This window comes from Meridianimarinicoccus zhengii (genome assembly GCF_003254465.1).
Lineage (GTDB): Bacteria > Pseudomonadota > Alphaproteobacteria > Rhodobacterales > Rhodobacteraceae > Meridianimarinicoccus > Meridianimarinicoccus zhengii.
In genome coordinates, this window is record NZ_QDFI01000019.1 from 1 (window position 1) to 55,281 (window position 55,281).

General features: G+C 67.5%; 56 protein-coding genes (1 of these 56 only partly in view). 30 read left to right on the top strand and 26 right to left on the bottom strand.

What is annotated here, in order from left to right:
• Positions 1-94: 94 nt before the first annotated feature.
• From DDE13_RS08195 to DDE13_RS08275, 17 genes are all read right to left on the bottom strand, one after another.
• Complete coding sequence (locus DDE13_RS08195) at positions 95-319, bottom strand: hypothetical protein (RefSeq protein ID WP_111403299.1); 225 nt, start codon at positions 317-319, stop codon at positions 95-97.
• Positions 316-1,473, bottom strand: coding sequence for an EscU/YscU/HrcU family type III secretion system export apparatus switch protein (locus tag DDE13_RS08200; protein WP_111403301.1), 1,158 nt, complete (start codon positions 1,471-1,473; stop codon positions 316-318). Before DDE13_RS08200 ends, DDE13_RS08195 begins: the two co-directional genes overlap by 4 nt.
• Positions 1,466-2,293, bottom strand: coding sequence for a flagellar biosynthetic protein FliR (gene fliR, locus DDE13_RS08205; RefSeq protein WP_111403303.1), 828 nt, complete (start codon positions 2,291-2,293; stop codon positions 1,466-1,468). The genes DDE13_RS08200 and fliR overlap by 8 nt, the downstream gene beginning before the upstream one ends.
• Before the next feature lie 4 nt (positions 2,294-2,297).
• On the bottom strand, positions 2,298-2,564 hold the full coding sequence (gene fliQ, locus DDE13_RS08210; protein WP_111403305.1) for a flagellar biosynthesis protein FliQ: 267 nt from the start codon (positions 2,562-2,564) through the stop codon (positions 2,298-2,300).
• Between the two features lie 3 nt (positions 2,565-2,567).
• The gene (gene fliP / locus DDE13_RS08215; RefSeq protein WP_111403307.1) at positions 2,568-3,302 is read right to left on the bottom strand and encodes a flagellar type III secretion system pore protein FliP; all 735 of its coding nucleotides are present in this window, start codon (positions 3,300-3,302) and stop codon (positions 2,568-2,570) included.
• Positions 3,299-3,583, bottom strand: coding sequence for a flagellar biosynthetic protein FliO (locus DDE13_RS08220; RefSeq protein ID WP_162630913.1), 285 nt, complete (start codon positions 3,581-3,583; stop codon positions 3,299-3,301). Before DDE13_RS08220 ends, fliP begins: the two co-directional genes overlap by 4 nt.
• A 54-nt stretch (positions 3,584-3,637) precedes the next feature.
• A complete protein-coding gene (gene fliN / locus DDE13_RS08225) occupies positions 3,638-3,949 on the bottom strand; it encodes a flagellar motor switch protein FliN (protein ID WP_111403311.1) in 312 nt (103 codons plus the stop codon).
• Positions 3,950-3,975: 26 nt separating this feature from the next.
• Positions 3,976-4,938: a flagellar motor switch protein FliM gene (gene fliM, locus DDE13_RS08230; RefSeq protein ID WP_111403313.1), complete on the bottom strand. Its 963-nt coding sequence runs from the start codon at positions 4,936-4,938 to the stop codon at positions 3,976-3,978.
• Positions 4,939-4,946: 8 nt separating this feature from the next.
• Positions 4,947-5,507 carry a flagellar basal body-associated FliL family protein gene (locus DDE13_RS08235; RefSeq protein WP_111403315.1) on the bottom strand — a complete coding sequence of 187 codons (561 nt, stop codon included), beginning with the start codon at positions 5,505-5,507 and terminating at the stop codon, positions 4,947-4,949.
• A gap of 12 nt (positions 5,508-5,519) precedes the next feature.
• Entirely contained in the window at positions 5,520-6,917 is a 1,398-nt protein-coding gene (locus DDE13_RS08240; protein ID WP_111403317.1) for a flagellar hook-length control protein FliK, read from the bottom strand.
• A 125-nt stretch (positions 6,918-7,042) separates the two neighbouring features.
• Positions 7,043-7,465, bottom strand: coding sequence for a hypothetical protein (locus DDE13_RS08245; protein ID WP_111403319.1), 423 nt, complete (start codon positions 7,463-7,465; stop codon positions 7,043-7,045).
• Positions 7,462-8,793 carry a FliI/YscN family ATPase gene (locus tag DDE13_RS08250; protein ID WP_111403321.1) on the bottom strand — a complete coding sequence of 444 codons (1,332 nt, stop codon included), beginning with the start codon at positions 8,791-8,793 and terminating at the stop codon, positions 7,462-7,464. Before DDE13_RS08250 ends, DDE13_RS08245 begins: the two co-directional genes overlap by 4 nt.
• On the bottom strand, positions 8,790-9,632 hold the full coding sequence (locus tag DDE13_RS08255; protein ID WP_111403323.1) for a FliH/SctL family protein: 843 nt from the start codon (positions 9,630-9,632) through the stop codon (positions 8,790-8,792). Before DDE13_RS08255 ends, DDE13_RS08250 begins: the two co-directional genes overlap by 4 nt.
• A 3-nt stretch (positions 9,633-9,635) precedes the next feature.
• Complete coding sequence (fliG, locus tag DDE13_RS08260) at positions 9,636-10,682, bottom strand: flagellar motor switch protein FliG (RefSeq protein WP_111403325.1); 1,047 nt, start codon at positions 10,680-10,682, stop codon at positions 9,636-9,638.
• Positions 10,679-12,370 (bottom strand): flagellar basal-body MS-ring/collar protein FliF, encoded by a 1,692-nt coding sequence (gene fliF, locus DDE13_RS08265; RefSeq protein WP_111403327.1) that lies wholly within the window; start codon positions 12,368-12,370, stop codon positions 10,679-10,681. The genes fliG and fliF overlap by 4 nt, the downstream gene beginning before the upstream one ends.
• Before the next feature lie 25 nt (positions 12,371-12,395).
• Entirely contained in the window at positions 12,396-12,716 is a 321-nt protein-coding gene (fliE, locus tag DDE13_RS08270; protein ID WP_111403329.1) for a flagellar hook-basal body complex protein FliE, read from the bottom strand.
• A gap of 13 nt (positions 12,717-12,729) precedes the next feature.
• Positions 12,730-13,893, bottom strand: coding sequence for a sigma 54-interacting transcriptional regulator (locus tag DDE13_RS08275; RefSeq protein ID WP_111403331.1), 1,164 nt, complete (start codon positions 13,891-13,893; stop codon positions 12,730-12,732).
• Between the two features lie 378 nt (positions 13,894-14,271).
• Here DDE13_RS08275 and DDE13_RS08280 point away from each other — a divergent pair, with 378 nt between their 5' ends.
• From DDE13_RS08280 to DDE13_RS08330, 11 genes are all read left to right on the top strand, one after another.
• Complete coding sequence (locus DDE13_RS08280) at positions 14,272-14,580, top strand: hypothetical protein (RefSeq protein WP_111403332.1); 309 nt, start codon at positions 14,272-14,274, stop codon at positions 14,578-14,580.
• A 143-nt stretch (positions 14,581-14,723) separates the two neighbouring features.
• Positions 14,724-15,935, top strand: coding sequence for a chemotaxis protein CheA (locus tag DDE13_RS08285; protein WP_111403334.1), 1,212 nt, complete (start codon positions 14,724-14,726; stop codon positions 15,933-15,935).
• Positions 15,932-16,738 (top strand): CheR family methyltransferase, encoded by an 807-nt coding sequence (locus DDE13_RS08290; RefSeq protein ID WP_111403336.1) that lies wholly within the window; start codon positions 15,932-15,934, stop codon positions 16,736-16,738. The genes DDE13_RS08285 and DDE13_RS08290 overlap by 4 nt, the downstream gene beginning before the upstream one ends.
• Entirely contained in the window at positions 16,735-17,889 is a 1,155-nt protein-coding gene (locus DDE13_RS08295) for a protein-glutamate methylesterase/protein-glutamine glutaminase (protein WP_111403338.1), read from the top strand. The genes DDE13_RS08290 and DDE13_RS08295 overlap by 4 nt, the downstream gene beginning before the upstream one ends.
• Positions 17,886-18,410 carry a chemotaxis protein CheW gene (locus tag DDE13_RS08300; protein WP_111403340.1) on the top strand — a complete coding sequence of 175 codons (525 nt, stop codon included), beginning with the start codon at positions 17,886-17,888 and terminating at the stop codon, positions 18,408-18,410. The genes DDE13_RS08295 and DDE13_RS08300 overlap by 4 nt, the downstream gene beginning before the upstream one ends.
• A 200-nt stretch (positions 18,411-18,610) precedes the next feature.
• Positions 18,611-20,380, top strand: coding sequence for a methyl-accepting chemotaxis protein (locus DDE13_RS08305; protein ID WP_162630914.1), 1,770 nt, complete (start codon positions 18,611-18,613; stop codon positions 20,378-20,380).
• 52 nt (positions 20,381-20,432) lie between these two features.
• Positions 20,433-20,843, top strand: coding sequence for a response regulator (locus DDE13_RS08310; RefSeq protein ID WP_111403344.1), 411 nt, complete (start codon positions 20,433-20,435; stop codon positions 20,841-20,843).
• Between the two features lie 59 nt (positions 20,844-20,902).
• Entirely contained in the window at positions 20,903-24,625 is a 3,723-nt protein-coding gene (locus tag DDE13_RS08315) for an Hpt domain-containing protein (RefSeq protein WP_111403346.1), read from the top strand.
• Between the two features lie 84 nt (positions 24,626-24,709).
• Positions 24,710-25,096, top strand: coding sequence for a flagellar export chaperone FliS (locus DDE13_RS08320; RefSeq protein WP_111403348.1), 387 nt, complete (start codon positions 24,710-24,712; stop codon positions 25,094-25,096).
• Between the two features lie 5 nt (positions 25,097-25,101).
• Positions 25,102-25,419: a hypothetical protein gene (locus tag DDE13_RS08325; RefSeq protein ID WP_111403350.1), complete on the top strand. Its 318-nt coding sequence runs from the start codon at positions 25,102-25,104 to the stop codon at positions 25,417-25,419.
• Entirely contained in the window at positions 25,416-25,676 is a 261-nt protein-coding gene (locus DDE13_RS08330; RefSeq protein ID WP_111403352.1) for a hypothetical protein, read from the top strand. Before DDE13_RS08325 ends, DDE13_RS08330 begins: the two co-directional genes overlap by 4 nt.
• Here DDE13_RS08330 and DDE13_RS08335 read toward each other — a convergent pair.
• Complete coding sequence (locus tag DDE13_RS08335; protein WP_111403354.1) at positions 25,663-25,848, bottom strand: hypothetical protein; 186 nt, start codon at positions 25,846-25,848, stop codon at positions 25,663-25,665. The two genes, DDE13_RS08330 and DDE13_RS08335, sit on opposite strands and share 14 nt — an antisense overlap.
• Before the next feature lie 117 nt (positions 25,849-25,965).
• On the opposite strand from DDE13_RS08335, the gene DDE13_RS08340 reads away from it, so the two are divergent.
• From DDE13_RS08340 to DDE13_RS08350, 3 genes are all read left to right on the top strand, one after another.
• Positions 25,966-26,472 (top strand): hypothetical protein, encoded by a 507-nt coding sequence (locus tag DDE13_RS08340; protein WP_111403356.1) that lies wholly within the window; start codon positions 25,966-25,968, stop codon positions 26,470-26,472.
• Positions 26,473-26,586: 114 nt separating this feature from the next.
• The gene (locus tag DDE13_RS08345) at positions 26,587-26,991 is read left to right on the top strand and encodes a hypothetical protein (protein ID WP_162630915.1); all 405 of its coding nucleotides are present in this window, start codon (positions 26,587-26,589) and stop codon (positions 26,989-26,991) included.
• Positions 26,992-27,082: 91 nt separating this feature from the next.
• Complete coding sequence (locus tag DDE13_RS08350) at positions 27,083-28,903, top strand: ATP-binding response regulator (RefSeq protein ID WP_111403360.1); 1,821 nt, start codon at positions 27,083-27,085, stop codon at positions 28,901-28,903.
• A 44-nt stretch (positions 28,904-28,947) separates the two neighbouring features.
• Here the strand turns inward: DDE13_RS08350 and flgM are convergent, their stop codons facing one another.
• Genes flgM through DDE13_RS08370 form a run of 4 tightly spaced genes read right to left on the bottom strand, consistent with a single transcriptional unit; the run spans position 28,948 to position 31,652 of the window.
• Positions 28,948-29,241: a flagellar biosynthesis anti-sigma factor FlgM gene (gene flgM / locus DDE13_RS08355; RefSeq protein ID WP_111403362.1), complete on the bottom strand. Its 294-nt coding sequence runs from the start codon at positions 29,239-29,241 to the stop codon at positions 28,948-28,950.
• Between the two features lie 36 nt (positions 29,242-29,277).
• The gene (flgA, locus tag DDE13_RS08360) at positions 29,278-30,006 is read right to left on the bottom strand and encodes a flagellar basal body P-ring formation chaperone FlgA (protein WP_111403364.1); all 729 of its coding nucleotides are present in this window, start codon (positions 30,004-30,006) and stop codon (positions 29,278-29,280) included.
• Between the two features lie 2 nt (positions 30,007-30,008).
• Complete coding sequence (locus tag DDE13_RS08365) at positions 30,009-31,109, bottom strand: flagellar assembly protein T N-terminal domain-containing protein (RefSeq protein ID WP_111403366.1); 1,101 nt, start codon at positions 31,107-31,109, stop codon at positions 30,009-30,011.
• A 6-nt stretch (positions 31,110-31,115) separates the two neighbouring features.
• Positions 31,116-31,652 carry an LPP20 family lipoprotein gene (locus tag DDE13_RS08370; RefSeq protein ID WP_162630916.1) on the bottom strand — a complete coding sequence of 179 codons (537 nt, stop codon included), beginning with the start codon at positions 31,650-31,652 and terminating at the stop codon, positions 31,116-31,118.
• A 217-nt stretch (positions 31,653-31,869) separates the two neighbouring features.
• On the opposite strand from DDE13_RS08370, the gene flhA reads away from it, so the two are divergent.
• Entirely contained in the window at positions 31,870-33,996 is a 2,127-nt protein-coding gene (gene flhA, locus DDE13_RS08375) for a flagellar biosynthesis protein FlhA (RefSeq protein ID WP_111403370.1), read from the top strand.
• A 58-nt stretch (positions 33,997-34,054) separates the two neighbouring features.
• A complete protein-coding gene (locus tag DDE13_RS08380) occupies positions 34,055-34,765 on the top strand; it encodes a sigma-70 family RNA polymerase sigma factor (RefSeq protein WP_111403372.1) in 711 nt (236 codons plus the stop codon).
• Between the two features lie 215 nt (positions 34,766-34,980).
• On the opposite strand, the gene DDE13_RS08385 is transcribed toward DDE13_RS08380, so the two are convergent.
• A complete protein-coding gene (locus DDE13_RS08385) occupies positions 34,981-36,468 on the bottom strand; it encodes a hypothetical protein (protein WP_111403373.1) in 1,488 nt (495 codons plus the stop codon).
• Between the two features lie 89 nt (positions 36,469-36,557).
• On the opposite strand from DDE13_RS08385, the gene flgB reads away from it, so the two are divergent.
• From flgB to DDE13_RS08450, 13 genes are all read left to right on the top strand, one after another.
• Positions 36,558-36,965 carry a flagellar basal body rod protein FlgB gene (gene flgB, locus DDE13_RS08390; RefSeq protein WP_235868641.1) on the top strand — a complete coding sequence of 136 codons (408 nt, stop codon included), beginning with the start codon at positions 36,558-36,560 and terminating at the stop codon, positions 36,963-36,965.
• Between the two features lie 2 nt (positions 36,966-36,967).
• Positions 36,968-37,384, top strand: coding sequence for a flagellar basal body rod protein FlgC (gene flgC, locus DDE13_RS08395; RefSeq protein WP_111403375.1), 417 nt, complete (start codon positions 36,968-36,970; stop codon positions 37,382-37,384).
• Between the two features lie 25 nt (positions 37,385-37,409).
• On the top strand, positions 37,410-38,090 hold the full coding sequence (locus tag DDE13_RS08400) for a flagellar hook assembly protein FlgD (RefSeq protein ID WP_111403377.1): 681 nt from the start codon (positions 37,410-37,412) through the stop codon (positions 38,088-38,090).
• 27 nt (positions 38,091-38,117) lie between these two features.
• Complete coding sequence (locus tag DDE13_RS08405) at positions 38,118-39,371, top strand: flagellar hook protein FlgE (RefSeq protein WP_111403379.1); 1,254 nt, start codon at positions 38,118-38,120, stop codon at positions 39,369-39,371.
• A gap of 12 nt (positions 39,372-39,383) precedes the next feature.
• On the top strand, positions 39,384-40,139 hold the full coding sequence (locus DDE13_RS08410) for a flagellar basal body rod protein FlgF (RefSeq protein ID WP_111403381.1): 756 nt from the start codon (positions 39,384-39,386) through the stop codon (positions 40,137-40,139).
• 152 nt (positions 40,140-40,291) lie between these two features.
• The gene (flgG, locus tag DDE13_RS08415; RefSeq protein ID WP_111403383.1) at positions 40,292-41,080 is read left to right on the top strand and encodes a flagellar basal-body rod protein FlgG; all 789 of its coding nucleotides are present in this window, start codon (positions 40,292-40,294) and stop codon (positions 41,078-41,080) included.
• A 10-nt stretch (positions 41,081-41,090) separates the two neighbouring features.
• A complete protein-coding gene (locus DDE13_RS08420; protein ID WP_111403421.1) occupies positions 41,091-41,747 on the top strand; it encodes a flagellar basal body L-ring protein FlgH in 657 nt (218 codons plus the stop codon).
• 8 nt (positions 41,748-41,755) lie between these two features.
• A complete protein-coding gene (locus DDE13_RS08425; RefSeq protein WP_111403385.1) occupies positions 41,756-42,871 on the top strand; it encodes a flagellar basal body P-ring protein FlgI in 1,116 nt (371 codons plus the stop codon).
• 9 nt (positions 42,872-42,880) lie between these two features.
• Entirely contained in the window at positions 42,881-43,189 is a 309-nt protein-coding gene (locus tag DDE13_RS08430; protein WP_111403387.1) for a rod-binding protein, read from the top strand.
• Positions 43,186-47,337, top strand: a complete 4,152-nt coding sequence (gene flgK, locus DDE13_RS08435) for a flagellar hook-associated protein FlgK (RefSeq protein ID WP_111403389.1) — start codon at positions 43,186-43,188, stop codon at positions 47,335-47,337. Before DDE13_RS08430 ends, flgK begins: the two co-directional genes overlap by 4 nt.
• A 17-nt stretch (positions 47,338-47,354) precedes the next feature.
• Positions 47,355-48,632 (top strand): flagellar hook-associated protein FlgL, encoded by a 1,278-nt coding sequence (gene flgL, locus DDE13_RS08440; RefSeq protein ID WP_111403391.1) that lies wholly within the window; start codon positions 47,355-47,357, stop codon positions 48,630-48,632.
• Positions 48,633-48,680: 48 nt separating this feature from the next.
• Positions 48,681-49,589, top strand: coding sequence for a lytic transglycosylase domain-containing protein (locus DDE13_RS08445; RefSeq protein WP_235868642.1), 909 nt, complete (start codon positions 48,681-48,683; stop codon positions 49,587-49,589).
• Between the two features lie 178 nt (positions 49,590-49,767).
• On the top strand, positions 49,768-50,883 hold the full coding sequence (locus tag DDE13_RS08450; RefSeq protein WP_111403393.1) for a sigma-54 interaction domain-containing protein: 1,116 nt from the start codon (positions 49,768-49,770) through the stop codon (positions 50,881-50,883).
• Positions 50,884-50,894: 11 nt separating this feature from the next.
• Here the strand turns inward: DDE13_RS08450 and fliD are convergent, their stop codons facing one another.
• From fliD to DDE13_RS08465, 3 genes are read right to left on the bottom strand one after another with little or no spacing between them, the layout of a single operon-like run.
• Positions 50,895-52,550: a flagellar filament capping protein FliD gene (gene fliD / locus DDE13_RS08455; protein WP_111403395.1), complete on the bottom strand. Its 1,656-nt coding sequence runs from the start codon at positions 52,548-52,550 to the stop codon at positions 50,895-50,897.
• A 58-nt stretch (positions 52,551-52,608) separates the two neighbouring features.
• Complete coding sequence (locus DDE13_RS08460; protein WP_111403397.1) at positions 52,609-53,787, bottom strand: flagellar motor protein MotB; 1,179 nt, start codon at positions 53,785-53,787, stop codon at positions 52,609-52,611.
• 12 nt (positions 53,788-53,799) lie between these two features.
• Entirely contained in the window at positions 53,800-54,561 is a 762-nt protein-coding gene (locus tag DDE13_RS08465; RefSeq protein ID WP_111403399.1) for a motility protein A, read from the bottom strand.
• Between the two features lie 244 nt (positions 54,562-54,805).
• On the opposite strand from DDE13_RS08465, the gene DDE13_RS08470 reads away from it, so the two are divergent.
• Positions 54,806-55,281, top strand: the 5' end (the start) of a protein-coding gene (locus DDE13_RS08470) for a flagellin N-terminal helical domain-containing protein (RefSeq protein ID WP_111403401.1). Its footprint extends 991 nt past the window's final position; the window shows 476 of its 1,467 coding nt (coding positions 1-476); its start codon is at positions 54,806-54,808; the stop codon falls past the right edge of the window.

The following is a 55,281-nucleotide window of genomic DNA, read 5'->3' on the forward strand; positions in this document are numbered from 1 at the left end:
ACCAGCGCTCCAGCGTGATCTGCGCTGAGAATCAGTAGGTTAGGAATTGTTCAGGGCGAACGCGGTAAAGCCGTAAGCCCCGGATTGCCCGGATTCAGCGGTCGTTGCTTCGGATCAAATGCGCCAGCCGTGCGATCTGGAATCGTAGCGCACCAGCCAGGCTTGCGATGGACGCGCACCATACGATCCCGTCGCGCCACAGGGCCCCGGTGCCGGTCATTGCCGTTCCGGCCAGCCACAGCCCCATGACCGCGAAGACGCATGTCGAGATCACGTCGCCCGGACTGCGATGGCGGCGTTGCCCGCGTTGGCGGGTCATCGGACGGCTCCGGGCAACGGCTGGCCGTGCTCGTCGAGCCTGAGATCCGCGGGAAGGTCGATGTCGGGCATGTCCTCATCCTCTCCGTTATCGATTCGGTAGACATGGGCCAGAACCGCCGCCACGGCCGTGTAGAGCCGTTCGGAGATTTCCATGCCGATGTCGCCCGTGAAATACAGGGCGCGCGCCAGCGGCGGTGCCTGCAGCACCGTGACCCCTGCGCGGCGTGCCCGGTCGACGATGTCATGGGCCATGGCGCCCCGCCCCATGGCAAGGATCCGTGGCGCCCCGGGCTGGCCATGAACATATTTCAGGGCCACCGCGAAATGCACGGGGTTGGTGATGACCGCCGTGGCATCTGGCACGTCCGCCAGCGCCTTGCGGCGCGCGGCACCCTTCTGCGCGGCCTGCATCTGGAGCCGCCTGATCTGCCCCTTCAGTTCTGGCGACCCCTCGGACTGCTTGGACTCGTCCTTGATCTCCTGGCGGGACATGCGCAGTTGCTTGCCCGTGCTGTGCAGTTGCCACGCCAGATCGACGCCGCCCACGATCGCGAGCGCGATGGTCAAGGCCGACAGCACACGGATGATCCCCGTTCCAAGAAGTGCCGCCGACGCGCCCGGCGCCATGGTCGCCATACGGTCGAACGCGGGCAGCATCGGACCCAGCACCACGGCCGCGGCGGTGACCAGCAGCGACACCTTCAGCAATGCCTTGGCCAGTTCCACCAGCGCCTGCAGCGACACCATGCGCTTGAGCCCCTTCAGGGGGCTGATCTTCTCGGGCTTGAAGCCGAGCGCCTTGGGCGCGAAGATGATCCCGCCGACCGCCGCCTGTGTCAGCAGCGTCACGCCCAGCAGCGGCAGCGCGATCACCAGTGGAATGACCAGCACGTGGAATAGCCCGTTCCGCAGACGGTCAAGGATCAGCGTGTCCATCTGCGTGGCACTGTCGAACACGAAGAACGACGCCCAGTCGCCCGCGAGCTGCGGCAGCAGGCCGCGCGACAGCGCAAGGATCGCCGTGGCACCCGCGATGCCGCCGAAGACGAACATCTCCTTGGAGGTGGCGATCTGTCCGCGTTCGCGGGCTTCCTCGCGCTTCTTCGGCGTCGCTTCTTCGGTCTTTTCCTGGCCGTCCTCGCCCTCAGCCATCGGTCAGCGCCCCAAGCATGGCGGCGACGGCCTCGTTCGCGGACAGGCCGAGATCGGACAGCGCCACCCCCAGCGTGGGCGCCCCGATAAGAAGCAGGACGATGGCGGCCATCAGCGTGACGGGAAAGCCGAACGAGAAGATGTTGAGCTGCGGCGCGGACCGCGTCAGGACACCGACGACGACGTTCACCAGCAACAGCACCGACACCGCGGGCAGCATCAGCTGCATGCCCAGCAGGAACATGCGCCCCGCCGCCGACAGCCCGGCCGCGGCCAGCACCCCCAGCGCAAGCGGCGTGCCGGCGGGGGCGGCCGTGTAGCTGTCGAGCAGGATGTGCAGCGCCACGAGATGCCCGTCTTCGGCCAGGAACACCGCGAGAAGGAACAGCGCGAAGATCTGCGACACGACCGGAGTCTGCCCGCCCGACGTCGGGTCGATCTGCGACGCGAACCCGAGCCCCGCGGTCGTCGCGATCCGGTCGCCCGCGATGGACGCCGCGCCGAACAGCACCGTCAGCACCAGCCCGGCCGAAAGCCCGATCACGAGTTCGGTAACGACCATGGGGACTGCGCCAAGCGTGGCCAGGGTTTCCGGGGAGGGCAGTTCGACACGGGCCATCACCGGCAGCGTCAGCACCACGGCTGCGACGATGCGCACCGGCAGCGGCACGAAGGCGCCGCCGAACAGGGGGGCCGCGATCAGGAAGGCGCCGATGCGCAGCATGCCGAACAGGAATTGCAGCAGGAGCCCGATCAGCGCCGACAGCTCCATCCCCGGAAGCGCGGACGCCGTGCCGCCGATATCGCCGAACGGGTCCATCCCGCTAGCGCAGCGTCGCGATGGTTTCGAAGACGTAGCCGAAGTAATCGGTCATCGTCGTCAGCATGAAGCCGGAAAAGAATGCCATCGTCATCAGCACGATGGCCAGCTTCGGCACGAAGCTCAGCGTCGCCTCGTTGATCGAGGTCGCCGCCTGAAGCACCCCGACGATCAGCCCGACCACCAGCGCCACGCCCAGCACCGGCCCCGCCGTCAGCAGGATGTTCCAGTAGGCGAGTTGCAGATGCTCGATATTGGCGTCGAAATCCACGGCCTAGCCCCCGATGAAGCTGCTGGCGAGCGACCCCATGGTCAGCGCCCAGCCATCGACCAGCACGAACAGGAGCAGCTTGAAGGGCAGGGAGACGAGCATCGGCGACAGCATCATCATCCCGAGCGCCATGAGGATCGACGCGATGACCATGTCGATCACGAGAAATGGCAGGAACAGCAGGAAACCAATCTGGAACGCGGTCTTGAGCTCCGACGTCATGAAGGCGGGCAAAAGCACGGACAGCGGCACGGTTTCGTCCTCGGCATAGGGCGCGTGCCCGGCGAGATCGGCGAACATCAGCAGGTCGTTCTGACGGGTGTTTTCCAGCATGAAGGCCGACATGATGCTGCGCCCGCGCGACAGCGCCTCGCCCGCCGGCAGCGTGCCGTCCAGATACGGCGATGCGGCCGTGTCGTAGATCTCGCTCAGGACGGGCTGCATGACGAAGAAGGACAGGAACAGCGCGATGGCGATCAGCACCTGGTTGGGCGGTGTCTGCTGCGTGCCAAGCGCCTGGCGCAGGATCGACAGCACGATGATGATCCGCGTGAACGCGGATGCCCCGAGCACGAGCGATGGCAGCACCGTCAGCGCGGTCATCAGCGCGAGGATCTGCAACGACAGGCTGTAAGTGGTCCCGTCCGCGCCTTGTGTCAGTTCAAGCGCAGGCATCCCCTGCGCGCTGGCCGTGCCGGTACCGACGAGCGTGACAAGGATCGCAAGGGCGCGGATCATTGGGGCGCCTCCGCCGACGGGACGGGCCCTTTGGGCAGCGGGGTGGCCTGTGCCACGCCCCGCCGGGCGCTGAGAACAAGATAGTCGCGGTCGTCGATCCGCAGCATGATCGCGCGTTCACCGGGGCCGATGGCCGTGACCTCGATCACCTGCATCCGGCGCCCGGCATGAATGCGGCTGCGCAAGGCACCGCCGCGCGCCCGCACGACGACGGCCACCGCCACGAGCAGGCCGAGAAAGACCGCGACGGTCAGGATCTGGTCGGTGGTCAGAAGGTCCAAGACGATGTTTCCCGTGTCAGGCAGACACGGCGACGTTGCATGTATCGTGCCAGATCAGACCGACTGGGCGCGTTCCTTCGGGTCCACGATGTCGCCGAATCGGATGCCGAAGCGTTCTCCGACGATCACCACCTCGCCCTTGGCGATCGGCGTGCCGTTGACGAGGATATCGAGCGGGTCGCCGGCCAGCCGGTCGAGCTCCACGACCGACCCTTCGCTCAGGCGCAGAAGCTCGCGGATCGTAATTTCGGTGCGGCCCACTTCGACCGTCATGCGGACCTTGATGTTTTCCAGCGCCTTCAATCCTGCGCCGTCGACGGCGTCGCTGTCGTCGGGCAAGGCGGGATGGTGACCTGCGTCGTCCATGGCTTTCGGGCTCCTCATTCCGGTTGTCAGGTTTCGTGCCGTCGGCCGAGGCTGACGGCGGCGCGCCCGGCCTGCTCGCCGATCTCGACGTCGAAAACGGGCTGGCCATCGACCAGCGCCATGGGCATCGGTGCGAGATCGACCGCCACGAAGCCGCCCGGCCGTGCGCGCATCAGCTGCCCCAGCGCGATCTCGGGTTGTGCCAGCTGTGCGCTCAGCGTCAGCGGGACGGACAGGATCGCTTCGCGCAGGCGGGCCCGCCACGTCGTGTCCTCGTCCACCAGTTCCGACTGCATCCGCGACCGAAGCTGCGCCGCGATCGGGCGGAAGGATTGCAGCGGATAGATCACGTCGAAATGCGCGGGATCCGTGTCGGGCAACTGCACCATGAACGAACAGTTCACGATCATCTCGTTGGCTTCGACGAAACTGGCGAATTGCAGGTTCTCTTCGCGGCTCTGCACGGTGAACTGCACCGGAAGCAGGTCGCGCCAGGCCACTTCGAGCGCCCGGTTGAGCCCCGCCGTGACGAGTTCGATCACCCGCTGTTCGGTGGCCGTGAACTCGTTGCGGCGGTTGGGCAGATACCGGACCGCGCCCCCGTAATACGCCTCCGTCAGAAGCGACACGAAGGCGGGCGGAACCATCACGAGCTGGCTGCCGCGAAGCCCGTGCATGCGGCTGATCGTCAGGCTGACGAAGTTTTCCAGCTCATCGCTGTAGTCGGCGAACTTCTTGATTTCCGGCGGAAAGGCCGAGATCCGCGGGGCCAGCCGGATCATCGGCAGGAACACCGCCCGCGCGATCCGGCAGAAGCGTTCGTTGACCATCTTGAGCGCGTGCAGATCGCCCATCACGGTCATGTCGTTCTGGCCAAAACTGTAGGGCCGGGTGCCGTCCGCGTCGACGGTGTCCTGGTCCTTGTCCATCAGCCCGCCGAAAAGGGCTGCCACCTCGTTTGACGAGAGCTTGTGCGGCTTGGGCGCCATGTCCGGTCCTATTGCATCACGAAGGTGGAAAAGAACACGTCCTCGACGCCGCCGAACCCTTCGAGCCGTTCGAGCCGCGCGTTGATCGCGTCACGGATCGCGGCCGCGAGGCGGTCGCGGCCCTCCTTGCCCTCGATGTCGGTCTCCGAGAAGCCGCTGATGATCGCCAGCATGTCCGACCGCAGGGCGACCGTATGGGTCTGCACGTTGTCGAGAACCAGCTTGTCGTATTGCGTTGATACGCCGATGCCGATCTGCAGGAACCGCCGCGATCCGCGCAGATTGGTGGTCAGAGGTTCCGGGAATTCGTAGTACTGCGTGAGAAACGCATCCTGCGTGGGCAGATCGCGCGGGACCCGTTCCGGTTCCGGGTCGCCCGCGTCCTGTGTCGGCGCGGTCTGGCCGAGCAGGCGTTCGACCTCTTTTCCCGGGGATACCTGCTGTTTCGAGAAGACATAGCCGCCCGCGAAACCGCCCCCCACGAGCACAAGCCCGCCCACCACCATCCCGAGAAGGCGCAGATTCCCGCGCCGAGATCTTGCCGACCGGTCGGCCACCGCTTCAACCATTATCGTCACCTCTCATGCCAGAAGATCGACCAGACCGGCGCGGCGTGGCGCGACCGCGCGCATGTCCGCCCCATCCGCCGGTGCCTCCGCCGCCGCGGCGGCGCCACGTGTCGTTTCCCGACCAGGTCCTTGCCCCCCCAGCCCGGGACCGCTGCCGGTGCCTGCCCTGTGGTCGCCAAGGCTCAGCCCCGACTGGCCCAGAAGTTCTGCCAGCTTGCCCTGCTGGTCGTTGAACAACCGCGCGGCCTCGGGCGTTTCGGTCACGATCGCGACCGACGCCGCGGTATCGCGCAGATCTATCCGCACCGTCAGCGATCCGAGATTGCGCGGCGTGAGGGTCAATTCGATTTCGTCGATCCCCGCCGGGACGCCGCTGCCGATCCGCTCCACCAGCCGGTTCATCCAGTCGGCAGCCTCGGTCTGCAACAGGAACGGTGCGGGCATAGGTCTGCCGGTCGGGTCCGCCAGGGGCTGGGCCATGGCGGGCGATGGCGCGGGGCTTACCGGGCCGGGGGCCTGTGCCGTGTTCGGTACCGTGGCGGCCTGGCCTGGGGCGGGGCCTGGGGCGCCCGTGTCGGATCCGCCGTCCCGGACCGGATCGGATGTCGCGGCGATGGCTGCCGTTTCCGCGGGCCGCGGCCCGGTGGCGGCACCGGTGCCGGTATCGCGCGGCGTGGTCCCGTGGGCGGCGGGTGCCGACACTGCTTCGCCGTCGACCTCAGTGGGCGGCATGTCGGTGGGCGTGGCGGAATCCAATGGGCGCGTGGAAACCCGACCGTCCGCTGGGGCAGTCTGCCCACCCGATGCCGGTATCGCGGGCATATCGGGTCCGTCGCCGGGTGATCGTGCCGCTGCCGTGCCGGCTGCCGTGCCGGTGCCGCGCGGCATCCCCGCGGTGGCGAGCGTACTTGCCATGGCTTGGTCGGGCGCGGGCCCTGCGCTGTCGCCCGCGGCCGTCGTTGTGCGCGGCGGCGTCCTTCCGGCCGGCAGGCCTTGCGTCACAAGTTGGCTTGGGATCGTCTCATCCGGTTGTGCTGCCGCTGCCGCGTCGCCGGGAGGCGCCAGTTGGTGCGGCGCATCGGCGGACACGGGCGCGGCGACCGGGTCGTCCGGCGCGGCGTCGGCCTGCGGCGTGGTGTGGGTCTCGCCGTCCTCCATCCGTTCCGTGTCCGATGCCGGTGCGTCGGCTTGGGCGGCAGTCGCTGTGCTCGCATCCTGCGCGTGCGGGGCGCCGGCGCGGTCCGGCCACCGCGTGTCCGAAGCCGGGCGCGCATCGTCGCGCAGGGCCGCGAAGATGTCGGCAAAGCCATCCCGCTGTGCCGTGTGTCGCCGGGCGGGTGCACCGTCGGTCGCGATCGGTGGGGTCGCCTCGGGCGGCCGCCGGGGCGCAATGTTGGACAGCTCAATCATGGGCCATGCCCCGGTCGGGTCCCGGCTGGAGGGAGGTTGCGGATATCCCGAAGCGTCGGCTTCGCACCCACGTCCCTGCAAGTCCGGTGCCAAGATCGTAGCCGTGCCATGTGACCCGAATGCGATCAGATGGCGGCGGCGTTGCGGCGCGGGGCATGGTCGGCCTGCCGTCTCGCATCCGCCATGTCGCGGGCTTCACGCCGTGCGGCGTCGGCCCGGTCTTCGTACAGGCCGCAGCGATGTTCCGCCTGTGCCAGCTTCGCGCGCGCAGCGACCAGTTCGCTTTCGAGCCGCAAGACATGGTCGCGTGTCCGGTCGAGATGGCATGCGAGTTCGGACCCCATCCAGTGCGCCGCGATCATGTCGGCCTTGGTCCGCACCCGGTCGAGCCCATCCTTCGTTTCGGCCAGAAGATCGCCGAGGCGGTCCATCGTGGCCGTCATGTCGGCGCTCTGGCGGGCGGTCGTGCGGGTGGTTGCCGCCATGGCCGCGAGGCTGATCTTCTGCTTGCGGGCCATCAGATCATAGAGGCGTTGCTTGCGGGTCATCCGGCGTCTCCCATGAGTTCGAGAAGTTGTTCCCGGCTTTCGGCGAAACCGGCCTGTTCGTGTTCGTCCTGCCGCAGCAGGCGCGTGATGCCCGGCCAGAGCGCGATGGCGGCATCGAGCCCGGCATCCTGTCCCGCGCTGTAGCCGCCCATGAGCATCAGGTCCCGGTTGTCCATGTAGTCGGCCACGCAGGCCCGCAGCTTGCGGGCTGCCTCGCGGTGATCCCGGTCGACCACGTCGTTCATCACGCGGCTGACCGATTGCGGGATGTCGATGGCGGGATAGAGCCCCATCTGGGCCTGCTTGCGCGACAGCACGAGATGCCCGTCGAGGATCGCGCGCGCCCCGTCCACCACCGGATCGTTCGTGTCGTCCCCGTCGGCGAGGATCGTGTAGAACGCGGTGATCGCCCCTTCGCCCGGCAGACCGGGCCCGGCGCGTTCCAGAAGCTGCGGGATCATGGATACCACGGAAGGCGGATAGCCCTTGGCGGTGGGTTGTTCGCCCAGGGCCAGGCCGACCTCGCGTTTCGCGTGGGCCACGCGCGTCAGACTGTCCATGATCAGCAGCACCTGCTTGCCCTGCGCGCGGAAATACTCGGCGACGGCGGTGGCGCGCTGCGCGCCGCGCAGTCGCAGCAGCGGCGAGCGGTCGGCGGGCACGGCCACGATGCAAAGCCGCGCCGCCGCCTCGCCGGTCATCACGTGGCTGACGAAGGCGCCGACCTCGCGGGCGCGTTCGCCGATCAGGCCGACGACGATCACGTCGGCCGTGGTGTTGCGGGTCATCATCTCGATCAGGACGGACTTGCCGACGCCGGACCCGGCGATGATGCCCACGCGCTGCCCGCGCCCGACGGTCAGGGCGGCGTTGATGGCGCGCACCCCGACATCGAGCGCGGTATCCACGGGCGTGCGCTTGAGCGGGTTCATGGTCCGCCCCGCAAGCGGCCAGCGATCCGGCGTGAAGGGCGGCGGCAGGTCGTCGAGCGGGCTTCCGTCGGCGTCCAGCACGCGCCCGAGCAGGCCGGGCCCGACCGGCACGTCTCCGCCATCCGACACGAGCCGCACCTCGGCGCCCGCGACGATGCGTGCGCCGGGCTGGTCGAGAAACAGAAGGTTGCGCCCTTGCGAGAAGCCCACCACCTCGCCCGCGACGGTGTCGCCGTCGCTTGTGTCGATGCGGCACTGGCTGCCGGGCGGTGCGGGAAACCCCGCACATTCCAGGATCAGCCCGTCGTAACGCTGCACCCGCCCGGACCATTCCGGGGTGGGCATCACGGCGGCGGCACGCAGCTCGGCGGTCAGCCTGTCGGTAAGGCGGGTCATGTGTCGGCCTCTGTGCGGGGAACGGGGGCGATCACGTCGTTCAGGCGGATGCTGCCCACGCGCAGGGCCACGTCGCCGCGGCCCAGATCCGGGTCCGCCGTGAGCCGCGATTTCGCCACGAGCGGCGCGGACGGGAGATGCGGTGCGATGGCCGCGTGGTCTTCGGGGTTGAGCCGGATGCTCACCGTCTCGAGCCCCTGCCGGGCCTGGTGTGCCAGCGTCTCGATCCGATCGAGAAACGGGCCGGGCATGTCGTCGATGGCCTGTCCCGCGCGCTGGGACGCGAGCTGCCGGATCGCGTCCGTCAGGGCAGGCACCAAGGCCCCCAGGTCGATGGCGTCATCGCGGGTCAGGGCCGCCGCGGCTTGCAGGAATGCGTCCCGCGCGGCCTGCAACTCCGCCTCGGCCTCGCGCCGGCCCGTGTCATGGCCCGCGTTCCAGCTGGAAATGCGGCCTTCTTCGGACCCGGCCGAATAGCCCTGTTCGAAGCCTTCGGCGTGGCCCTCGTCATAGCGCGCCTGCAATGCGGCAGGGTCCGGCGCGGCGGGTGCGTCGGGCCGGGCCGGCATCCCATCGCCGGTGTTTGGTGTCCCGGCCGTAGGCGTGCCGGTCGGAGGCTTGTCCGTACCGGCGCGCGGCCCGACAGGGTCGGAGGGCGACACAAGGCGCTGCGCCCCTGCCAGCGGATCGCGCTTGCGAAAGGCCCGATCCGGTGCGGTATCGAAACCGGCGCGCCGGGCAAATCCCGCGGCGTCGGCTTCGCGCACCAGTTTCATCACCTCGGCCGCACCGATCACGCGGGCGGCGCCGTCTTCCTTGGGGCTTTGCGCCATGTCCATACCTCAGACCATTTCCTCGCCGCCGCGACCGGCCAGCACGATGGTACCGGCGTCCGACATCCGCCGCGCGATGGCGACGATTTCCTTCTGGGCCTCGCGCACCTCGGACAGGCGCACCGGGCCCATCCCGTCCATCTCGTCGAGGATGTTGGCCGCGGCCCGCGACGAGATGCAGCCCAGTAGCCGCGTGCGCAGCTTTTCATCCGCGCCCTTGAGCGCGAGCACCAGCAGGTCCTGATCCACCTCGCGCAGCAGCGTCTGCAGCGCACGGTCACTGGATTTCCCGAGATTCTCGAAGACGAACATGTTGTCCTGAAGCGACTGCATGAGGTCCTTGTCGTCCTTGCGGATCTCGCGCATGATCCGCTGCTCGACCCCTTGCCGCGTGAAGTTCATGATGCGCGCCGCGGCCTTGATCCCCCCGATCTGCGAGGCGCGCAGGGTCGTGTTCGCCTTGAACTTCTGTTGCATCACCTGTTCGAGTTCGCGCAGCGCGTCGGGCTGGACGGTGGTCAGGTTGGCGATGCGGTTGATGATGTCGGGCTGGATGTTCTCGGGCAGCAGTGACAGCACTTCGGCGGCCTGGTGGTATTGCAGCGACGCGACGATCAGCGCGACGATCTGGGGGTGTTCGTCATAGATCAGTTCCGCCACGGCGCTCGCGTCCATCCAGTCGAGGATCTCGATCGGGCGCTCGCCGCTGCTGGGCGTGATGCGGCTGAGAACGGACTGCGCCTTGTCGCTGCCGAGTGCCGCGTTGAGCACGTCGCGGACATAGGCGTTCGCGCCGACCCCGACGGTCGTCTGCGCCCCGAGACTGTCAAGGAATTCGTCCAGCACGGCATCCACCGTCGCGTGGTCGAGCCCGCGGACCGTATACATCGCCGTGCCGATGATCTGCACCTCCTGCGGGGTCATGCGCCGCAGGATGTTGGCGGCGCCCTCCTCGCCGAAGAGCAGCATGATGATTGCCGTCTTCTGGGTACCGGTGAGCTGCGCGAGCGTCAGGCTGCCCGGACGGGAACTGAGCGGGACATCTTCGGCGATCATGGGACCATGTCCTTTTCGGTGTCGATCATCGACTGGAAGACGGTGGCGATGCGGCTGCTTTCGGTCTCTGCGATGCCGCGCAGGAATGTCACCTTCTCGTCGTAGCTGAGCCGCCCCTGCAGGCCCGGCTGGTTGAGCCGCCGCCGCAGATCGGTCAGGCTTTCGCCCTCCTTGACCTCGACGGCATCCGCGTTGCCGGGCGCGCCCGTCGCATCGTCCGTGGCGGTCATGTCCGGCGCGGCGAGAAGCACGCGGTTCAGCAGCGGGCGCACCACGCCCAGAACGATCACGGCCAGCGCGGCGAACTGGAGAAGCTGGCGTCCCGCGCCCGGTATCCAGCCGGCCTCGTACCATTTCGGATCCATCCCCGCGAAGGGATCGACGAACGCGCCGCTGGACACGGTCACGACATCCCCGCGGGCCGCATCGAACCCGACCGCGGTGCGCACGAGGTTCTCGATGGCGGTCACGGTTTCCGCGGGCATGTCGGTCGGTGCCCCGTCCGGGCCGGGCGGCGGGCTGCGCAGCAGGACCGCCGCGTGCACGCGCGACACGGCCATCGCGGCGGGCCGGATCGTTTCCACGCTGCGGCTGACCTCGTAGTTGCGGGTGAAGCTGGAATGGCGGTTCGTCGTCTCGCCCTCTTCGCCGGCCTCTTCGGCCTCGGCGGCCTGCTCGGCTTCCAGTTCGGCCACCGGCGGGGGCGTGTTCGCGATGGCACCCGGCACGCCGACGGCGGGCTGCGCGCGGGTCTGGTCGATGCTTTCCTGTTCGCTGCGCAGGGCCCGGCCGTCGGGATCGTACCGTTCGTTCATGATCTCGGAGCGGGTGAAATCCATGTCGAGTGCGACCTCGACCGCGGCGTTGCCCATGCCGACCAAAGGTGTGATGAGCGCTTCGATCCGGGCCCGGTACTGGGCTTCGAGCCGGGCCTGATGCGCAAGCTGGGTGCCGGTGCGTTCCTGCAGGGGGTCCGAGGCGTCCTGCGACAGAAGCCGCCCGGCCTGGTCCACGACCGATACTGCATCCTGCGCCATGCCGGGCACCGACGTAGACACAAGGCTGACGATCGCGCGCACCTGACCCGCATCGAGCGACCGGCCCGGCGCCAGCTGCACGATGACCGATGCGCGGGGCGGTTCGGTGTCCCGGATGAAGGCGGTGCGTTCCGGCAGCGCCAGATGGACCCGCGCCGCCGATACGGGCTGCAATTCGGCGATGGATGCCGCGAGGTCGAGTTCCTGCATGCGCCGCAGGCGCGCGCCTTCGACGGACCGGCTGGTGCCCATGGGCATGTCCGAAATCATCGAGAAGCCGTCGGCCACTGCCTGCGGCAGACCTTCTGCGGCAAGCTGCATGCGCGCCCGGTGATAATCCGCCTGCGCGACCCGCAATTCGCCAGTGGCCTCGTCGAGCACGACATCGATTCCAGCCGTCGTCAGAAGCTGCATTGCGTTGGCCTTCTCCGCCTCGGGCAGGCCGGTGGCGAGCGTCACGCGATCCGGCTGCGCCATCATGAGATAGACAGCCGCCCCGATGACTGCGGCGGACAACAGCAGGATGGCGGGCATCGCGCGTCGGATCGCAGGCTGACGGGTGAACCCGGTCGCCTGTTCGAGCGTCCTTCGCGCCCGTGCCAACGCGCCGGCGGAGCGGGTCTGCGGAAGCGGTGCAGCGGTACTATCCATCGTATCTCGCCTGCAATCCGGTCTTTCAGACCGGCATGTTCATGATGTCGCGATAGGCGGTCAGCGCCTTGTTGCGCACCTGCATCGTGAGCTGGAAACCGAGCGAGGAGACCTGCTGGTCCACCATCACCGCCGCCAGATCGTCGGTGGCCCCCGTCTCGAAGGCGCGCGCGCTGTCCGACGCCTGCTTCTGCGCATCGGCAACCTGTTCCAGCGCGCCCTGCATCCGCTCGATGAAGCTCGGCCCGCCTGTCGTCCCGGTTTGCACGGGGGCTTGCGGCGCGCGCGTGCCGGCCGCGGCAACGGAGGCGAGCGTGGTTGGCCCGGTGACGGAGGAAATGGTCATGTCCGGCTCCGGCTTATGCCACGCGCGCCGCGAGTTGCAGGCTTGCGGGCATGTCGGGCATGCGCATCAGCGCCGTGCCGGCATGGATCATGATGTCCTCGGGCGTGATGCGGTCGCCAATGCGCAGCACCAGCGCGCGCTGCATGACGTTTTCCAGTTCGCGCACGTTGCCCGGCCAGTCGTGCTCCATGAGGGTCTTGCAGGCTTCGAATGTCAGAAGGGGAAGCTGTTCGTCGGCGGGGCAATGGCGGCGGATCATCGTCACGGCTAGCGCGGGAATGTCGTCGGGCCGTTGCGACAGCGCCTGCGTGGACAGGGGAAACACGTTGAGCCGGTAGAACAGGTCCTCGCGGAACCGGCCCGCGGCGATCTCGGCGATCATGTCGCGGTTGGAGGTGGCGACGATCCGGATATCGACCGGCACTTCCTTTTGCGCCCCAAGCGGTGTGACGACCCGTTCCTGCAACACGCGCAGCAGCTTGGCCTGAAGACCCATGGGCATTTCGGAAATCTCGTCGAGCAGCAGGGTCCCGCCGTCGGCGGCGCGCACGATTCCCTTGTTCGGCGCCGACGCACCCGTGAAGGCACCCTTCTCGTGGCCGAACAGGATGGCCTCCAGCATGTTCTCGGGGATCGCCGCGCAGTTGATGGCGACGAACGGGGCGCCCGCGCGCCGCGACGCGGCATGAATGCGCCGTGCCAGCACCTCCTTGCCGCTGCCCGTGGGCCCGTTGACGAACACGGTCACATCCGAACGCCCCACGCGCGTCGCCATGTCGATCAGCCGACCCGTCGCCACGTCGGCCGCGACCATCGCCCCGAGATCAGCCCCCACGAGATCGGCCAGCGCAAGAAGTCCGCCGTCATGCACCGGGTTCGCCGTGCCCGATACGGGAAGATCGACCCGGACAAGCCGCCCGCCCATGTCCTGCGTCACCCGGAGCGCGGCTGCGTTTTCATGGACCACGACGATCCGCGCCGCGCCGATCGCGCGGGCATGATCGACCAGCGCCCGGGGGCTGTCGAGCCGTGCTTCGTAGGCTGCGGAAGATACGAGGACCGCCGGTCTGCTGCCTGCCTGTGGGGTGGCGTCCAAGGCGATGCGGCGGCGGGCCAGCAGATACTGCAGGGCTGCGGCGGCGGTGAACTCTTGCGCGATGATCGCAACGGCATCCATGGCGTTCTCCTTCTCGATGCCGCGGAAGAAGCAAGTTGTGTGCCAAGTGAGGTCGAAAAGAATTTTCGTGCCTGGCGCTAAAACGGCCCGGAAAGACGGCGTTGTTCGGGCCATAGGGGGCAATCTGTCGTGGCAGGGCGTGTCGGAAACACGACACGCCCGCGTGGTCGGCAGGAAACCGCCAATTCTCCGACAGGTCCGATCGCGCCACGTGTCCGGGCGTGTGCGGCGGGTCCGTGCGGCGCCGCACGGCCGCGTTGCACCCGTGATGTTCCTGCGGGAGAGGCGCGGAAATTATCTCTGCCGTCGTGCCTCACATTACGCAGGCCGCGGTCGTTGACCATGATTGTGTACGTCAGACAACGGCAGGCAAAAGTCATGCTCTCGAAAACATACCATCTCAAGTTCCCAAGTCTGGACGCCGCCCAGATCGCGGCACCGTTCGTGACGGAAACGCTGGGCAACGCCATCCCCAATTGCAAGTTGTCGGGGCTGACGGTGTTGATCAGCAAGGACGGCGACATCTCGGTCAATGTGTTCTTCGCGTCGATGGCAGACCTCAAGATGTTCGACAAGAACTACGGCGGGTTCGTGGATACGATGAAGAAGACTTTCCTGTTCAAATCCACGGGTTTCGACGGGGTCTGCATCTTCAATTTCGAACGCGGCGACGAAGACGCTGCGTAGCCCGGCCACTTGGCCCGTTTCCTGCCTGGCCGGCAGCATAGGGCAGCCCTGTACGCGCGGAACGGTGTCCGCCGTGTCCGGTCGCGGGCAGGGCTTCTGCCTGCCTGCGCCGCGGCGCGCATTGTGAAGTCTGGAGTGGTCCCATGGCAGAAGAGGCCGAAATTGCAGGCGAGTCCGCATCCGGCTCGGCGCTTATGCGGGTGTCTTCGGGAAAGATCAGCCGCCTGATGGACTTGCTGGGAGAACTGTCGCTGAGCGTGTCGGAAACGGTGAACTCGCCCGATCTCGCCGGTCTCGACCTTGCCAATTTCGACGGCGCCGTGCACCGGCTGACGATGCTGGTCCGCGAGGTGCAGGATGCGGCGACCGAATTGCGGCTCGTCTCGGTGGACGAGGTCTTCCGCCGCCTGCGCCGCATGATCCGCGAGATGGAGCGCGAGACCGGCAAGCAGATCGAACTGGTGGTCGAAGGGTCCGATACACTGGTGGACAAGCTGGTGTCGGATCGTCTCTACGATCCGCTGCTGCATGTCCTGCGCAATTCCGCCGATCACGGTCTTGAACCGCCGGAAGACCGAGCGAGGGCGGGAAAGCCGGCGAAGGGTCGCATCACCCTGTCCGCCGCGCAGGTCGGCAGCGAGGTGCGGATCGTCGTGTCGGATGACGGGCGCGGGCTGAACCGCGATACGATCCTCCGCAAGGCCCGCGAGCGAGGGATGTTCGGTCCCGATGACGAACCCGAGGGTGCTGTCCTGTGGAAGGTGATCTTCGAACCAGGTTTCTCCACCGCCGAAAGCGTATCGACGCTGTCCGGCCGGGGTGTCGGGATGGACGTGCTGAACACGACCATGAAGGACCTGCGCGGGCGCATCATGGTGGACAGCGCGCCGGGGCAGGGCACGCGCGTGGCCCTGCACATCCCCGTATCGCTGGCGTTTCTGGACTGCATCATCCTGCGCCAGAGAACGCGGCTCTTCGCCGTTCCGGTCGAGGACATCCAGGAAATCGTGAAACCGGACACGACCGAGGTGCTCCATGTCGCGGCGGATAACGGGTCCGAGATGATGCTCCTGCGGGAGGTCTATGTGCCGGTCTGCCGGCTCGAGCATTTCTACGCCGAGATGCCGGAAAGACTGCCGCCGCTGACGGACACCGTGGCCATCGTGTTCGCCACCCATGCCGGACCGATCGCCGTTCCGGTGGACGAGGTGCTGGACCGTCAGCAGGTGGTGATGAAGCCGCTGGTCGGCGCACTTGCGGGCATTCGCGCCAGCTGGGGCTGCGCGCTGCTTGGCACCGGAGAGGTCGCCGTGGTGCTGGATTGCGAACGGCTGGCAGCAGGAGGCGGCAGATGATCGCATCGGATCAGGCCGGGTATGACCGCATTCGCGACTGGCTCAGCACGCGGTGCGGGATCGTGTATGCCGACGGCAAGTCGGAACTGCTGCGCCAGCGGCTGTCGCGGGTGCTGCGCTGCTTCAACTGCGGCGATCTCGACCAGTTGGCGGCGGGGCTGCTGAATGATGACAACGAGGCGATCCAGCTTGCCGTGATGCACGCGGCATCGACGAACCACACGTTCTTCTTCCGCGAGGCGGAGGTTCTCGACAAGGTCGCCGAACACATCCTGCCGCGGCTGGCCGATCGCAGCCAGGTCCGCATCTGGAGCGCCGCGGCATCCACCGGTGACGAGGCGTATTCGGTCGCGATGATCGCCGCCGAAAAGCTGGGGCCGTCATTCCTCGACAAGCTTCTGATCCTTGGGACCGACATCAGCGCGCCGGTGGTGGAGCGTGCGGAACTGGGCGTCTATGCCAAGCGCCAACTGGCCCACACACCCCCGGCAATGCTACGCAAGTATTTCACGCCGACGGGCATCGAACAGTTTCGCGTGACCGAGCAGATCCGCAATGTCTGCACGTTCCGGCGCATGAATCTGAAGGCGCGGCCCTATCCGTTCAGCCGTGCCTTCCAGGTCGTGTTCTGCCGTAACATTCTGTATTATTTCGACAAAAGCGACCAGATCAACACACTCAACGCGATCCACGCGGTGACAGAGCCGGGCGGGTGGCTTGTCACCAGCGTGACCGAGCCGATCCGCGATCTTGGAACGCCGTGGATCAACGTGTCCACCGGCATCTACAGGAGAGCGGAATGACCGCTGCGGACAGGCCGGCCAAGGTACTCATTGTCGATGACAGCGCGATGATCCGCAAGGTTCTGACACTCGGGCTCGGGAACGTGCCGGGCATCGAGATCATCGGCACCGCATCGAGCGCGGCACAGGCGGAAGAGATCATCCATGCCCGGATGCCCGACGTCGTGACGCTGGATATCGAGATGCCCGGGCTGGACGGACTGACATTCCTGAGGACCTACCTGCGCCATCGCCCGATCGGCACGGTCGTCATCTCGGGGCAGACCGGCCCCGGCACGATCAGGGCCATCGAGGCGCTGGAGGCCGGTGCCGTGGAGGTCATCGCGAAGCCCAGCCTCGGCGTGGGGTCAGGGCTGGATTCCGTGATGCACGAGGTCGTCGATGCCGTGCACGCGGCCGCGCGGATCGCCCGCACGCCTGGCGCGCGGGACAGGATGGAAACCGCGATGCGCCGCGCGTCGGTGCGTGGCACCGGGTGCCCCCAGGACGCCGCCGCCCCGTCGCCTACGGACTGGATGATCGGCATCGGCGCGTCGACGGGTGGGGTGCAGGCGCTGTCCCATATCCTCGAATGCTTCCGCACCGATGTCCCGGCCATCGTCATCGTGCAGCACATGCCCGAAAGCTTCACCGGCGCTTTCGCGCGACGCCTCGACCGTTTCTGCCGCATCGACGTGCGCGAAGCCGCGGATGGCGACCGGCTGGAACCCGGTCTCGCACTGATCGCCCCGGGCGGGCAGCGCCACATGGTTCTCGACCGCAAAGGTGCCGATCTCATCGTGCGAATGACCGAGGGCGATCCGGTGTGCTATTCCCGCCCGTCGGTCGACATGCTGTTCCATTCCATCGCCGAGATCGCGGGGCGTCGCGCCACGGGGGCGATCCTGACCGGCATGGGCCGCGACGGCGCCGACGGGCTGTGCGCGATGCGCGCCGCCGGCGCGCGCACGCTGGGACAGGATGAAGCGTCGTCCACGGTTTACGGCATGCCTCTTGCAGCGTGGGAAAACGGGGCCGTGGAACGGCAGGTTCCGCTGGATCACATGGCGGCCGCGCTGCTGTCCACCGTGGGCCAGTCCGATAGGCAGGCCCGCATGTCGAACTTCGCTGCCCCGCGGGCGGTTGATGTCATGGAAGGAAGAACATCATGACCGAATTGCTGGCCGACAGGAAACCGGCCGATCACGATGCAGATCGCGGGTCGCAGGAGCGCGACAACATCGCCGACATGTTCCTGACCTTTTCCGTCGCGGACGAGGATTACGGCGTAACCATCAGCGTCGTGACCGAAATCGTCGGCATGCAACGGATCATGTCCGTGCCCGATGTCCCGAAGTTCATCAAGGGCGTGATCAACCTTCGCGGCAAGGTCATCCCGCTGATGGACGTGCGCCTGCGCTTCGGGATCGCCGAGAAGGATTACGACGAACGCACCGTGGTGATCGTGCTCGATCTCGGGGACAGCCCCATCGGGCTGATCGTGGACGGCGTGAGCGAGGTGCTGGAGATCCCCGCCGACCGGATCGACAAGGCCACCAGCTTCCGGTCCTCGGACCGTCCCGGCGTGGTGCGTGGACTCGGGCGGATCGGCGAGCGGGTTGCGATCCTTCTCGACGAAAAAGTGCTGGTTTCCGACGTCGATGTGGCGCTGCCGCATCTCGCGACGGCCTGACCGGTCCGGACCACGAAGAAAGGACCGACATGACCGATACCTCCAGGGACGATCGGCATAAGCCCGAGGGCGCCTTGATGGGCCGACCTGACGCCGTCGACGATCCAACGCCGCGACCCGCCGAGACGGGCCCCGGTGTACCGGACCAGCCATATCAGAAGCCCGCGCCCAGCGACCGCACCCGAAAAAGGACCAGACCCATGAGCGAAGCCAACAGAAAGCACCAATTCGAGGGGTTCGACGTGTCGCAAACGCTCGAATACCTCAGCAAACCGGTCATGGTGTCGGACAGCGATCACATCATCCGGATCGTCAACCGCTCGGCGCGCGACATGCTGCGTCGTGTCGAGGCTGACCTGCGTACGGATCTGCCGAATTTTCGTGCCGATGAACTTGTCGGGAAATCCATCGACGTTTTCCACAAGAACCCTGCATATCAACACGAGATCCTGCGCGGGATGCGTGAGCCGCATGCCGCGAAGTTCACGATCGGCGGCGTGAAGATGGCCTTCAACGCGACGCCGATCCTGCGTGCGGACGGAAGCCTCGACTCGGTATTCGTCGAATGGGACGATATCAGTCACGTTGCGATCGCCGCATTGCAGTCCGCGATCAACGACATGGCCGAGGCGCATATGGACGGGCAAATCCGTGCGCGCATCGACGAAAACCTGTTCGATGGCGAGCTGCAGGAAACGGCCCGCAACGTCAACAAGATGGTCGCCGGTCACATCAACACCAAGAAGCGTGTGCTGGCGACGATCGACGGCTTTGCAAAGGGGGATTTCGACACCGAAATCCCGCAATTCGACGACGAGCGCGCTTTCATCACCAAGGGACTCACCAAGGTGCGCGACAAGTTCCGCCTTGTCGTTGGCGAAATCGCCGAGTTGTCCGATGCGATGGTTGCCGGGCGTCTCGACCGGGAGGTCGACAAGACCGGCTTCGAGGGCGAGTACCTTGGCATCATCGAATCCCTGGATCGCGCTTTCGCCAGCCTGAACAGGGTGTTCACAGAGATCTCGGCGCAGGTGGACCAGGTCGGCCAGACCGTGAGCCAGATGAACGAGGCGTCGAACGCACTGGCCGAGAATTCGCAGATCACGTCGGCATCGGTGGACCAGGTCTCTGCCTCGGCAGAAGAAACGGACTCACAGGTCAAGGCCAACGCCGAGGCCGCGTCGCGTGCCGACAAGCTGGTGAATGCGGCGTCCAAGGTCACCGAAGCGGGCAGCGAAAAGGTCGGCGCGATGGTGGCCGCCATGCAGGACATCAATTCTTCCTCTGCCGACATCGCCAAGATCATCAAGGTGATCGACGAAATCGCGTTCCAGACCAACCTTCTGGCGCTGAACGCCGCTGTGGAGGCAGCCCGCGCGGGCCAGCACGGTCGCGGCTTCGCCGTCGTCGCGCAGGAGGTCCGCAACCTTGCCGGGCGGTCGGCCAAGGCCGCGCGGGAAACCTCGGACCTGATCGAGAACGCGACCGACCGGGTCGGCGTCGGCGTGCGGCTGGCCAGCGAAACGAGCGAGGCCTTCGACCGGATCGCTCAGGATATCGAGAAGGTGAAATCGCTTGTCCGCGACATCAACAGCGCGTCGGAAGAGCAGTCGCGCGGCGTGGAGCAGATCAACCAGGCCATCGGCGATGTCGCGCGGACGGCCCTGTCCACCAGCCAGCAGGCCGACGAGTTGTCCGCGACTGCGGCGGAAATGACCGCGGCCACGAAGGCCATGACCACGGAGATCCGCAAGTTCCGGCTGCGCGAGATCACGATGGCGGACCCCGGCGGAATGCCCGATCTTGCCGCGCTGCCGCCGGAACTGATGCGCCAGATCCAGGCGCTGATGCATGGCGCGGCAGTGCCGTCGGCCAAGCCCAACGGTCACGCGAACGGGCATGCCAATGGCGCGGCAAAGGCCGCGGCCCGCGCGGGCGACCATGACGAACGCGGATACGAAATGTTCTGAGACATGGATCCGCGCCGCCGGCGCGGATCCGCTTTCCCAAACGGAGGCCGGAATGGCGCACAAGTACAACGTGATGATCGTCGATGATGCCGCGATGATGCGGCTCTATGTGTCGAGCTTCATTCAGTCGCTTCCCGATTTCAAGGTCGTGGCGCAAGCATCCAACGGTCAGGATGCGCTGGACAAGCTCGAGACTACCCCGGAGGTGGACCTGATCCTTCTCGATATCGAGATGCCCGTGATGGACGGTCTCGAATTCCTGCGCCACGCGAAGCTGAAGACGCGGGCGAAGATCTGCATGCTGTCCTCGGTGACGGTTCAGGGATCGCCGCATGCCGCGAAGGCGCGCGAGCTTGGGGCCGACGGTATCGTGGCCAAGCCGTCGGGCACGGTGTCCCACGATCTCGAGGAAAAGAGCGGCGATGAACTCGCCTCGGTGATGCGGTCGCTCGTCGCGGCGTGATGCACGCGACAGGGCCGGGCCGCGTCCCGGTCCCGCGGCGATAACGGAAGGCCGGAACGATGTCTGACGACATGGACGAAATTTGGGACCTGTTCGCCGATGACGGGGCGCAGGCGCTGGACGCAATGGAAGCGGCGCTTCTGGCGTTGCAGGACGGGTCCGCCCCGGATCCGAGCGCCGAAATCGGGGCCCTGTTCCGCGCGGTGCACACGTTCAAGGGCAACGCCCGCGTTCTCGGCCTGTCCACCGTCGAGAACCGTGCCCACCTGTCCGAGGATCTCATCGGGCTCGTGCGCGACGAGGGCGTCGCGCTGACCGCCGATATCCTCGATGTGCTGTTGCTGTCGTGCGACACGCTGCGGACCATGCTTGAAGAAACCGCAGCGACACGCGCGGATGTGGAACCCGGACCATCCGAAACCCTGACAGCGCGGTTGCGCGATGTGATCGCGCAAAGCACCCAGCCCGATGGGGCAGGCGTGCCGGGATCCGCGCCGGCGAAAGTCGCAGCCATCGCCGACGCGCTCGCGGCGCTGGACACGGCGGACGACGCGGCCGCGCCGGATGCGGACCCGGCCCCGGCCCCGGCCGCGCCGGATGAAACAGCTGCGCCGGCGGCCGCCCTTGACGCGGAGAACGCACCGCCGCGATTGATCGACGATCCGACCTATTGCGAGATCTTCGAGGACATGGCCCGGGACACGATCGCCAGGCTGGCCGATATGTGCGCCACTGACGGCCCGGACATGGCCGGGGCCGCGGGGCGTGCCGCCGACAAGCTGTCCTACGCGGCCCGCCAGATGGGTCTTGCGGACTGGCAGGCGCATATCGATCCCTTCGTGGCGAAGGCCAGGGGCGCCGGGGGTGTGAACGCCGATCACATCGCGGATCTTGCGGCGGGGCTCGAACGGCTCCTGGCGGTCGGCATCGGCAAGGGTGCGGCGCCGGTTTCGGAACCCGAACCCGACGGGTCTGCACGCGGCGCGGCGCAAACGGCCGTGCCCGAAGACTGGAACGACCTGCCGACGGACCCCGTTGCCGCGTGCCAACCCGAACCGGCGCCCGCCCCGGCACCCGCCGAACCTGCGGCGCCCCCCGCGCCGAAGCGGATGCAGGATCCCGCCTTCGTCGAGATTTTCGACGGGATGGTAACGGATACGATCGCAAGGCTTGGAAAGCTCGTGGAGGATGCCGACCCCGAGACCCCGGCGCGCGCGGCACGGCTTGCCGATCAGCTTTCCTACGCGGCCGGGCAGATGGGGCTTGAGACGTGGCAGGCGCGGCTCGATCCGTTCGTGGCACAGGCAAGGGCGGGCGACGGGGACATCCCGGCGGCGATCCAGGCGCTGCGGGTCGATCTTGGGGAGTTGAAGGCGACGTGGCTGAGAGGGTCCGATGCCCTCGGGACACGGGACTCGGCGGATCCGGCGGGGGAATGCGCGGGAACCGGCACGGACCCGGTCGCTGCCTTTCCGAATTCTGTTCCAGCAAAAGACTCCGTGCCGCCTGTCCCTACCGCTGTTGCCGACGACCGGGGTACTGCGCAGATGCCAGGCGACATGGGCCATGGTGCAGCGCCGCCCACGGCCGCGCGGGACACGGCCGGGTTCCTGTTCGAGATGCAGGCCTTCTATCCGCGCATTTCCGAGATCGGTCTGCATTATCACGATCCGAATGGACAGCCCGAAGCCAAAGCGCAAGACGACCTGTGCGACGGGCTGGCCGCGCTGGCCGCGGCGTATGGCTACGTCGCCCTTGATGCGGCCGCGGACACGCTGCGCGCGGCACGGGATGCCGTGTCCTACCGCGCGGCGGAACTGGGGCTTTTCGAAGCTCTGGCGCGGATCGAGCGCGTGTTGCCGAGCGTTCCGGGCACCGACGTGATGCTGCCCAGCCGGTTGCTGGAAACCTGGTGCGCGGATTCAGTGTATGACACGCTGGTGCAGCTGCGCGACACACTCGACGCGCTCAAGCACGCGGATGACCGCGCGGCCCGCTTCGCGGATTTCGAACGGCAGATGTGGCTCGTCCATCACGCCTGCAACCATTTCCGGATGGAAACGGCGGCGCAGCTGTCGATGGCGCTGCTGGACCTGTTCTCGCGCGTGATGGTCGGGAATGTCGCGCCGGATGCCATGCTTCTGCGCATCGCGCGCGGCTATGTCGAGACGCTGGAACTGGTGTTCGACGCGCTTGAACAGGGCGACACCCCCGATCTCGCCAATATCGACGCGTTGTTCGAGGCCGCGTCCACCGCCTGCTTCACGTCGAGCGGCGTCGTCAGCGCGCGGTCCATAGAGACGCGCCTGAACCTGCCGGAATCGTTCCACCGGGTGCTGTCGCCCGACAGCGTGCGGGCCGCGCAGGCAGGGATCGAGGACCGGATGACGTTCTACATCGTCCGGGCCGATCTGAACCGCGACCAGACAAAGGCTGAGGCGTTTCTCGACTGGCTCGGCCTTGGACGGGTCCGGATGATCACGAATGTCACGGTCTTCACCGGGGATGATGTCCTGTTCGATTTCCTGCTCGCGTCGCGGCTGGACACGACCGAGATCGTCGAAGCGCTTGCGATGATCGATCCTGGCGGGCGCGACCTGGAGCTGGTGCAGACGCTGGTCTCCACGCTGGCCGAACCACCCGACCCGGCGGTAGACCACCCGGAAGCACCGGGCACCGAGCCGCCACTGTCATCGGCCAGCATCGCCAGCACCATCGAGATGATCGAGATGATCGGCGAGATGGCGGCAGGGCAGGCGATGGTGCAGCATATGCTGAGCGCGCTTTCCGGGCGCGACCTGCTTCTCGAAATGGAAATGGCGCTGCGCGAGTCCGGGCTGGATCTGCCGGACCCGCAGGTCTGGCGTGTCCTGCGCGACCGGGTGGAAGACTACGGCGACAGGCTGGTTCAGGTCGCGGATGCCGAGGCGCAACTATCCGAACAGGTGTCGTGGCTTCAGGAGGCGGGCGTGGCGCTGCGCTCGCGTTCGGCGCAGGCGCTGCTGCAATCGCTCGCCGCTTTCGTGGAGACCCGGTCGCGCGCGATGGGCAGGGAAGCGCGCCTGTCGAGCGAGGGGGGCGAACTGGCGATGGACCAGACCATCCTTGAGGAGATGCGCACCCATATGCGCGCGCTTCTCACCATGCGGCTTTCGGATGCCAATCCGCCGACGCGCTACCACGTGGCGATCATGCGCGAGGATGATGGTGTCATCATCACTCTGGAAGACAACGGCGGACCGCTGCCGGACGACCAGGTCGTGGACGAGATCGCCCAGGACCTCGCGCTGCGCTCGGGTAGTCTGCGGGTATCCGAACCACCGACCGGTGGGATGCGCTTCCATCTCATGCTGCCGCTGAACATGATGGTTCTCGACGGCATGATCGTGCGGGTGGCCGATGTCAGCTACGTCATTCCGCTGGATGCGATCCAGGGCATTCAGATGTGCGGCAGACGGGACATTTTGAACGTTTCGGCCGAGGGCCACGCGCGCATGCTGCGCGTGTCGGAAGCGGAACATATCCCGATCCACGACCTGCAGGGCGCGCGCCGGGCACATGCGGCCGACCCGCGGGATCCCGACGAGCGGCTGTACGTCATCGTCCGGTCGGCCGCGCGCCACGTGGCGCTTCCGGTGGATGAGCTGCTTGGCCAGCAGAAGGTTCTGCTGCGCCCGTTGCGCGGCGTGCTGTCCCGGATGCGCGGGCTGACCGGGATCGTGCTGCTGGCGGGCGGCGATGTCGGCATGGTGTTGTCGGTCAGTCGTCTGGAGGCCGCATGACGGGCCAGGCCGGCTAAACAATTTCCCGGCCTCGCCGTTGTCATCTTCAACAGCATGTGGCTGTGCCCCGAAAGGAGAGGTTCCATGAACGCCGCATTGGCCCGTACGCAATACCGGAAGACGGAAAGCACGTCGTTCGACCAGGTCGACTCTCCGCACCAGGTGATCGAGGTGACGTTGCGCGAACTGGAACGTGCGCTCGGGGTTCTCGTGTCGGCGCGGAGCGCGGGCAGACCCTATCCCGACGCGCAGCTCAACCGGGCGTTCACCGCGGTCTACATTCTGCAATCCAGCCTCGATTTCGAAGCCGGGCCCGAGATCGCCACCAGCCTGTTCCAGGTGTATGAATTCGTGCGCATCCAGATCCTGCACACCTTCCGCCGGGACGATGAGGCAAAGCTTGACGACGCGCGTTTCGCCATCGGCGAGATCCTTGATGCATGGCGCTCGATCGCCGCGCAGGTGGAGTAGCCGCGATGACGCGCAGCGACCCGGACAACACGCACACGGCGGACATCATCTCGATCGCCGCGCGCCTGGAACAGGCGGCGCGGGACCGGGATTACGATGCGGTCCACGACCTGAACATCGCGCTCCGGCAACAGGCGACGACGCTGGCGAACGGGCATCTTGCCGAAGCCGTCAACGGTCAGGCTGCCGGCGCGCTGTGGCGCGCCCTCGAAGCCGTGCACAAGGCCAGCAGCACCGTGGACACGCGGCGTGCGGACCTGGTCCGACGGCGCGGACAGGCGAAGCTGCTGCATTTCCACTATGGCCAGGCTGGCAAGTCATGACCGGCCCTGACGGGAACGACATGCGCGATCAGGTCCCGATGGATCAGCATGCCGCGTGCACGACATGCCTGCGCGTGCGCCTGTTCGTCATGGTCGCCGCCCTGTTGATCGTCTTTCTGGGCTGGCGCCCGGCCGCGGCCGTCGCCGTGGCCTCTGCCATGCCGGCTGCGGACGTGATCGGGGCCGCCATCGTGGCGCTGGCTGCGGCGGCTTTCGTGTTCCGCTACATGATGTGGCGTGGGTTCAGGACGCGCTAAGCCACGCCGCGTCCCGGCCAGCACCCATGATCGTCTGGACGTAGTACCACAGCGCGCGGGTTTCCGTTTGCCGCGGTGTACCGTTTTCGGCGCAATGCACGATTTCGACGGTGATCATGGCCGGGTGGCGGTGGAACGGCAGGGACGGCGTCGGGGCAGGGGTCGGTGTCATGGTTCGGTGTCCTTCGGTTTAACGGACCGGTCTGGTGCCGGAACCGCGTCATGGTCTTAAAAAAAGTGCAAGAAACCTGCCATGTCTCGCCGCGACCGCCGAAAGGGAAGCTTTGCAATGGACGGAACCTTGCAGTCTCGGCTGACGGTTCTTCTGCCAGCCGCGCTGGGGCTTGGCGTGTTTGCCGTGGGGCATCTGCTGCTCCCGCCCGCCGCACCCGTGCGGTTGTCCGGGTCGGGCATGGTGACGCCGCCCGTCGAAGCGGCGCCCGAAGATGCCGCTGCGGAAGAGGATCGCGCGCCCCGGCATTACCTGCAAATCCAGCAGAACATCGCGTCGAGCATTCCATCGCTGGGCGGCATTGTGCAGGTTCAGATCGCGCTGGCGGTGCGAGAGCAGGACAACGCCAGAATTGCCGGGGCAATGCAGGAAAGCCCGGCGGATGTCCTGGCACCCATCCAGGAAGCGCTGCGCGTGCAGGCCGAAAAGGCAGCCGATCTCGCGGCGCTGCACGCAAGCTTGCCGTCCGCCTTGCGGATGGCGGCAAACGCGCGGCTGGGCACGCCGGAACAACCCGACCCCGTGCTGGAAGTTCTGGTCACGGGTCTGCTTCTGTCGCAATAGGTGCCGCGACCAGGCACCGGAGCAGAAAACTGGCGCTTGCCGCTATAGCTTTGGCGCGCCGCGCCGTTTGAGTGCATGGCAGGGCATCGAGCCGTCACAGCGCGGATCAAGACGATGAAAAGACAGATATCACGCGCGCTGGGGCCGGTCATGACACGCATGGCCGGGGGTCTGCGCACAAACGGCGCCGCCACGGCGGCCGCGTCCATTCCGGCCGACGAACTGGTGCAGCGCGAAACCCGGCTGCTCAACCGGTCGGAAGTGGCGCGTTTCCTGCCGGACATACTCGGCCGGGCGCTGGCCCGATGCTGGCTCGATACGGCCTTTCGGGACAGGTTCCTCGCGGACCCGAAAGCTGTGCTGGCCGACTATGCCGTGCATCTGCCCGACGCGTTTTCCATCGCCATCGAGACCGAGGGAACGACCCGCCCGAAAGTCGTCGTGTACGAAGACGACCCGCGACGCGCGACGCGGACCCGCTTGCTTTACCTGCAGCTCGTCATGATGGCCGGCAAATAGTGGGCTGGGGACTGGCATGGTCCTTGCAGAACTGCGCCGGGTGCGGTGATCGACAGTCGCTTGCCCCCGTGGTTCCCGGTGCGAGACTGCCATGCTGCATGAATCGGTGTTGCCCTTCGTGTCCCGCCTTGGAGTACGGGCAGGGATGACCGCGCGCGCGGGCAAACGCCCGTCGAGGCGCGGCCTGATACCCGGCATGTCCGGCGGGGCGATCTACCTTGCCGGTTGCGGCGTCATCGGCACGTGGTCGGTCCTGTCGCCGGTCCCGATCCCCGCGGTCGCCATTGCGGTGATGCTGGGGCTTGCGATGCTGCCCGCGCGGCATCTTTGGCTGGTCGCGTTCGCGGTTGCCGCGCTGCTCTGGCCCGACCTCGCGCCCCTGTCTGCCGGACGTATCGGAGAGATCGAACCGCAACTCCTGCGCGTGGCCCTCGCGGCGGAGGTCGGGCTTGTGCTGGGCCTTTCACTCGGCATGGCGCTGCGGCAGTATCGTACCTGCGGGGGGCAGGCACTGACGGTCGCAGCCTGCGCGGCACTTGCGACATTCGCGGCCGGCGCCCTCGCACCGGTGGCAGAGGCACATCTGGCCGCCATGCTGGGCATCGCCGCCGACCCTGCCCTGCCGTTGGATCGCGCGGGGTGGCTCCGTCATGCGGCTGAACAGGCGCGTCTTGCCTGTGCCGTTGCCGGTCTCGTGCTGGTGTTCGGGTGGTCCACGGAAAGGCCAGACGCGACCCCGCTTGTCGCGCGCGCGCCAAGGACGAGACCCGCAATCGCGGTGCTTCCGGCCACGACCGAAACCGAAACCCGGCCAGACGCACCGGGCGACGGCGCTGTCCCGCCTGTCGACCGCGCGGACCCGGACCTGTTCGATGCGCCCGCCCCCGCCGCTGCGCCGCCCGCCCCCGTGCCGTCCGCAGACCCGGCCCCGCCCGCCGCGACCGGTCTGCCGGATGCCGGGCTGCCGGTGCGCTATCGGCCCCTCGTTCCGGCGCAACTGCTGGAGGAATTGAAGGCGCGCTTCGATGCCCAGGCCGCGCAGGCCGGGGTGGAGATCGAGATCCGCGTGGGGAACGGGGCCTTCGATCCGGTCGCGGGGGATCTGCATCGTCTGCGGGCGATCCTCGACAATCTCGTGCGCAATGCGCTGGACCATGCCGGGTGCGGTTGCCTGACGCTCAGCTACGGGCGGGCTGCGGGCCAATCGCCGTGCCTCGGCATCTGGACGGTTGCGGATGACGGTTGCGGGTATCCGCCCGCCCTGGCCGCCGTGCCGGAGCTTTCGACAGAATTCGGTCTGGGGCTTGCCATCGTCCGCGCTGCGGTCGCCACCCTGGATGGCACGCTGCAGGTATCGACCCGGCCGGGACATGGAACGTCTGTCGAGGCCCGTCTGCCTGAAACGCATGCCGCTGCGGCTCCGCCGGACGGGGCAGGGCGCGTCCTCGCCTATCTGGTCCGCGATGCAAAGGGCCGCGCACAACTCAGCAGAGCGCCGGTTGCTCAATGTCCCGCCGCGCGGGCGCATGTCATGCTCGTGGACGACAATCCGACCCTGCGCAACGTCGCCGGGGCCATGCTTGGCAAGATCTTCGGCGAGGTCACGCTGGCAGGCGATGCCGTGACGGCCTTGTCCTGCTTCCGGACCCGGAGACCGGATCTCGTGCTGGTGGACCTGGTGATGCCGGGCACCGGCGGCGACGTGCTGACGACGGCCCTGCGCCGTACCGATCCGGACCTGCCGATCGTCGGACTGCTGGCCGCGCCGAACGCGGCGGAGACGCGCCGCATGACCGAAGCCGGCGCGAACGAGGTCGTGGTGAAACCGCTCGGCCGGGCCCTGATCACAGGTCTCGTCCAGCGCCATCTGCCGGACGCGTCGGATCGGGCGGACCGGCGCACGAACGCCTGACGCCGCGCGGGCCCTGGGGCCACGCGACTTGCGGTGCCTGCCGGTCAGCCGATCATGTCGTGATAGCTTTCGAACAGGCTGTCGGCGATCCGGTCGACGTTGATCGGATAGTTGCCGTCGGCGATTTCCGCCTTGATCCGCTTCACGGTATCAAGGTCGAAGGGCGGGCCGGCATCCATGCCCTTGGGAAACTGTCCGGCCGCCTTGCTCAGGCTGACCTCTTCTGATGCGAGGGCCGCATTCGGTCCGGGCGCGGCCCGTGTCGGTCTTGTCGTGGGCGTGTCGGTGTCGATCTTGACAAGTCGCGCACGCCCCGCCGCGGAAATTTGGTCCACCATAGCACGCTCCTATTTGCCTACCGATACGACAGCACGTCAGTTCAGTTTAGCGGATACGCCAACTTTATTCCGCTCGAGGACATAGGCATTGACGATGCGGCCCGATGCGCGGTTGCGCACGTCGATCAGGTCGCCGCGCTGGCCGTTCTGCATGGCTTCGCCCGGCGCGATCACCTGAACGGCGCCGCCTTCGAAGGCGATGGCGACCGGCGTGCCCGCGACGATCAGCCAGTCCTGTTCAAGATGCCTTGCCAGCACAACATGGCCATCGCCCAACCCCACCTTGAGCCGCCGCCCGATCACATCCGCCGTGTTGCCGAAACCGCCGGTCCCCGCTGCGGCACTGGCTGGCGAAAGGGCCACATGCTCCGGCGCGATGACGGCGCCCGCAGCAAGACTGACGGTCAGCGTCGCCATCAGCGGGCCGTCCGGCGTGATCTCGACGGGGGTCGCGGGCAGCGGGTCGGGGGCGATGCCGGTGCGCAGGGCGCGGGACCATGCCGACGGTGCGGAGCACGACATCTCGACGGTGGTCCAGGTGCCGCCCCGCGGCGCGATGCGGGGCGTGTGACCGCAGGGAGGATAGTGGCGCGCCGCGGAAATCGTGGGGTCCGCTGCAAGCCCGTGTGCGGCAAGCGCCGCGGCCACCAGTTTCCGGGCCTCGGCGCCCGAGACCCCGGCGCTGTAATCGGATGCCGCGACCGGCGCCGCGGCCAGTGCCGCCGCGCAGACAAGCGCCGACCGGAACCTGCGCGCGCGGCCCATGTTCAAAGCCCCGCGTCGAGAAATTCGACCCGGATACCGCGCAGGGCCGCCGGGTGCGCCACGGGATCGAGCGGCTTCAGGGTCACGCTGTCGCGGCCAAGCGCCACGACATCGAGAAAGCCGAAGCCCTTGTCCTCGTCCATGATGACCGCAAGTGCGCCGGTGCGCAGCCCGTGGCGCGTGCCCACCGGCGCCGTGATCGTGTCACCGGCAACCTCCAGCCGCGCTTCCGGGGGGCGGCAGGTCTGTTCGCGCAACAGCGCGTCGAGTTCGCTCTCGACACCGCGCGCGAGATCGGCCTCGGCCACGGCGCGGGGGCGGCCTGTGAACTGGCTGACGCTGTTCAGCCGGGGCACAGTGGTTTCATTGGCCACGACCCGGCGCGACACGCGGCCCGTGCCTTCGGTGAAGCGCAGCTCGGTCTGCATCGTGACCGTCTGGCCGCTGGCGCGCAGGTCGATCGCCACCTCGAAGGCGGTATCGCCGCCGCGCTGGTCGATCACCCCTTGGGTCAACGCGGTATAGTCGAACCCCGCCGGTACGCCCGAACCGGCGGTTGGCCGCGGCCTGTCGGTGACGCGGTCGAGATCGGTCGCCGGGTTCCGGTCGAGCTGATCGACCAGCCGTCCAGCAAGCGCCTGGGCGAAGGCCGCCGACCAGGCGGGTGCCGTAGGGGCGAGATGGAGAGAGGGCGCATAGGCGGTCACCACGAGCTTGCGCGTGGTCCCGCAGTCCAGCGGCGATGCCGGGCCGACCTTGGCGCGGATGCGCACCTTCCAGAACGCTCCGTCCCGCTGCGCCCCGAGGATCTGATGCTGCAGGATGCGCCCGCGCGGGCGCAGGATCGCCAGATCCGCCGTGATGACGCCGCGGTCCATCGCCGTGTAGCCGCGCAGCTCTGCACCGCCGGTCAGCGCCGCCGTCAGCAGCGCGTCGGCCAGCGCCCGTCGGCGCGCCGCGTCGTCGTCCCCGGCAGTCTTCACGGCGGCAATGCCCGTCACACGCACCCAGATCGTCGGATCCGCGGCGCCGGCCGGCAGACCGCCGACCGCGACCAGGAACACCAGCAGCGCCATGCGTGCGAGAATCCAGATCGGGGCCATGCGTCGTTACCTCCGCGCCGCGCGCGCGATATAGCGCACCGTGTCGGGGGACAGGGCAAGAACGACCTCGAAACTGTCGCTCCCCTTGGGGGTGATCCGCACCGTGCGGGCGCCGCGGATTTCTCCGTCGACCACGCCGCGCAGGACATCGTCGTGCACGACCGCATCGCGCACCGTGGTCTGTCCGGATACATGCAGACCGTGCACCTGTTCGGTCAGGTCTCGCATCGCGTCCAGCCGGGCGGCGCGGATCGCAAGAATGCGTTTCTGATTCAGCGACTTGCCGGGTTGCCGCGCGACCTGCGCAAAGCCCAGTCCCTGCAATTCGACGACGACCGAACGCGCCTGCGACACCACGGTCGCCGTGCCGGGACGTGGCGACACGCTGTCGAGATCGTCCTTCATCGCAGCCAGCTGGCGGGTCTGCGGATCGGCCCCAATCGGCAGGGCGCTGGTCGCGGGCTGGTGCATCGGCATGCACCCTGCGGCCAGCAACACCAGACCGAGCAGGGAAGACGGTCCGGCAATTCGGCGTGTGGACATGGGCACTCCATCGCTGGGGACACGGCAAGGGCCGGGACCCGTGTGGTTCGCGCACCTGCCAGCAAATAGTGTGCCATGCCCGGCAGACGGTCGGATTTTGCCGGTTCCGGGCCGGGCTGGCACGCCCCTTGCTACGATCACGCTACCCTCGGCCGCCATCCGCCGGGGCGGCACATCCGTGCAGTCCACACAGCGGCTTTCGCCTGGAGACCCGACCATGACGGCAATGACGGCACCGGCCATCCGTCGACACAATCCCGGCGGGGCGTTGATGCCGGTGGGAATCCTCGCCATCGTGGCGATGATGGTGCTGCCGTTGCCCGCGGTCCTGCTCGACGGCTTCTTCGTGCTGAACATCCTCGTGTCGCTGCTGGTGCTGATGGTCGCGATGCACAGCTACCGGCCGCTCGATTTCTCCAGCTTCCCCAGCGTTCTGCTGATCGCCACGGTGCTGCGGCTGGCACTGAACGTCGCGTCCACGCGCATCGTGCTGAGCGACGGCCACACGGGCAGCGACGCCGCGGGCCGGGTGATCGAGGCGTTCGGGCAATTCGTGATCGCGGGCAATTTCGCCGTCGGGATCTTCGTGTTCGCCATCCTCGTCATCATCAACCTCGTCGTCATCACCAAGGGTGCGGGCCGGGTGTCCGAAGTGTCCGCACGCTTCACGCTGGACGCGATGCCGGGCAAGCAGATGGCCATCGACGCGGACCTGAACGCCGGCATCCTGACCCCGGAAGAGGCCAAGGCCCGCCGGGCCGAGGTCGCCGAGGAGGCCGATTTCTACGGATCGATGGACGGTGCGTCGAAATTCGTGAAGGGCGACGCGGTCGCGGGCATCCTGATCCTGCTCGTGAACATCCTTGGCGGCATGATCATCGGCACGAGCCAGCACGGCATGTCGCTGGGCGACGCCGCGCAGGCCTATGTGCTTCTGTCGATCGGCGATGGCCTTGTCGCGCAGATCCCGTCGCTCCTGCTGTCCATCGCGACTGCGATCATCGTGACGCGGGTGTCGTCGACCCACGACATGGCCGGCCATATCGGGGAGCAGATGGTGCTTCCGCGCGCGTGGATTCCCGCCGCGGCGGTGCTTGGCATCCTCGGGCTGGTTCCGGGGATGCCGACGCTGCTTTTTCTTGTCGCCGCCACGGCCGCCGGGGCGGTCGCGTGGTTCGCGGTGCGAAAGGCCGCGGCATCGGGAACGGGGGACGGGACCGCCGGCGCGGACACGCAGGACACCGACCAGCCGGGCAAGGCCCGTGCGCCGGAAGCGATCGTCGCCGAGGACGTCACCGACTATTCGCCCATCTCGATCCAGATCGGGTATGGCCTGATCGGGTTGATCGATGGCGGCACGGGGTCGAGCCTCATTTCCCGCATCACGTCGATCCGGCGGGACGTATCGCGGGACATGGGGTTCGTCGTGCCCGGCGTGCGCATCCGCGACGACCTGTCGATGCCCTCGGGCCAGTACCGCATCCGCATCGGGCGCACCATCGTCGCCGAGGATGTCGTGCATCCCGACCGCAAGCTCGCCCTGCCGGGGGGGCTGTCGCAGCGCAAGCTCAAAGGACTGGCGGTCAAGGACCCCAGCTTCGGGCTGGATGCGGTCTGGATCCTGCCCCACCAGCAGGCCGAAGCCGAGGCGGACGATCATGTCGTCGTCGAGCCCGACAGCGTTGTCGCCACGCATCTGAGCCAGATCCTGTACCGGAACGCGGCGGACCTGCTGGGACCGGACGATGTCGAGGCGCTGCTGGAGAACCTCGAACGGCTCAGCCCGACGTTGGTGCAATCGGTCGTGCCGAAACTTGTTCCACTGCATGTGCTGACGTCGGTTCTGCGGACGCTGCTGGCCGACCGTATCCCGATCAGCGACCTGCGGCGCATTCTCGAGGGGCTGTCGGAAATGGCCGGGCGGAACCTGACGTCGCAGGACATGGCCGAGGCGCTGCGCCCCGCACTGGCCCCGCTGCTGATCCAGCAGATCATCCCGCTGAACCAGCCGCTGCCTCTGGTCACGCTGGCCCCGGAACTGGAGCAGATCCTGATCCGGGCGCGCCAGCAGGCCGGAAACGGGCCGCTCGTGATCGACATGCCGCTGGCGCAGTCGATGCTGCGTCATCTCAACAGCGTGTCGGAAGATCTGGTCGCCCAGGGCAAGCAGCCGCTGATCGTCGTGTCCGCCCAGCTCCGCAGGGCCTTCGCCGCGTATCTGCGCGCGCAGGGCGACGACAGCATCGTTCTTGCGGTCAACGAACTTCCGGACAACCGCCGGATCGAAATCGTGGCAACCCTGGGCGAGAACGCGGCGCCGCAAACGCTGGCGGCGGGGACATGACCATGCAGCGCCGTGCGGGGCAGGCCGCCGACCGTTTCGACACCGGAAGGGCCGTGTCATGATCGCGCCACGGTGTTACAGGGAACAGTCCCCTTGCCCAGACAAGCTGGTCGAGGATCACGTCGAGATCGTGCGCCGGCTGGCCTGGCATTTCCACGGTCGCGTGGGGCGCTTCATCGAGATCGACGACCTGTTGCAGGCGGGATACCTCGGGCTGATCGATGCCAGCCGTCGCTACACGGCGCAGGAGGGAGCCAGTTTCGCGGGCTATGCCGGCATTCGCGTGCGCGGTGCCATCATCGACTTCCTGCGGCGCAATTCCAACCTCTGCCGGTCGACAATCGCGATGCAGAAGCGCATCAAGGCCGCCGAACAGGAGCTTGAAGGGCGCCTGATGCGGCGCGCGGAAACCCACGAGGTGGCCGCCCATCTGGGCATGACGTTGACCGAGCTGTCGGACTGGCGGGCGCAGTTCGAAGCGAACCAGACCCGTTCGCTGGACGAGGTCTATTCCGACCATTCCATCCTGTTCCAGGATCACGCCCGGTCAGCCGAGGACACGACCCAGTTCAACGAGATGCGCGACCTGTTGCGCGACGCGCTGAAGACGCTGCCGAAGCGCGAGGCGCTCGTGCTGCAACTGTACTACGTCGAAGAACTGAACGTGTACGAGGTCGCCGCGATACTCGATGTCACGACGGGCAGGGTATCCCAGATCAAGAAAGCCGCGATCGAACGTCTGCGTGCGCAGCTGATGGACAAGGTCTGAGCAACGGGGCCGATCGCGTGCCCTCATGCGCAGGCATCGGCAGGGCTGCATTCGCAGGGGACACGCCCCGCGCGGTCGCGCGCCGCGTCCCGTTGCGTCGTCGGCACCTGCCTTGATGGCCTTTTACCCGGTTCGCCCAACGTCGTGAAACGCCGCCCGCTGTCATCCGCCGCGACCTGATAGGGGCCGCGGCAGGAGAGTTCAATGGCGGACGATCAGTCGTCCCAGAGCCAGTCGTCATCCGCGGCGTCGGTCTTCGGGTCCTGTGCGCCCGGCGCCGCCGCGGAAAAGGCGGCCAGCGCCGCCATGGCGTCGAGATTGACCATCGGCGTGCCCTTCTTCGGCTTTCGGAAGACCTTGTTCTCAAGACTGTCGACCGCGGCCGGGGCTTCGATCGGTATCGTCTCCGGTTCGCGCGCCATGCCCCGTTCTGCGGCAAACGTCGGCACGTCGGCCCGGATGGCGCCGTCTGCATCGCCTGTTTCATGTCGGGGTAGCCGCGCCGGTGCGGGCAGGGCGCCACGATCGCGTTCGTCGCCCCCGTCGCGCGATCCTTCCACGGCGTCGGATGCGGCAAGGGCACTGACGGCATCCGGCGCGGTTTGGCGCGCCGCCGGTTCGGTTTGCGCGCTTGGCGGTTCGGTGCCCCCGCGCGCGCTGCTGCCACCTGTAGCAACGTGGATCGCCGCCGGGTTGGGCACAAGAATGTCGGCGACAGGCCCGTCTTGCGCTGTGGTTGGGGGTTCGGCCATTGGCACCGAAACCGACGGTTCGCGCGCCGGAGCGGCAATTGGCGGCATTGCGTCAGGAGCGACACTCCGCTGCACAGCGGGCGTCACGGCGGCGTCATCCGTGCGAACTTTGGTCGGCGCGGGCGCAGATGCGGATGCTGGCATGTCTCCAGCGTCATCGCGCTGTACCGACGACGCGGCCTCGGCCAGCGCCGCCAGGGGCTTGGCCCGAGGGTCGTGGCTTTCGTCCTGCGGCTCGGCAACGGACCCGTTCGCATCAGGTGCCATTTCGTCCGGCAGGTCGCGTTCCGTGGGCAGCTCCGCCCTGGCAAAGGAGACGGGGCGAAACCCCTTGTCTGTTGCGCCCCGGTTCGTTCCAGGTTGGTCGAGACCCATTGCGGGAGCGTCGGGCATTTGCGCCGCATCTGAGACTTCCCAGGCATCCGCCCGATCCGGTGTTTCGCCGGATTGCGGGTTGGCCGGGGCCGGATCAATGGCTTCCAGGGTTGATCGCTGCGCATCCGCATCGGCGGATGCGACCTCCGGCGGTGGCACCTGCGCGGACGGATCGGTCAGGGGCTGTGCGGCTGCCGCCGACTCCATCGCCAGCAGTCTTGCCGCATTGTTGAGATCGAGTTCTGCGAATTTCGACTTCTGAACCTTTTTCGGCGCGGGTGGCGGCGCGGACTCGGGCACCGGTTGCGACTCCGGGGCCGGCGCGACCGCCGCAGGCGCCGCCTTCGGTTTCTTCGGTGCCGGAGTCCGGTGCAGATCCTCCAGCGACATGCGCAGCATCATCAGCCGCGCGGACATGGCCACACGCCGGAAACCCGGCCGCTCCGCATCGTGGAAGGCAGCTTTCAGTTTCGCCAGCGCCGCGCGATCCTCGGTCTTGCGCAACGCGCGGCGCAGCTTGCGCTGCGCGTCTTGGCTGGCCTGTCCGTGCGGCTGCGGGGCGATTTCTATTGTCATCTGCGAACTCCCGTCGGGTGGACCATCACTTGGCACCGCTCTTGCAAATCCCGGTCCAGACGGACGCAGCGACCGGAGATTTCCGGTTCATGGAAAGGAACGATCACGCGATGACGGCGATACGGGATCATCTGGGCATTCACGCCGACGCGCTCGTGCTGCGCGAACGCCGCGGCATGGTGCTCGCATCGAACGTGGCGAACGCGGCAACGCCGCATTTCAAGGCGCGGGATTTCGATTTCGCGGCGGAACTGGCGCGCGCGACGGGCGGGGCGGAACTGACCAGCACCCATGCGCGGCATATCCCGGTCGGGCAGGCGTCCGGTCCTGGCGGGCTGGGCTATCGCCAGCCGGTGAACCCGTCGCTGGACGGGAACACCGTGGAACTTGCCGTGGAACAGATGGCGTTCTCGGAAAACGCCGTCCGGCACCAGACCAGCCTGACCTTGCTGAACCGCAAGATCTCGGGCCTGCAACGCGCGATCAGGGGTGAATGACCATGACGGGCATCCGTACCGTGTTCGATGTCGCCGGGCGCGCCATGTCCGCCCAGATGACACGGCTCAACACGATCGCATCCAATATCGCGAATGCCGATGCTGTCGCCGGGTCCGCGGATTCCGCCTTTCGGCCCCTGCGTCCGGTGTTCGCGACGGTTTATGCCGATCAGGCCGAACGGACGGGCATCGCCACGGTCGATGTGCAGCGGATCGTGCCGCTGGACCGCGAACCGGCGCAGCTGTTCCGCCCGGATCATCCGAACGCCGATGCCGACGGCTATGTCTATCAGGCCGCGGTGAATACCGACGAGGAAATGGTCGAGATGCTCGAAGCCGGGCGCCAGTACCAGAACACGCTCGAAGTCGTGTCCACGCTACGCACGCTGATGGCGCGGACCGTTACGATGGGCCAGTGAGCCCGGCACAGTCAGGAGGCCCGAGATGACCACGATCGCCACGCAGGCCAGCCCCTTTGCGGGACTCACCGGAACCACCGCGGGCCAGGGCGCGGGCCCGATCAAGGGCGACCTCGGACAGCAGGATTTTCTCAAGCTGATGACGACGCAGTTGCAGAACCAGGACCCGTTCGCCCCGATGGAGAACGGCGAATTCCTTGGCCAGATGGCCCAGTTCTCTACGGTGTCCGGGATCGAGCAGTTGAACACGACGCTCGGACAGATCGGCGACCAGATCGGTGAGTTCCGTATCGCGACGGCGTCCACGCTGCTCGGGCAGGAGGTTCTCGTGCCCGGCAACCTTGCCCGCCCGGATGCCGAGGGGCGGATCACCGGCGCCGTCGAATTGGCCGAACCCGCGGACGTGTTGACCGTGACCTTTTCAGACGCGCGCAACGGGGCGCTTCTGCACACCCAGACGCTTGGTGCGCAGGCGGCCGGAATGGTCGGCTTCACATGGGACGACGTGTCAGCATCGGTGCGCGACAGCGGCAGGCCGGTGCAGATCTCGGTCGCCGCCACCGCCGACGGCAAGACCGAAGCGGTCGGCCCCGCGGTCTTTGCACGCGTAATGTCCGTCACCATGGACCGCGCTGCGGGGGATTACGCGCTCGAACTTCGGGACCAGGGCAAGGTTCCGGGCAACACCGTCATGGGTCTGCGCTGAGCGCGCCACCCAACAGGAGCATCTGACATGTCCACGCAAATCGCCCTTACCGGCCTGAAGGCCGCACAATCCGACATCTCGAACACCTCGCACAACATCGCGAATGTCGGGACCACCGGATATCAGCGTAGCCGGACCGAATTCGGCGATCTTTTCTCGGTCTCGCCCATGAACAACCCGCGCACGCAGATCGGGTCAGGGGTCAAGCTGCTGGCCACGCAGCGCATCTTCGATCAAGGCGCAGTCACGACGACCGGCAATGCCTTCGATCTCGCGCTTGAGGGGCCGGGGTTCTTCACGGTGCAAAGCACCGAAACCGGCGGCCGGGCCTATTCGCGGGCCGGGGCGTTCAACATCGATGCGACCGGTCGCGTGATGGACTCCAGCGGCGATTTCCTGCTCGGCTTTCCCGTGTCGCTCGATGGCACGCCGCTTTCACGCGACCCGGCGGCGATGACACCGATTTCCATCGCGTCCCAGACCGGAGTCGCCGCGGCGACCGAGAATGTCGATCTTCGGCTCAATTTCCCGGCAACAGGTGCGGGACGGCAGGTTGCGGTGCCGCCGGGCGTCGCGTTCAATCCGGGCGACCCGACGAGCTACGCCGCCTCGACACCTATGTCGATCCTCAACGCCGACGGGCAGCCCGTCGATGCCATCGCCTATTTCGTGAAGACGGCGGAACCGACCGCGGCGAGCACGGAAACCCGCTATGCCGTCCAGCTGTCCTACGAAGGCGCCATCATGACGCCGCCCGCGGCACCGGAGGAGATCGTCTTCGACGCTTTCGGCACGCAGATCGGCGGGTTCGCGGACCAGACCTTCACGGGCATGGCGGGGAACCTGACGCTCAATTTCACGGGCGCGCAGATGTCGCCCGACGGTTTCAGCGTGCTCAGCATCGACCAGGACGGCCAGACGCGCCGGACTCTGAGCAATGTCGATATCGCCAAGGACGGCGTGATCTGGGCCACCTACGGGTCCGAGGATGCCGTGGCTATCGGGCAGATCGGTCTTGCGAACTTTGCGAATGCCAACGGCATGAAGCAGATCGGGAACGCGACCTATGTCGAAACGGGCGAGTCCGGTGGCCCGATCATCGGTGAGGGCGGGTCCGCCGGGTTCGGGTCGATCCGCTCGGGCGCGCTCGAATCCTCCAATGTCGATCTGACGGACGAACTGGTCCATCTCATTACGGCGCAGCGCAATTACCAGGCGTCGGCCAAGGCGCTCGAAACGTCTACGGCTCTGACCCAGACCATCATGAACATGCGTAGCTGAGATTGATATGCCATGGACCGGATGATCCATACCGCTCTGAACGCGCTGGCCGTGCGGCGTGACGCCAAGACGACGCAGGCCCAGAACCTCGCCAACATGAACGTGCCGGGCTTCCGCCGCGATCTGGAAAACGACGGCGGCACGATGTTCCTCGAACAGATGCGTGCCGCCAGCAGCCGGGCGTTCCGGATGGAAACTGGGCCTGCGGGCTTTTCCGCCAAAGCCGGATTCTTGAACCCGACCGGCGAAGACCTCGATGTCGCCATCGCGGACCAGGGCTATTTCTTCATCCGCCCGGAAAACGGCGACCCGGCGCTGTCGCGGCGCGGGGACCTGCGTATCGACGCGGACGGCGTGCTGCGCAACGGCGCGGGCGATGTGATGCTCGGCATCGACCAGGAACAGATCGTCGTGCCGGCCCACAGGTCGGTGACGATCAACGAGCTGGGGGAAATCCGGATCGCGCCGCAGGGCGGCGAACCGGGCGAAGTCGTTCTGGTCGGCACGCTGGCGACGGCGGCGCCACCCGTGACGGATCTGGCCAAGGGGCTGGACGGGCATATCCGCCCCAAGGACGGCCCGCTGCCTGCACCGGATCAGCAGGCACGGGTTCTTCAGGGCACGCTCGAAGGCAGCAACGTGAACCCCGTCGAGGAACTGATCGCGTCGATCGACCTGCAACGCAGCTTCGAGCTGGGCGTGCGCATGATCTCGACGGCGCGGGAAATCGACGAGGCCGGCGCCAGCCTGATGCGCGCGCCGGAGTGATCCAGCGCGGGCGCGTTCCGGCAGGCGCGCCGATGTCCGCGGCATGGCCGGCCATGTCACCGGCGCGCGACGGTCTGGCACGGCGCTTGCAGTCATATCCGCGACCGTGACCCGCGCCCCCGCTGGGCGCGCAGGAAACAGGAGAGCGGATCATGTCGTCAAGCGCGATGCACGTGGCGAAGACCGGGTTGAATGCGCAGCAATCGCGCATGCAGGTCATTTCCAACAACCTTGCCAACGTCAACACCACGGGGTTCAAGCGGGACCGGGCCAATTTCGAAAGCCTGCTCTACCAAGTCTACAGGCCCGGCGGCGCCCAGACATCCGAGGCGACTGCCCTGACATCGCCATCGGCGCTGGGAACGGGCGTGCGCATGGTCAGCACCGAGAAACTCTACAGCCAGGGCGCGCTGACCAACACCGAGAACGCGCTTGATCTTGCGATCGACGGGCAGGGCTTCTTCCAGGTGCTCATGCCCGACGGCCGGATCGGGTACACGCGGAACGGGACGTTCTCGCGCAATGCCGAGGGCACGCTGACCAATTCCAGCGGCTACGTGATCCAGCCCGAAATCAACATTCCCGAGAACGTGTCGAGCATCACGATTTCCGCCGACGGGATCGTGAGCGTGACCGAGGCGGGCGAGGCCGACGCACAGGAAGTGGGGCAGATCACCATCGCCCGGTTCGGCAATCCGCGCGGCTTGCAGCCCGTGGGCGAGACGCTCGCGGTGGAAACCCCGGCCAGCGGCGCACCGGCCATCGGCAACCCGCTGGAGGACGGCGCGGGCAAGCTGGTGCAGGGCGCGCTTGAGTCCTCCAACGTGAACGTCGTCCAGGAACTCGTGGACATGATCGAGGCGCAGCGCGCCTACGAGGTCAATTCCAAATCCATCTCCGCATCGGACGAAATGATGCGGTTCCTGTCGAACAAGCTCTGAGGTGACCGCGATGCCGCGCCTGTTTCTCATCCTGCCGGTCGCGCTGGCCGCCTGCAGTACCGTCGTCGAGGACCGCGCTTCGGATGCCTATGCGCCGGTTTTCCCGACGCAGGACATCCAAACCCGCGGCGGCCTGCCGACCGGGGCGATCTATGGCGGTGGCGACATGGGCCTGTTCGCCACCGACCGGCGTGCCGCGCGCGTCGGCGACATCCTGACCGTCGAACTCGACGAACGCTTCGCCGCGCGCAAGTCGCAGGCTGCCAGCGCCACCAAGACCGACAGTTTCGAACTTGACCTTCCGTCGGGCCTGCGCGTCGGTATCAACGACGCCGATATCACCAGCGGGACGAACCAGGATTTCGACGGGCAGGGATCGGCCAGCCAGTCCAACTCGCTGTCCGGGCGCATGTCCGTGTCGGTCGTGCGCGTGCTGCCGGGCGAGAACCTGGAAATCATGGGCCAGAAGAAGCTGACGCTGAACAATGGCGACGAATACATCCGGCTCAGCGGCGTGGTGCGGCAGGCCGACATCTCGGCGGACAACGTGATCCAGTCCGACCGCATCGCCCATGCCGACATCAAGTATGTCGGCGCAGGGCAGATCGCGGATGCAGGCAGGCAGGGCTGGATGCGCCGTGCGGCCAACACCCTGTCGCCATTCTGAGCCCCGCCATGCGCCGCCTGTCCGTCATCCTGCTGTTCTGCCTTATGGCGCTGCCGGTCCACGCCGACCGGCTGAAGGACCTTGCCGCCGTCGCCGGGGTCCGATCCAACCCGCTTGTGGGCTACGGGCTCGTGGTGGGTCTGACGGGCACGGGGGACGGCAATTCGCGGCTGACCCAGCAATCGATGCAGTCGCTGATCTCGCGGCTCGGGCTCCAGATCGAGGTCGACGATCTCGACGCGCGCAACGCCGCGGCCGTCATGGTGACGGCGGAACTGTCGCCCTTCGTCAAGCCGGGCCAGACAATGGACGTGACGGTGTCCACCGCGGGGCGGGCCAAGTCGCTGCGCGGCGGCACGCTGCTGATGACCCCGCTTCTGGGTGCGGATGGAGAGGTCTATGCCATCGCGCAGGGCAATCTCGTGGTTGGCGGGCTGGGCGTGCAGGGCAATGACGGATCGTCGCTGACGGTCAACGTGCCCACGGTCGGGCGCATCCCGGGCGGCGGGCTGGTCGAGCGCCCGATCGAGACCCCTTTCCTGCAGGCCGAATTCCTGCTCTTGAACCTCCACCGCAACGACTTTTCCACCGCGGCCGCCGTGGTCCGGGCGATCAACGATGTCTTCGGGCCGTCGGTGTCGGTCGCCATCGATGGCACGACCGTGCGCGTGCGCGCACCGTCGGACCCGGCGCAGCGGGTGTCCTTCATGAGCCTTCTGGAGAATATCGAGGTCGAACCCGCTGCCGGTCCCGCGCAGGTCATCGTCAACTCGCGCAGCGGCACCATCGTGATCGGCGGCGAGGTGCGCGTGACGCCCACCGCCATCACCCACGGATCGCTGACCGTGCGCGTGAACGAAGATTTCAACGTCGCGCAGGGCGCGTCGGTCGTGGTGGGCAACGGGCAGACCGTGGTCGCACCGAACGACCCGGTCGTGACGCCCGACACCGACATCACGGTGGAAGAGGAAGAGGGCCGCGCCTTCCTGTTCGCGCCCGGCGTGTCGCTGTCGGAACTCGTGGACGCGATCAACGCCGTGGGCGCCACGCCGTCCGACCTTGTGGCGATCCTCGAAGCCCTGCACCGCGCAGGCGCGCTGCGCGCCGAACTCATCGTGATCTGAGGGGCCGCCATGCTGATCTCGAACACCTCCACACAGGCCTTGCAGCCGACCGGCGGAGACACGACGGCGGAAGGCCCCGACAGGCTCCGCGCGGCCGCGCAGGCGTTCGAATCCGTGTTCCTGCAGGAGCTGATGAAATCGGGGCGGGCCGCGCAGCTGGGCGAGGATATCCTAGGCAGCAGCGCCGCGGACACGCACCGGTCGCTTCTCGACATGCAACTGGCCGACAGCGCGTCACGGCGCACGGATTTCGGGATCGCGCAGGCGGTGTATGACCAGTTCGCCGGTCATGTGCCCGGCACGCGGCGCGGAGGATGAGCGGGCTTCTCGACATCGGGCGGAGCGGGCTGCTCGCCTACCGCACGGCGCTGAACGTGACCGGCGAGAACATCGCCAATGTCGAAACCGAAGGCTACCGGCGCCGCGATATCGATCTCGAGGAGATCGCGGGCGCGCGCGCGTCGATCCTTGCGCGCGGCACGGACGGGCAGGGCGTGAACGTCTCGGACGTGCGGCGCGCCTTCGACGCGCTGCTGGTCGCACGCACGAACACCGCGACCAGCGCGCTGGGGCGGTCCGACACGCTTGCCGCGAAACTCAAGGCGCTTGAAGACCAGATGGCGCCGGGTGCAGGCGGGCTTATCGACATGATGGACGGCATGTTCGACGCGATGACGGCCGCGGCGCAGGCGCCGGACGACACAGGCTTGCGGCACGTCGTCATGACCGCGGCGGATGCCTTTGCCGGGTCCGTCCGGGCGATGGCGGACGGCATGGACACCCTGCGCCGCGGCACCGATGCCGAAATGGCGCAGGCCGTGGACCGGGCCAACAGCCTGATGACCGACCTTGCCGACCTGCAGGGGCGCATGGCGACACTCGGGGATCGCGGCGGGCGCAACCCGCTTCTAGATCAGCGCGACCGGATGATCGGGGACCTTGCCGAACTGACCGATCTGACCGTCAGCTATGACGATGCCGGCATAGCGACACTGCGTTTCGGGGCCACGGCGGGCGGACCCGTCATGGTGGATGGCAGCCGGACGGCGCGTCTGTCGCTGACGGATGCGGGGCATATCGCGATCCGGCAGGCGGGCGTCGGGGGCGCGGTACAGACCCGCGCACCGGTGGGTGGAGCCCTTGGCGGCCATGCTGCCGCCGGGGTCGCCGTCGATGCGGCGGTGGCCAATCTCGATGTCTGGGCCGCCGGGATAGCATCGGACATGAACGCGGTCCATGCCCAGGGGCTCGATGCCATGGGCGATGGGGGTGGCGCGCTGTTCGCGCTGGATGGCTGGGATGTGCGCGCGGCCCCGATCAATCGCGGCACGAGTTTCGCCGATGTCGTCGCGACCGATGCAGCCCGCGCGCCGGAGGGACCGGTGACGCTGGTCTACGAAGCGGCCCTGACGGCATGGCAGGCCCTTGACGGGACCGGGGCCCCGGTCGGCAGCGGTGCGGCGCGGATCGACGTGCCGGGGCTGAGTGTCGAGATCACGGGATCGCCCGCCGATGGCGATATCCTCAGGCTCGATGCAACCCACGGGGCCGCGGCCAACATGCGGTTCGTGCCGACCGATCCAGGCCGGATCGCGGCGGCGGCGCGGCTTCACGTCTCTGCCGACCCCGCGAATGCCGGCGCCGCCACCTTGCAGGCCACGCCATCGCCGCCCGCGGCCACCGGGCTTGCCGACCTGGGCGCGCTTCTGGGAACGGCCGCGTCGCCGTTGACCGCGGTCGAATTCCTGGCCGAGGGCGTCGCGGGTATCATTCCCGCCGGATCGCAGGCGGGATCGCTTGCAAGCCTGTCGGTGCAGGCACAGGCGGCGTTCGACATCCCGCCTGCCGCGGTGGGCGCCAGCACGAGCCTGTCGTTCACGCTGGACGGCGTGTCGCATGACGTGGACCTGACGACCGACCCGCTTGGCGCGCCGGTCGCGCCGTGGGGCGACATGGCCGACCTTGCCGCCATGCTCAACGACGGTACCGTGGTTACCGGTACGGGCGCGACGATGGCCGAACTGGGCCTGTTCGCCGCCGGCAGCGGGGGCACGCTGACGCTGGCGGCGGCGCGCGGCGAATTCGGGGCCGCGACGATGGATGGAACCGGCGGGCCCTTCGCCGCGGCGATCCAGCCAGCCGCGCCCGACGCGGGATCGCTGCGCCTGTTCACCCGCGAAGGGCGACAGGTGTCGGGCCCGCAAATGGACCCGGTGACCGCCGCCGCCTTTCTGACGCCGGCCAACGGCTTCGCCGAGGGCGCCGTATACGTGCATGCGCCGGGGGATTACCGGGGGGCCGCGATATCGCAGGCCGTGACCGGAGGGGCGCATGCGCTGGCCGTGGACGGCGGCGGGCTTGTCACATGGACGGGGGTGGCCGCGGCCCCGGCAGCCCCGGCGCGGACACTCGAGATCGTGACGGTGGCGGGCGGTGCTGCGACCATCGCCGTGCCCGAGGGCGCTTCGGCCCGGCGGGTCGCGGGTCTTGTCGATGCGGCAGTCCCCGTGCAGGCCGCGGCAAGCACCCACGCGACCCTGTCCGGCGTGGCCGACGGGGCGCTGTCTTTCACGCTGCGCGGCGACAACCTGCAGCCGATCGCGATCTCGGGCGATGTGCTCGGTGGCCGGCTGGATGATATCGCGGCGGCGGTCAACGCGGCGTCGGGACAGACCGGGATCACGGCGGACCTGTCGCCGGACGGTCTGCGCATGATGCTGACCCATGGCGCGGGCGCCGATATCGGCCTCGACGGCGTCACCCACACGGCGGGGACCGGCGTCACGCTGGCCCGGACCGATGCCGCGGGGCAATCGCTGGGCGCGTCCGTCACGCTGGGCGGCCCCGGCGACACGGCGGCGCGCATCACCGGGCAGGTCCGGCTGTCGGGGCCGTCACCGTTCGAGGCGGGCTACGGACCCACCGCCAGTTCCGCGCGCGATCCGCTTGCCGGGGGGCTCGTGTCCGTGACGACTGCGGCCGCGGGTGCGCAGCAGACCATGGCGTTCCGGTTCGATGCGGCGCTGGACGGCAGCCATGCGGCAGCGGACGGCACCGCCGCAGTGGCCGCGGCCACGACATACACGGCCGAGTTCACCGGCGGCGATGGCATGCTCTGGACCGCGACGGCCGATGCGCTGGCCGACGGCATCGGCTCTGCGGCCGACGCGGCGCACGCGATGGCCGCGTCCTTTCGCAGCGCGGCCCCGACCAGCCGCATCACGGGCGCCGCGCTGGCCGCCATCCCCGCGGACGGGCGGTCCGTCGCCGTGATGCTGGGCGACCAGCGCTACGACATCGCGATGGTCGGCGGCGTGCCGCAGGTCTCGGGGCCCGAACCGGGCCGCGTTCTGGCCAGCTTCGATGCGTCGGGCCGCTTCGTGGTGGAAACGGTCGGCGGGGATCTCGACGGGCAGGCGCTGCGCGTGCCGCTGCCGCAGGGCAGTGCCGGGGCGTTCGGTATCGACGCCGCGGCTGCCCCGGCGCGGATCGTCACGGGCCAGCCGCTCGATCCCGCGACCGTCCCCATGGGGTCCACGGTTTTCGAGGTGGAGGTGGACGGAACCGCGCATGACGTCACGCTGACCCGTTCGGGGGCCGCGTTCTCCGTCGCGGCGGCGGCGGGCTTTCCCGGCGCGGCAAGCTTCGACCCCGCCGCCGGCACCGTATCGCTGTCGGTTGCGGACCCGGCATCCACGATCCGGATACCGCCGCAGACCAACGCCCGCCATGCCGGTTTCGCCACCGTCGGGGCCACGCTCGACGCGGGCGCGGACGGGCTGCGCGTGACGGCCACGGACGGGCGCGTGATCAACCTGCGGGGCGCGGCAACCGGCCTGTCGTCGGGGCGCGTGGCACTGGATGGCCTGCCCGACGAAGACCTGATCGCCGTCATGACCGGGCCGGGTGCGCTGAACCTTGCCGGCGGCGTGACGCCCCGCACCGATCCCGCGCTCCTGCCGCAGCTCGAGATCACGGTTCTGGATGCCGACAGCGGCGCCATCGCCGTGCACGACACGCGGACCGGCGACCTGATCGGCACGCGCGTGATTGATGGTCTGGGGCGCGCCCGCATCGGCGGGTTCGATCTGGTGCTGGGGCCGGGCCATGCCACCGGCGACAGCTTCCACATCGTGCCGAATGCGGGCCGCCCCGGCGATGCCAGCAACCTCGAGGCGCTGGGGGATCTGCGCAGCCGCGACCCGGCGACCGGCGCCGGGGGTTTCGCCGCGATCTATGACACCTTGCTCAGCGACCTGGGCGGCCAGGTCATCGCCGCGACGGCGCGGGCCACGGCGGATACCGGCGCGCTGGAAAGCGCGCAGGTTGCCGAGGCCGCTGCCGGCGCCGTGGATCTCGACCGCGAGGCGGCAGACCTCATGAAGCACCAGCAGGCCTATCAGGCCAACGCGCAGGTCCTGAACGTGGCGCGGCAATTGTTCGACACGCTGCTCAACGCCATCTGAACCAACTGAGGTATCGAATGACTCTGGGAACATCGCTGTTCAGCACCATGTCCGTCCGGGCCTTCAGCCGTCTGAACGCGGATATCTCGCAGCTCCAGACGGATATCTCGTCCGGCAAGAACGATCCGCGCGCCTCGGCCGATCCGGTCCGGGCCATGCGCCTGTCCGTCGCACAGGAACAGACGGCGTCGCTGGACCGGTTCTCGTCCAACCTGACGCGGGTCGGAAGCCGGCTGGACCAGTCGGACGCAACGCTGGCGGAACTCAATTCGATCATGCACCGCTTCACCGAGATCGCGCTGCGCGGCGCGTCGGCGTCCACCGTTCCGGCGGAGCGTGAAACCCTGCGGATCGAAGCCGCGGAATTGCGCAGCGCCATGATCGATCTCGCCAACGGGCGCGACGCCATGGGGCGCACCCTGTTCGGTGGGTTCGGCACCGAGACGGCCCCGTTCGTCGATACGCCCGAGGGTGTGCAATATGCGGGCGACCGCGGGCAGCACATGCTGCGGGTGTCAGAAAGCATGACGATGCCCACCGGGCTTGACGGTGGCGCGGTCTTCATGGGCGTGGAGGGCGCGGACGGGCGCCGCCCGGTGTTCGACATCATCGACGACCTGATGTTCTCGCTCCGATCCGACGCGACGAGCCGGCGCGCAGAGCAGACCGCGACCGGCGGGCTGGCCGTGCGCCCGCAGCCGACCCGCGACCCGGAGACGTGGTCGATGACGGTCACGGGCCCGTCCGGCAGTGCCGTTGTTGCCGCCGAACTGGCCGAAGGCATTCCCGACCCGCTGCTGGATGCGATCAACGCACAATCCGCCGCAACCGGCGTGACCGCGGCCCTGCATGGGGACGGCCAGACGCTGATCCTGTCGCCGGTCACGGGACCGGCGGATGCGGTATCGGTGTCGGATCTGCACACCGAGCCGGACCGCCGGGCCGTTCTTGCGCAGGGCTGGTCGCTGGACGGGGCGGGGCTGCCCGCGGGCACGGCGACCGACCTTATCCCGCAGCGGCTGGCAACGACGGCGCAGATCGACTCGATCGGGGCGGCGTCGTCGCATTTCGCCGACCAGCGCGCGCAGGTCGGCGCGCTTGGCGATGTCGCGGCGCGCCAGGCCGCGGCCATCGAGAACCGGCAGGTGCTGTTGCAGCAGGCCGTCGCCGGGCTGGAAGACCTGGACATCGCGAAAGCCGTCACCGAGTTGCAATCGCTGCTGCTGACCCGCGACGCCGCGCAGCAAAGCTTTGCGCGGATCAGCCAGAACAGTCTTTTTGACTATCTGCGTTGATCTGCAGCGGGCGGTGGCCGCATGGCGTGCACCTTGCAACAGCATGGCATGACACGCGATCCGAGTATCCTCTCGCTCTTGCGCCGGGCCATGGCCGGGCTGATCCTGTCGGCCGCGACCGCAGCGCCGCTGCTGGCGAGTGCACCCGATTGCGAGGCGCTGGCCGCCCGCGCCGCCGCCGAGCGCGGTATTCCCGAGGGGCTTCTGCCGTCCATCGCACGGGTCGAATCCGGGCGCGGGCAGGGGAAGCTTGGCCGCCGGGCCTGGCCCTGGACACTGAACCAGGCCGGGAAGGGGATGTATTTCGACACGCGCGCCGAGGCGATGGACTATCTTCGCGCTGCGGTGGCGCGGGGGGTGCGCAACATCGATGTCGGCTGCATGCAGATCAACTACCGCTGGCACGGCGATCAGTTCGACTCTCTCGAGTCCATGATGGACCCGGTCGCGAACACCCGCTACGCCGCCCGTTTCCTGAGCGAGTTGCGCGCCCGCCACGGAAGCTGGGAAGTGGCGACGGGGCACTATCACTCCATGACCCCCGAACGCGGGCGTCACTATCGTGGGCTTGTGGCGCGGGTGCTGGGGGACATGCCGTCACCTTCAGAACTGCTGGCCCGGCTCGAAAACGCGGCGTCGATGCCAGTGCCCCCGTCACCGGACGTCCCTGTCACACAGGTTTTCCAGGGGCTCATGCCGCGCGGCACCGGGCCGCTGGTGGCCCTGCAGGGGCAAGCCCCGGGCAACGCTGAACCGGCTTTGTCCTACATGCTCGCCATGTCGGACACGAGCGCGCTACTCCATTCGGTCGAACCTGACATAGACGCCGCGCGCCACGATGCCCGCAGCCGGATTGCAACACGCGTGGCGGACCCGGGCTGGGTGCGAACCCAGATCGAAACCCTGCGTGCCGATTTCGACAGGCAATCGCGGCAGGCCGACGCGACCATTCCCTGAATGTGCGATATGTCAATTGTTCCAGACAACAACTTCGCACAATTTTTTACACAACCTGAATACGATTCCAACCTGCGCAGGCTATGCACTGCGGCAGTCGAATTTGACCCAGATCAGACCTTCGCCCGAGTCGTGGTGTATTTGTTTTGGGCTGGACTTATTAAAGGGTTGCCCAAGAATGACAAAGCAGTGGACTGCCGACCTTGCCACGATTGAAACCGTGCCTTCGCCGAGCGTCGATATCGACAGCTTCCTGATCGGGACCGCGCCCGCGATGCGGCGGCTGAAGGACCTGATCCGGCTTGTCGCGCCAAGCGATGCGCCCGTGCTGATCACGGGCGAAACCGGGACGGGAAAGGAACTGGTGGCAGAGGCTGTCCATCGGGCATCGCGGCGCGTCGGTCCGCTTGTCGCCGTCAACTGCGCCGCCATCCCGACGGAGCTTCTTGAATCGGAACTGTTCGGCTATGAACGCGGCGCCTTCACGGGGGCCGAGAAGCGGCGGATCGGCCTTGTCGAACAGGCCAGCGGCGGCACCTTGTTCCTTGACGAAATCGGGGACATGCCGCTTGGCCTGCAGGCCAAGCTTCTGCGCGTGCTGGAAAGCCGCCAGGTCCAGCGACTGGGCGGTGCTGCGCGGGTCGTGGATTTCCGGCTCGTCACCGCGACCCACCGCAATCTTGCAGAGCTTGTGGCCAATGGTGCGTTCCGCGAAGACCTGTACCACCGGATCGACACCTTTCCGCTGACCGTGCCGCGCCTGTCGGACCGGGCAGACGATATTCCCATGCTGATCGCGCACATGAAACGGCAGCGCGCACGGCATCAGCCAGAGACGCGTTCCCCCGATTTCGATGCCGAGGCCATACGGTTCCTGCAACGGCAGGCCTGGCCCGGCAACGTGCGCGAATTACGCACCGTGTTCGACCGCGCCTGCATCCTCTTCGCGGATCGGACGGTCGAAGCCCACATGGTCCAGCACAACCTAGTCTGCTTCGCAGCCCCGGACGCCGCCCCTGCGCAACGGGCGGAGCAATCCGGCGTGGTCGTCCCGTCCGGGTGCGCGGCTACGGACCCGCGGTCCTCGGACACCGATGCGTTCTGCGCGGATCTGACCGCGGGACGCCCGGTCAGCCTGCGGAACTACCTTCGGGATATCGAGGTGCGGATGATCGAATGCGCGCTGGAATCGAGCGATGGCTGCGTCAGCGCGACGGCGCGTCTGCTGGGTTTGCAGCGCACCACGCTGATCGAGAAGATGAAGAAACTGTCCCTGCGCAAGGCCGTCGCCTGAAGCGCGAAGGGTCAGTCCTTGTTCCAGGCGGCGATCAGGTTGGTGAGGTACTCGCCGGTGGAATTCAGCTGAGACACGATCTGTTCCATGGCGGTGAACTGGGCGATATAGCGCGACTCGAGGGTTTCGGCAGTGTCGTCGAGCGCCGACAGGGCATCCGTATCGGCGTTGATGGTGGCGGCCAACTGGTCCTCGCGCCGTGAGATGGTGCCGCCCGCGCCGTTGATCTGGCGCAGCGTCTCGGTCACTTCGGACACGAAGCTGCGGCCGAAATCCAGGCGGGCCGACGTGACGTCGGGATCCACCGTGATCGACACACCGGCCAGCACGCCGCTTGTCGCCGTATAGGTGATCCGGCCGTCCTCGCCCATCGTGCCGTTGACCTGAACCCCGCCCATGTTCGCCTTCATGGTCCCGGCATCGTGGGCGAAATCGTATTGCCCCGCGGCAGTCGTGGCCTGCCAAGGGGTGCCCGTGATCTCCACGCCCTCGGTCCCGGACGTGACCGCGTCGCGCAGCAGGTTGGCGGCCTTTGCCGGATCCGCTGCGAAGGACTTTGCGAAGGCATCCCGATCGAAACGCAGGCTGCCGTCGCGGTTGGTGGTCACCCCGACATCCGACAGAAAAGCGGTGCCTTCGCCGAACCCGCCGAATCCGCGCCCCAGCATGCTGGTGAGCGCACGTTGCGCGGCGCGTGCCCCGGCGTCGCCGGCGAGATCCCCGGCCGCCGTCCCGTCGATCCCGCGGGCCGTCACCTCGGACAGGACTGACAGCGTGGCGTTGATCCGGTCGGTCAGGGCCGCGAACAGATCGGCCATGCCTTCGGTGTCGTTGGCGGTCGACACAGTGGCGGGACGTGCCGTCGTGGCGTTGATACCCAGCGTGACCCCCGGGATGACGTCGCGCAACTCGTTTGTGTCGCGGAACATCGCGATGCCATCGAGAAACAGCATCATGTCGCTGCCCGCCTGCACCTGCACGGTGCTATTGGTCGCGGTCGTGTCGAAAACGGCAAGGTCGATACCATCGACCGGCACGGCCCCGCCCGGCAATGCGGTCAGCCGGAGCGACTTGGCGACGCCCGTTTCCGAAGACACGCCCAGCGAATAGGTCCCGTCGCCGATGTCGAAGACCTGCGCACTGACACCGGCGACGGCGTCGAGCTGCGCGGCCAGTTCGGCCAGCGTGGTTCCGGCGGCGATGCTGACGGTGGCCGGGCTGCGACCCGGATCGGCCGCGAAACTGTCCGGCGGCTCACCGGTCCAGACCCCGAAGTCGATGGTCAGGCTGCCCGCGCCGATCTCTGTGGTCGGACCGGCAAGCCCCTTGAATTCGAGAACCTGCGGCGCGGCAAGCTGGAACACGTCCACCTCCATTGCGCGGGCCGACAACTTGGTCGCATCTTCGACGCGCACAGACAGGGCGCTGTCGCTGCTGCTGGCGGTGCGCACGTCGGCGCCAGCGGCCAGTGCAAGCCCGGCCGACAGGTCGTCGAAGGATGCCCGCAGCCGCCCCAGCGCCGAAATCGACGCCTCGGAGGCGTCTATGCGCGTGTTGATGATGTTCTGGCGCGGCGCGATCTGGGCCGTGACGAGATCATTGGTCAGGCTCGCAAGATTGAGGCCGGAGCCCGACTTGTTGAGTGCGCTCAGATAGTCCGTGGCCATGGCAGCCTCCCTCGGTCCTTGCGCATGTCAACGGCGGTTTGCGCCTGTTGTTTAGGGGTCAATACGCGATCTCGATCTCGATCCGCCGGTTCTGCTCGCGCCCGGCGGCCGTGGTGTTGTCGGCGATGGGCGCGCTTTCGCCCTTGCTGACGGCCGTCACGCGGTCGGGCGCGATCAGTCCGCTGCCCGTCATTTCGCGCACCACGCTCGATGCCCGCGCCGCCGCAAGCCCCCAGTTGTCGCGGTAGCTTGCCGTTGGATTGACTGGAACGTTGTCGGTATGACCCGTGACGGTGATGGACCCCGCATCGTCCATGGCGCCATAGGCGATCCGGCCCATGATATCGCGCGCGCCGTCGGTCAGATCAGCCGATCCCGAGGGAAACGCCCCGCCGGCACCGACGGTCACGAAGACCTGGCCTTCGCGCCGTTCCACATCGACAAGCCCTTGCGCCACCTCCTCGCGCAGGGCGATCAGCAGCCGGGCCTCGGCGCGGGTGGCCGAACGTTCCGCGCCCGCGCCGGTTCCGCCGTCGCCGTCGGCATCCCCGCCCATGCCGTCGGCAAGCCTGCGCAGGTCGTCGGCCAGCCCCGCGAGAACGATGTCGTCGGTGGGTCCGCCGGTGCTTGCCTCTGCCGCGGCGACCGCATCCGCAGCGGCGTCCAGTTGCGCGGCCAGCGCGGCCGCATCATCCGCGGGCCCGCCTTGCGCCGTGCCCTCGCCCTCGCCGGCGCCGCTGCCGGTGCCGTCGAACGTCAGAACGACCTCGCCGTTGCGCAGTTCGGCCTTGACCTGCCCGCTATCCAGCGCCTTTGCCAGCGCCTCGGCCAGTTCGCGTTTGCCGTCGTCCTGGTCGGCCTCGGACTGCTTTACTTGCAGTTCGGGCTTTTCAGTATCGGTCGTCTGCTGGGTGATGGTGTCGGTCAGGGACGGGCTTGGCGACGGGCTGAAATTCAGCTCCAGCAGCGTCGTCCCCTTGGGTTGTTCCATGACCGGGATCTGCTTCTGGACGCCGAAGGAGTGTTTCAGCGACCCCGCGATCTGCTTGAACTTGGGCTGGTTGAATTCCGCAAAAGACAGGATCAGCACGAAGAACGCCATCAGCAGCGTGGCCATGTCGGCGAATGTCGCCATCCAGGCAGGCGCACCCTTCGCGGGGCACTTCGGGCATTCCTCCGCCTCGGTGTCGTCCACCGGCGCCAGAAGCGGGATCGGGATCGTCTTTCGGGCCGACATCGCCGCCGCTCCTTATGCCGCGAGCATCTTTTCCTGCAACTTCGGCGGAAGCGTCGCGACCATCTTCTCCTGAACGACCCGTCCGCTTTCGCCGCGCGATATGTTGCGCAGTCCCTCGAGCGCCATTTCGCGATAGACCACTTCCTGCGCGGTATAACCTTCGAGCTTTGTCACGATCGGTCCGAAAAGGATGTTGGCGATCATGGCGCCGTAAAGCGTCGTCAGCAGCGCGACCGCCATCGCCGGGCCGATGGCCTTGGCATCTTCCATGTTGCCCAGCATCTGAACCAGCCCGATCAGCGTTCCGATCATGCCCATCGCCGGGCCGATATCGACCCATGCCCGGATAGCGCCCTGCCGTTCGGCGTGGCGGGCCTTCATGGACTTGATCTCCTGCGACATCTGGCGAACGAGCTTGGCCTCGTCCGCGCCGTCCACCAGCATCTGGAGCCCCCGTTCAAGGAACTTGTCCGGCACCTCCTGCCCTTCCAGTGCCATCATGCCGTCCTTGCGCGCGAGATTGGACAATTCCACCATGCGCTCGATCAGTTCCTCGCGCTTCGGAAGCTTGGGCATGAAGGCCTTGGCCATGGCGCCGAAGCTGCCCAGGAACGTGCCCATCGGCGACGTGGTCATCGCGGCGAAGAACGTTCCGCCGAACACGATCAGGATCGAGGGCACGTCGATGAATGGACCAAGCCCGCCGGCCACGAACATCGCACCGATGACCATGCCGATGGCCCCGATCATTCCGATGAGACTTGCGAGATCCATCCGCCTGCGCTCCTGAAAGGCTGTACGCGGACAGTCACAGCAAGATGCATGCCACCAGGACGCAGGGCCCCTAAAGACGCCGGGCCGTGGTCGCCCGCCCAAGGGCCACCCAGTTGCCGGCTTGAAATAATTCGTTTTCTAACAATGCGTTGCGAGAATTTTCGGGGATTTCCTAAACAAATCCACCGCAGGACGTTTCCTGAAACAAGCGCCGGGTGGCGCCCTGCTGGAAAGGATATCAGCCATGACGACGATCAACACGAACATCGGTGCAATCCAGGCGCAGTCGAACATGAGCCGCGTCAACAACGACTTCAATCAGGCCATGTCGCGCCTGTCCTCGGGCCAGCGGATCAACGCGGCCAAGGACGATGCCGCCGGGATGGCCATCGCGGAAAAGATGACCAGCCAGATCCGCGGTCTGAACCAGGCCGTGCGCAACGCCACGGACGGCAAGAACCTGGTGGACACCACCGAAGGCGCGCATGTCGAAGTGTCGAACATGCTGCAGCGTCTGCGCGAACTCGCCGTCCAGTCGTCGAGCGACACGAACACCGCGGCGAACCGCAACAACCTTTCCGCTGAAGGCAAGCAGCTGATCGCCGAGATCAACTCGGTCGCCGAGAACACAACCTTCAACGGCATGAAGGTTCTCGACGGCAGCTTCTCGGGCATGCAGCTGCAGATCGGTGCCGACAAGGGCCAGACGCTGGAGGTGAA

What these genes read in the sequence shown, in the direction of transcription:
- DDE13_RS08310 (WP_111403344.1), top strand. Translation starts at nt 20,433, where the DNA reads ATGGCGCACAAGTACAACGTGATGATCGTCGATGATGCCGCGATGATG.
- fliE (WP_111403329.1), bottom strand. Translation starts at nt 12,716, where the DNA reads ATGACCATTTCCTCCGTCACCGGGCCAACCACGCTCGCCTCCGTTGCC.
- DDE13_RS08315 (WP_111403346.1), top strand. Translation starts at nt 20,903, where the DNA reads ATGTCTGACGACATGGACGAAATTTGGGACCTGTTCGCCGATGACGGG.
- DDE13_RS08300 (WP_111403340.1), top strand. Translation starts at nt 17,886, where the DNA reads ATGACCGAATTGCTGGCCGACAGGAAACCGGCCGATCACGATGCAGAT.
- DDE13_RS08340 (WP_111403356.1), top strand. Translation starts at nt 25,966, where the DNA reads ATGGACGGAACCTTGCAGTCTCGGCTGACGGTTCTTCTGCCAGCCGCG.
- fliG (WP_111403325.1), bottom strand. Translation starts at nt 10,682, where the DNA reads ATGATCGCCGAAGATGTCCCGCTCAGTTCCCGTCCGGGCAGCCTGACG.
- DDE13_RS08250 (WP_111403321.1), bottom strand. Translation starts at nt 8,793, where the DNA reads ATGACCCGCCTTACCGACAGGCTGACCGCCGAGCTGCGTGCCGCCGCC.
- fliF (WP_111403327.1), bottom strand. Translation starts at nt 12,370, where the DNA reads ATGGATAGTACCGCTGCACCGCTTCCGCAGACCCGCTCCGCCGGCGCG.
- DDE13_RS08275 (WP_111403331.1), bottom strand. Translation starts at nt 13,893, where the DNA reads ATGGATGCCGTTGCGATCATCGCGCAAGAGTTCACCGCCGCCGCAGCC.
- DDE13_RS08405 (WP_111403379.1), top strand. Translation starts at nt 38,118, where the DNA reads ATGTCCACGCAAATCGCCCTTACCGGCCTGAAGGCCGCACAATCCGAC.
- DDE13_RS08420 (WP_111403421.1), top strand. Translation starts at nt 41,091, where the DNA reads ATGCCGCGCCTGTTTCTCATCCTGCCGGTCGCGCTGGCCGCCTGCAGT.
- flgK (WP_111403389.1), top strand. Translation starts at nt 43,186, where the DNA reads ATGAGCGGGCTTCTCGACATCGGGCGGAGCGGGCTGCTCGCCTACCGC.
- flgB (WP_235868641.1), top strand. Translation starts at nt 36,558, where the DNA reads ATGGAAAGGAACGATCACGCGATGACGGCGATACGGGATCATCTGGGC.
- DDE13_RS08385 (WP_111403373.1), bottom strand. Translation starts at nt 36,468, where the DNA reads ATGACAATAGAAATCGCCCCGCAGCCGCACGGACAGGCCAGCCAAGAC.
- flgG (WP_111403383.1), top strand. Translation starts at nt 40,292, where the DNA reads ATGTCGTCAAGCGCGATGCACGTGGCGAAGACCGGGTTGAATGCGCAG.
- DDE13_RS08410 (WP_111403381.1), top strand. Translation starts at nt 39,384, where the DNA reads ATGGACCGGATGATCCATACCGCTCTGAACGCGCTGGCCGTGCGGCGT.
- DDE13_RS08350 (WP_111403360.1), top strand. Translation starts at nt 27,083, where the DNA reads ATGCTGCATGAATCGGTGTTGCCCTTCGTGTCCCGCCTTGGAGTACGG.
- DDE13_RS08235 (WP_111403315.1), bottom strand. Translation starts at nt 5,507, where the DNA reads ATGGTTGAAGCGGTGGCCGACCGGTCGGCAAGATCTCGGCGCGGGAAT.
- DDE13_RS08335 (WP_111403354.1), bottom strand. Translation starts at nt 25,848, where the DNA reads ATGACACCGACCCCTGCCCCGACGCCGTCCCTGCCGTTCCACCGCCAC.
- DDE13_RS08240 (WP_111403317.1), bottom strand. Translation starts at nt 6,917, where the DNA reads ATGATTGAGCTGTCCAACATTGCGCCCCGGCGGCCGCCCGAGGCGACC.
- DDE13_RS08255 (WP_111403323.1), bottom strand. Translation starts at nt 9,632, where the DNA reads ATGGACATGGCGCAAAGCCCCAAGGAAGACGGCGCCGCCCGCGTGATC.
- DDE13_RS08245 (WP_111403319.1), bottom strand. Translation starts at nt 7,465, where the DNA reads ATGACCCGCAAGCAACGCCTCTATGATCTGATGGCCCGCAAGCAGAAG.
- DDE13_RS08400 (WP_111403377.1), top strand. Translation starts at nt 37,410, where the DNA reads ATGACCACGATCGCCACGCAGGCCAGCCCCTTTGCGGGACTCACCGGA.
- fliR (WP_111403303.1), bottom strand. Translation starts at nt 2,293, where the DNA reads ATGGACCCGTTCGGCGATATCGGCGGCACGGCGTCCGCGCTTCCGGGG.
- DDE13_RS08305 (WP_162630914.1), top strand. Translation starts at nt 18,611, where the DNA reads ATGAGCGAAGCCAACAGAAAGCACCAATTCGAGGGGTTCGACGTGTCG.
- DDE13_RS08320 (WP_111403348.1), top strand. Translation starts at nt 24,710, where the DNA reads ATGAACGCCGCATTGGCCCGTACGCAATACCGGAAGACGGAAAGCACG.
- DDE13_RS08280 (WP_111403332.1), top strand. Translation starts at nt 14,272, where the DNA reads ATGCTCTCGAAAACATACCATCTCAAGTTCCCAAGTCTGGACGCCGCC.
- fliN (WP_111403311.1), bottom strand. Translation starts at nt 3,949, where the DNA reads ATGGACGACGCAGGTCACCATCCCGCCTTGCCCGACGACAGCGACGCC.
- DDE13_RS08200 (WP_111403301.1), bottom strand. Translation starts at nt 1,473, where the DNA reads ATGGCTGAGGGCGAGGACGGCCAGGAAAAGACCGAAGAAGCGACGCCG.
- flgL (WP_111403391.1), top strand. Translation starts at nt 47,355, where the DNA reads ATGACTCTGGGAACATCGCTGTTCAGCACCATGTCCGTCCGGGCCTTC.
- DDE13_RS08325 (WP_111403350.1), top strand. Translation starts at nt 25,102, where the DNA reads ATGACGCGCAGCGACCCGGACAACACGCACACGGCGGACATCATCTCG.
- flgM (WP_111403362.1), bottom strand. Translation starts at nt 29,241, where the DNA reads ATGGTGGACCAAATTTCCGCGGCGGGGCGTGCGCGACTTGTCAAGATC.
- DDE13_RS08345 (WP_162630915.1), top strand. Translation starts at nt 26,587, where the DNA reads ATGAAAAGACAGATATCACGCGCGCTGGGGCCGGTCATGACACGCATG.
- DDE13_RS08330 (WP_111403352.1), top strand. Translation starts at nt 25,416, where the DNA reads ATGACCGGCCCTGACGGGAACGACATGCGCGATCAGGTCCCGATGGAT.
- DDE13_RS08290 (WP_111403336.1), top strand. Translation starts at nt 15,932, where the DNA reads ATGATCGCATCGGATCAGGCCGGGTATGACCGCATTCGCGACTGGCTC.
- flgA (WP_111403364.1), bottom strand. Translation starts at nt 30,006, where the DNA reads ATGGGCCGCGCGCGCAGGTTCCGGTCGGCGCTTGTCTGCGCGGCGGCA.
- fliD (WP_111403395.1), bottom strand. Translation starts at nt 52,550, where the DNA reads ATGGCCACGGACTATCTGAGCGCACTCAACAAGTCGGGCTCCGGCCTC.
- DDE13_RS08295 (WP_111403338.1), top strand. Translation starts at nt 16,735, where the DNA reads ATGACCGCTGCGGACAGGCCGGCCAAGGTACTCATTGTCGATGACAGC.
- DDE13_RS08450 (WP_111403393.1), top strand. Translation starts at nt 49,768, where the DNA reads ATGACAAAGCAGTGGACTGCCGACCTTGCCACGATTGAAACCGTGCCT.
- DDE13_RS08445 (WP_235868642.1), top strand. Translation starts at nt 48,681, where the DNA reads ATGACACGCGATCCGAGTATCCTCTCGCTCTTGCGCCGGGCCATGGCC.
- flgC (WP_111403375.1), top strand. Translation starts at nt 36,968, where the DNA reads ATGACGGGCATCCGTACCGTGTTCGATGTCGCCGGGCGCGCCATGTCC.
- fliP (WP_111403307.1), bottom strand. Translation starts at nt 3,302, where the DNA reads ATGATCCGCGCCCTTGCGATCCTTGTCACGCTCGTCGGTACCGGCACG.
- DDE13_RS08460 (WP_111403397.1), bottom strand. Translation starts at nt 53,787, where the DNA reads ATGTCGGCCCGAAAGACGATCCCGATCCCGCTTCTGGCGCCGGTGGAC.
- DDE13_RS08195 (WP_111403299.1), bottom strand. Translation starts at nt 319, where the DNA reads ATGACCCGCCAACGCGGGCAACGCCGCCATCGCAGTCCGGGCGACGTG.
- DDE13_RS08430 (WP_111403387.1), top strand. Translation starts at nt 42,881, where the DNA reads ATGCTGATCTCGAACACCTCCACACAGGCCTTGCAGCCGACCGGCGGA.
- DDE13_RS08370 (WP_162630916.1), bottom strand. Translation starts at nt 31,652, where the DNA reads ATGTCCACACGCCGAATTGCCGGACCGTCTTCCCTGCTCGGTCTGGTG.
- DDE13_RS08365 (WP_111403366.1), bottom strand. Translation starts at nt 31,109, where the DNA reads ATGGCCCCGATCTGGATTCTCGCACGCATGGCGCTGCTGGTGTTCCTG.
- DDE13_RS08380 (WP_111403372.1), top strand. Translation starts at nt 34,055, where the DNA reads ATGATCGCGCCACGGTGTTACAGGGAACAGTCCCCTTGCCCAGACAAG.
- DDE13_RS08425 (WP_111403385.1), top strand. Translation starts at nt 41,756, where the DNA reads ATGCGCCGCCTGTCCGTCATCCTGCTGTTCTGCCTTATGGCGCTGCCG.
- flhA (WP_111403370.1), top strand. Translation starts at nt 31,870, where the DNA reads ATGACGGCAATGACGGCACCGGCCATCCGTCGACACAATCCCGGCGGG.
- DDE13_RS08285 (WP_111403334.1), top strand. Translation starts at nt 14,724, where the DNA reads ATGGCAGAAGAGGCCGAAATTGCAGGCGAGTCCGCATCCGGCTCGGCG.
- fliM (WP_111403313.1), bottom strand. Translation starts at nt 4,938, where the DNA reads ATGGCGCCCAAGCCGCACAAGCTCTCGTCAAACGAGGTGGCAGCCCTT.
- DDE13_RS08465 (WP_111403399.1), bottom strand. Translation starts at nt 54,561, where the DNA reads ATGGATCTCGCAAGTCTCATCGGAATGATCGGGGCCATCGGCATGGTC.